The sequence below is a fragment of the Caulobacter sp. GW821-FHT10A10 genome (genome assembly GCF_059415745.1).
In genome coordinates this window covers 165,050-218,420 of record NZ_JBWKNV010000002.1, presented here as the reverse complement: position 1 = coordinate 218,420, position 53,371 = coordinate 165,050, and the positions used below count along the sequence as shown (strand labels likewise).

Genomic DNA, 53,371 nt, shown 5'->3' with positions numbered 1-53,371 from the left:
ACTTCGGTGCGACGGGCGATCTTGCGGATCGCTTTCTTGGCGCCGGGATTATTGGCCATGAGTTGGACCTTCAAACGGACAGCCACGCGGGCGGCCGCGAAGCAGGAAAAATCAAGAGCGCGCGGATATACGGGAACCCCGGGATCGGGTCAATCCATCCACATGGGGATTCTTCACCGCGCGGCCACGGCTCAGCTTCACGAACCCTTGAACGCCGGTTTGCGCTTCTCGACGAAGGCCGCCATCCCTTCCTTCTGGTCGTCGAAGGCGAACAGCGAGTGGAAGAGGCGGCGCTCCAGCGCCACGCCGGTGGTCAGGGTCGTCTCGTAGGCGGCGTTGACCAGTTCCTTGTTCATCGCCACGGCCAGCGGCGACTGGGACGCGATCTTGGCGGCGACCTTCAGGGCCTCGTCGACCAGTTGGTCGGCGGGGAAGACCCGCGAGACCAGGCCCGAGCGCTCAGCCTCGGCGGCGTCCATCATCCGGCCGGTCAGGATCATGTCCATGGCCTTGGACTTGCCGACGAAGCGGGTCAGGCGCTGGGTGCCGCCGATGCCGGGGGCGACGCCGAGATTGATCTCCGGCTGGCCGAACTTGGCCGTGTCGGCGGCCAGGATGAAGTCGCAGATCATCGCCAGCTCGCAGCCGCCGCCCAGGGCGTAGCCGGCCACCGCGGCGATGATCGGCTTGCGGATGGTCTCGATCGCCCGGGCCTGGGGGGTGAAGAAGTCGGCCTTGAACATCTCGGCGTAGGACTTCTCCGACATCTCCTTGATGTCGGCCCCGGCGGCGAAGGCCTTCGGTGAGCCGGTCAGCACGATGCAGCCGACGCCGTCGTTGTTCTGGGCGTCCGCCAGCGCCTGGCCAAGCTCGGTCAGCAGCACGCTGTTGAGGGCGTTCAGGGCCTCGGGCCGGTTCAGGCGGATCAGCGCCACGCCGGGCGCGGTTTCGGGGCGTTCGACGATCAGGGTCTCAAAGGCCATCGGCCGTCCTTCCTCAAGTCCTGGCCGTCTATCGCGGCCCTTGTACGTCATAGCCCAGCGCGCGCAGGCGAGCGGGCAGGCCGTCGGGACCCAAGAGGTGCCCGGCGCCGACCACCACCACCGTCCGGCCGGACCCGGCCAGGCGCGCTTGCAGGGCGTCCATCCACCGTGCGTTACGCTCGACGATGAAACGGCGATAGAGGGCGGGCGAAGATTTCCGCATTCCGCCGACGACGGCGCGCTCGAGCGCCTTCTGGTCGCCCTTCGACCATGCGGCCACCAGCCGGCGATAGGCGCCGGGATCCTTTTCCAGCTGTTTGACCGTGGCGTTCAGGGTCCTGACCTGGTCGGCCTGCGAAGCGCCGGCGAACAGGGCCATCTGCTGGTCGGGAGTCTCGAAGGCCTTGCGCACGACGGTCGGCGGCGCGGCCGCCTGCAGCCGCCGCTCGACCCCGTCCTCGGCCAGGCCCTGGTCCTGGGCGAAGGCGGCCGTGGTCAGCCGCACCTCGGCCATCCAGGGCTGCAGGCGCTCCAGCTCGCTCATCGGCACGGAGAAGCGCTCGGCCAGCTTGCGCAGGCGGGCGGCGGCCCGAGGCTTGAGGCGCGAGGTCAGGGTCTGACCGGGCGGCAGCAGACCATAGGCGCCGGCCAGGGCCTGCATCCGCTGATCGGCGGCGGCGTCCATCGGCAGTTCGAACCACAGGTCGTCGGCCTTCGACAGCGCCGCGTCCAGGGCCGGCGGCTTCCAGTCCAGGTCCTTGGGCAGCACGTGCATCGAGCCGAACAGCACGATCTCGGAATCCGCGTCACGCACCGTCCACATCGCCGGTTCGGCGAGGGCCGGCGTGGCCATCAACGCGGCCAGGGCGACGAGAAGCGAGCGGAACATCGAACCCAACCGGAAAGCCGCGCCTCAGCTCAGCAAGGCGCGGTCAGGGTCATTTCTGACAAACGGGGCAGAAGAAGGTCGAACGCCCCGCCTGCACCTCGCGGGCGATCACGCCCTTGCAGCCGGGGGTCGGGCACGGCTCGCCCTCGCGGTCGTAGACCCGGAAGCGATGCTGGAAATAACCCAGCGCCCCGTCGGCGGCCGCGAAGTCCTTCAGCGACGAACCGCCGACCTCGACGGCCTCGGCCAGCACCTCCTTGATCGCCGTGGTCAGCGGCCCCAGCCGCTTGCCGGCGATCTGGCCCGACGGCTTGAACGGCGAGATGCCCGAACGGTGCAGGGCCTCGCAGACATAGATGTTGCCCAGGCCCGCCACGGTCTTCTGGTCGAGCAGCAGGGTCTTGGGTCCCTGCTTGCGACCGCCGAAGGCCTTGACCAGCGTCTTGGCGTCGAAGGCCTGGGACAGGGGCTCGGGCCCCATGGTCGCGAACCACGGGTGGCGATCGACGCGGTCGGTGGCGATCAGGTCCATGAAGCCGAACCGGCGCGGGTCGTAATAGGTGACCGTCGCGCCCTCCTCGGTTTCGAAGACCACATGGGCGTGCTTGTCGTCGGGCTTGACCTCTCGGGCGAAGTCCCCGGGCCGTACGGCCCCTTCCGGCGCGGCGATCTCGAACCTGCCGGTCATCCCCAGATGCATCACCAGGGTGTCGCCACGGTCCAGCGGGGCGAGCAGGTACTTGGCCCGCCGGTCCAGCCGCAGGATCTTGGCCCCCGTCAGCCGCTGGACGAAGCCCTCGGGCAGGGGAAAGCGCAGGTCGGGACGGTTGGCGCGCACGCGGATCAGGCGCGCCCCGGACAGGACGGGCTCCAGACCCCGGCGGACGGTCTCGACTTCGGGCAGTTCGGGCAAGACGGCTCCTTAAGACGGTGACGCGACGCAAGGCGCGGTCTAATAGGCGAAGATCATATAGAGAGCCCGACCCGTAGACGTCATGAGCAAGCCCTCCGCCACTTTCGGATTCAAGGACGTCGATCCCGCCCTGAAGGCGGGCCTGGTGCGCGGGGTCTTCGACCGCGTCGCCAAGAACTACGACCTGATGAACGACCTGATGAGCGGCGGCGTGCACCGGCTCTGGAAGGACGCGGTCGCAGCCCGCCTCAACCCGCAGCCGGGCGAGATCATCATCGACTGCGCGGGCGGCACCGGCGACATGGCCCGTCGCTTCGCCAAGATGGCTCGCAGCGCCCAGCAGCGCCGCGGCGGTCCGGACGCGACCATCAATATCGTCGACTACAACGCCGAAATGATCATGGCCGGGATCGAAAAGGGCGGCGAGCCCGAGATCACCTGGACCGTGGGCGACGCTCAGCGCCTGCCGCTGCCCGACGCCTATGCCGACGCCTATGTCATCTCGTTCGGCATCCGCAACGTCACCGACATCGACGCGGCCCTGCGCGAGGCGCGCCGGGTGCTCAAGCCCGGCGGCCGCTTCCTGTGCCTGGAGTTCTCGCGCCCCGCGACCGAAGCCCTCGCCAAGGCCTATGACGCCTACAGCTTCAAGGTCATCCCGCAGGTCGGCGAGTGGGTCGCCAAGGACCGCGACGCCTACCAGTACCTGGTCGAGAGCATCCGCCGCTTCCCCGACCAGAAGACCTTCCTGTCGATGATCGAGGCGGCCGGCTTCAAGCGGGCCACCTACACCAACTTCACCGGCGGCGTGGCGGCCCTGCACCAGGGCTGGGCGCTCTGAGATCAGGCGCCTAACCGGCCTGAACCTCGCACCCCCAGCCGTCATAGCGGCCGCCGGCCGCCTTGGCGGCGTCGACGAGGTCCAGACAGACCTCGTCCATCTCGCTAGGCCGGCCCGACCGGCTGAAGCTGACGCCGACCTCGTCCTGCGCCTCGGGCGGCAGGATCGTAAAGCCCTTGCCGGCAATCGCCGCGATGAAGGCCTCGGCCCCGGCCAGGTCAGGGAAAAGCGCGAAGTGGTCGATCTCGCGCGGGATCGCGTCCTCATCGCCTTGGTCGGCCAGCGCCTCCCGCAGGCGCCGATTGCTGATCGTCCGCCACGAGCGCTCGGACGGATAGAGGAAGTCAAAATAGCTGCTCCAGTCGGGATCGTCCCGCTGGCCGATGCTGGCCCGATAACCGTCGAAGCCGGCCATGACGTCGGTCATCGCGGCTTGGAAGGCCTGGTCGTCCTGGCCGTAGAAGAAGAAGTCCCGCATCCCGTCCGACGTACTGCGGCCGACATGGAGCCAGCCGACGGCCTCGGCGGCGGCGACAGCGGCGTCCTCCATGGCGATCAGGGCGTCGTATTCCTCCTGGCTCGAGAGGCCATCCGAGCGCGGCGCGCGCATGAAGAGGCGCAGATATGCGGCCCGCGGGCGATCCCGCAGCGGAGCCTCCTGCGCGATCCCCAGGTCGACAAAGATCGAGCCCAGATTGCCGTCGATCTGCAGCTGATAGAAATCCCAATCGTCCGACATGCCACCCCCCGTATGCACGCCGGGCGAAAGGGCCAGAACGACGAGCGATTGTCGAGCCGTCGGCATCGCTCGACGCGCTCTAAGGCACACCGCCCTTGACCCGCGGGCGCGGAGCAGGCTTTCAGGCCTGAGCATGACCTTTTCGCCCGCCGTCCGCCTGTTCGCCCCGAAGGCCTTCGCCGCATGAACCGCGCCGCCGCCTTCTTGCGCCTGATCGGCGCCGGCTGGCGCCTGGTGCGCGCCGACGCCCTGGTTCCGCGCGAGGTCGAGCCGCTGCTGCCGCCGGCCGCGCGGCTGGCCGGCCGGTTCCTGCGCCTGTTCGCCGGCGGCAAGAGCCGCCAGGGCCGTCCGGGCGAGCGCCTGGCCCGCGTGCTGGAAGGCCAGGGCCCGGTCGCCATCAAGATGGGCCAGTTCCTGTCGACCCGGGCCGACATCTTCGGCGCGACCTTCGCCGAGGACCTGTCGCACCTGAAGGACCGGCTGCCGCCGTTCCCGACGCCGATCGCCCGCGCCGAGATCGAGCGCAACCTCGGTCGCTCCATCGACAGCCTCTACGCCACCTTCGGCGAGGCGGTCGGCGCCGCCTCTCTAGCCCAGGCCCACGAGGCGACCCTGCACGACGGCGCCAAGGTCGCCGTGAAGGTGCTGCGTCCCGGTATCGAGCGCCGCGTGGCGCAGGACAGCGAGACCTTGCGCCTAGCCGCCGACCTGTCGCACCGCCTGGTTCCCGCCGCCCGCCGCCTGCGCCCGCGCGAGTTCGTCGAGGTGGTGATCCGGGCGCTCGACCTGGAGATGGACCTGCGCTTCGAGGCGGCCGGCGCGGCCGAACTCGGCGAGGCCATGGCCCAGGACGTCCACATGCGCGCCCCGGCCGTCGTCTGGGACGGCGTCGGCAAGCGGGTGCTGACCCTGGCCTGGGCGCAAGGCGTGCCGCTGTCGGATCCCAAGGCGCTGGAGCAGGAAGGCCTGGACCGCAAGGCCCTGGCCGAGAACGTCACCCGCGGCTTCCTGGCCCAGGCTTTGGACCACGGCCTGTTCCACGCCGACCTGCACGAGGGCAATCTCTTCGTCAGCGCCCCGGCCGCCATCACCGCCGTCGACTACGGCATCGTCGGACGCCTGGGTCCGGCCGAGCGCAAGTATCTGGCCGAGATCCTCTACGGCTTCCTGCGCCGCGACTACACGCGGGTGGCCAAGGTGCATTTCGACGCCGGCTACGTGCCCGCCCACCAGGACATGGACGCCTTCGCCCAGGCCCTGCGCGCCGTTGGCGAGCCGGTGTTCGGCCGCGAGGCCCGCGACGTGTCGATGGGCCGGCTGCTGGCCCAGCTGTTCGAGATCACCGCCCTGTTCGAGATGGCCCTGCGGCCCGAACTGGTGCTGCTGCAGAAGACCATGGTCACGGTCGAGGGCGTGGCCCGCCGCATCGACCCGGCCCACGACCTGTGGGCCGCCGCCAATCCCGTCGTCAGCCGCTGGATCGCCCGCGAGCTGTCGCCCGTAGCCCGCATGAAGGAACTGGCCGACGAGGCCGTCCGCGCCCTGCGCGCCATGGCCCGCTACGCCGAACAACCGCCGGCCGCGCCGACGGTGATCGTCGAGAAGCGCCCGGCCTGGCCGTGGTTCCTGGCCGGCGCCGCCGCCACGGCCCTGGCCTTCGCGGCGGGCCTGGGCGTGGCGAGCCTGCTGAGATAGTCACAAGCCCACGCCCATCCTCCCGTCATTCTCGCCCTTGTGGCGAGAACCCCTGGTTCCGCTTCCACGTGAGGCGCAAGCGGATCGCCAGCGATCCGCCCCATCCGCCCTTGCGGCTGACAGAGGGGTTCCCGCCACAAGGGCGGGAATGACGGACGTTTATAGGTTTGGGCTAGATCCCCAAAGCTCCGCGCGCCGCCGCGATCGCCGTCGCCCGCACGTCTTCCGGATAAGCGACCCCCGCGCTGTGCCCCCACACCGGCCCCGGCCAGGCCGGATCGCTGTCGCGGCGGCCCAGCACGTGGACGTGCAGCTGCGGGGTGACATTGCCCAGAGCGCCGACGTTCAGCTTGTCGACCGCAAGACCCAGCACCGCCGCCACGGCCCGCACGGCCGCGCCGAGGGCGACGATCTCCTCGGTCAGGGCGACGCGGCCCTCCGGCGACAGGTCCTCGATCTCCACGAGGCCGTCGGCGCGGGGGATCAGCACCAGCCACGGATAGCGGGCGTCGTCGTGCAGCCGCACGTGGCAGAGCGGCAGCTCGCCGACCGCGTGGGAGCTGGCCGGAAAGGCCGGATGCAGGGAAAAGTCAGCCACGTTTCGGAACCGCCGCCCAATAGTCGAAGTCGAGGATCACGGCCGGGTCATAGACCCCCTCGGCGTCCTTGTCGGGGAAATCCGTACAGGGCTTGTCCTTGGTCGCCACCAGCCGCAGCCGCAGAGCGCCGACGTTTCCGAGATCCGCCTTGTCGAGCACCTCGCTCCAGGCGAACACCGTCGCGCCGGCGAAGAACGGCGCCACGTGCCGGCCGCCGTTGATCCCCAGGATCAACCCGGCGTTCTGCAGGCCGTTGAACGACAGGGCCTTGGCGGTCGAGATCACCACCCCGCCATAGACCAGGCGCCGGCCCGACGGGTCCTTGCTCCGCTCGAACTGGTTGAAGTGCACCTTGGCCGTGTTCTGCCACAGCCGCGTGGCCATCTGGGCTTCGGCCTCCTCCACCGCCATGCCGTCGACATGGTCGATCTTCTCGCCGACCGCGTAGTCCTCGAAGGCGTGCGGGGCGCCGGCCAGGGTGAAGCTGTAGCGCGAGAAATCGAGCCCCTCCGGCACGATCAGCTGGTCGGCCGCCACCGCCTCGGCCAGCCGCGGAACATGCTGGTCGCCGACCGGGGCCTCGGGGTCGCGCTTGCGCACCATCACCCAGCGCACATAGCTCAGCACCGGCACGCCGAACTCGTCCAGGCCGGTCGTGCGCACATAGACCACGCCGGTCTTGCGGTTGGAGTTCTCCTTCAGCCCGATCACCTCGGACCGGGCGCTGAGGGTCATGCCGTCCCAGATGGCCTGGTGGAACCGCCCCTCGGCGTAGCCCAGATTGGCCACGGCGTTCAGGCTGATGTCGGGCACCGTCTTGCCGAACACCACATGGAAGGCGATCAGCGGGTCGATCGCGCCGCCGGCTCGAAAGCCGCAGTCCTTGGCGAACGCCTCCGACGAGAACAGCGCGAACCGGGTTCCGTACAAGGCCGTATAGAGAGCGACGTCGCCCGCCGTCACCGTGCGCGGCGTCGCGTGGACCAGCACCTGGCCAAGCCTGAAGTCCTCGAAAAACCGTCCCGGATCGGTCTTGCTCACGGCGCCTCTCCTTGTCGTTGTTGTGATCGTTTTGCCGCAGCGCAGCGAAACGGGAAAGGGGGCTTGAGACTGAGCCGCTAGGGGCGTAGACCGCGCCCCGACATTTCCTGTCCACAGCCTGATGGAGACCCCATGGCTCGCGCGAAGATCGCCCTTATCGGCGCCGGCATGATCGGCGGCACCCTGGCCCACATCGCCGCTCGCGAAGAGCTGGGCGACGTGATCCTGTTCGACATCGCCGAAGGCACCCCGCAGGGCAAGGCGCTCGACATCGCCGAAGCCTCGGCCGTGTTCGGCAAGGACGTGGCCCTGAAGGGCGCCAACGACTACGCCGACATCGCCGGCGCCGACGTCTGCATCGTGACCGCCGGCGTGCCGCGCAAGCCGGGCATGAGCCGCGACGACCTGCTGGGCATCAACCTGAAGGTCATGAAGGCCGTCGGCGAAGGCATCAAGGCCCACGCCCCGAACGCCTTCGTCATCTGCATCACCAACCCGCTCGACGCGATGGTCTGGGCCCTGCAGCAGTTCTCGGGCCTGCCGAAGGAAAAGGTCATCGGCATGGCCGGCGTCCTGGACTCGGCGCGCTTCGCCTACTTCCTGGCCGAAAAGACCGGCGTGTCGGTCGAAGACATCCACGCCTGGACCCTGGGCGGCCACGGCGACGACATGGTCCCGATGGTCCGTCACTCGACCGTGGGCGGCCTGCCGCTGCCGGACGCCGTGAAGGCCGGCTTCCTGACCCAGGAAGAACTGGACGCCATCGTCGAGCGCACCCGCAAGGGCGGCGGCGAGATCGTCGCCCTGCTGAAGACCGGCTCGGCCTTCTACGCTCCGGCTGAAAGCGCCATCGCCATGGCCACCAGCTACCTGAAGGACAAGAAGCGCGTCCTGCCGTGCGCCACCTTCCTGAACGGCGAATACGGCCTGTCGGACCTCTATGTCGGCGTGCCGGTCGTCATCGGCGCCGGCGGCGCTGAAAAGATCATCGAGTTCGAAACCAACGACGCCGAAAAGGCGATGTTCGCCAAGTCGGTCGAGTCGGTGAAGGGCCTGATGGAAGCCTGCAAGACCATCGACCCGACCCTGGTCTAAGACCGGTTCGACCGTCGAAAACGACGAAGGGCGGCCCCGAAAGGAGCCGCCCTTTTTCTTTGGTTGGTGAACCTCAGACTGCCCAATACATCCCGTCATTCCCGCCCTTGTGGCGGGAACCCCTCTGTCCGCCGCAGGTGCGGAAGGGGCGGACTGCTCAGCAGTCCGCTGGCGTCTCACTCGTAAGCTGAGCGAGGGTTTCCCGCCACAAGGGCGGGAATGACGGGTGTGTTGTTGAGACGTGAGCTCTAATGCGCCGCCTCGGCGTCCTGCGAGATCTCCTCCAGCGTCTTGCCGACCTGCTTGGCGCCGTAGTCCTTGGCCACGTCGCCCAGGGAGAGAATACCGGTCAGGCGGCCGGTGTCGTTCAGCACCACCAGGCGGCGGACCTGGTTGTTGGCCATCTTGGCGGTGGCGTCGGCCAAGATGTCGTCTTCCTTGACCGACAGCACCTCGCCGTCGCTCATCACTTCCGACACGGGACTGTCGAAGCTGCGGCCCTCGGCGACCACGCGCAGCACGATGTCGCGGTCGGTGACCAGGCCCAGCACCTTGCCGTCCTCGACCACCGGCACCACGCCGCTGTCGACCTTGGCCATCACCTCGGCGACCTTGCGGATGCTGTCGCCGGGACGGGCGACCGAGACCTGGCTGGTCATGGCGTCGCTGACTTTCATCGGGTGTTCCTCCTTCAGGGGGAATGCAAATTGGACCCGCTAGAAACCCCGCGACGCCACAGACCGTTCCGCTTGTTCGCGCGGCGACGCTTTAGCCCAGGGCCGCCTTGTTAGCCGCCAGGAAGGTCGCGACCGAGGTGGGGGCCTTGCCGGTCAGGCGCTCGACGGCGTCGGTGACGATGGCGTGCTGGCCCTGCGCGGCCTGGGCGTCGAAGTCGGCCAGGATGTCGATATACACCGGCGGCAGACCGGCCTGGGCGAGGCCCGCGCGCAGGGCGTCCAGCGGGATGTCCTGGTGGGCGACCGGCTTGCCCGAGACCTGCGCCAGCAGGGCGGCCAATTGGTCCTGGGTCAGGGCCTGCGGACCGGAGACGTCGAGGATCTGGCGGCCTTCCGCGCCCAGCAGGGCGGCGGCGTCGATCGCGGCGCAGTCCTCGCGAGTGACATAGGCCCGGCCCTGGCCCGCCGTGGCCGTGTGGAGCGTTCCGGAGGCGACGGCATGGCCCGCGCCCAGCAGGATCGTCTCGGCATAGAGGTTGTGGCGCAGGATCGTCCAGGTCAGGGACGGGGCGGCGATGATCGCCTGCTCGCTCCAGAAGTGGTCGTCGATGACGCCGCCGCCCGGCTGCGGACGGGCGCCCGGCGCGGACGTATAGGCCAGATGCTTCACCCCCACCTTCACGGCCGCAGCCACGGCGGCGCGGTGCTGGGCTATGCGGCGGCCGGGCTTGTCGAGGCTGTCGGTGCTGACCAGCAGCAGGCGATCCACGCCCGCGAAGGCCGCCTCCAGCGAGGCCGGATCGTCGAAGTCGGCGGCGCGCACGTCGACGCCCTTGGCCGCCAGGTCGGCGAGCTTGCTCGGGTCACGGGTCGTGGCGATCACGTGCGGCGCGCCGGCCTCCAGCAGCAGCTCGACCACGCGACGGCCCAGCTGGCCTCCGGCGCCGGTCACCAGAAGGCGGTCGTTTAGAAAGGGTCGCGCAAGAAAGGGGGTGGCGGTCATCGAAGGCGTCCTTTGCTGGTCTCTTTTCGAGACCAGGTGTAGATGTGAGAGCAAGGCCCCGCCGTAAAGACGGCAGTTTTCCGGGAGATAGGCACCTTGAAGGAACCACCCATGCTCTCGCCCGAAGCGCTGTGCGACGCCCTGGACGGCTGGAAGGGCCAGGGCTTCACGGCCTCCGACTGCCCGGTGCGCGACGTCATCGACCACCTGGGCGACAAGTGGAGCACGCTGCTGCTCTCCTTGCTGTCCACCGGCCCCAAGCGGTTCGGCGCCCTGCGCCGCGCCGTGCCCGACATCTCCCAGCGCATGCTGACCCAGACCCTGCGCGACCTGCAGCGCGACGGCCTGATCGAACGCGAAGTCTTCCCGACAAAACCGCCCAGCGTCGAATACAGCCTCTCGCCGCTGGGCGTTTCGCTGCAAGGCCCCCTCAACGCCCTGATCGCCTGGGCCATGGACCACCACAACGCCATCCGCGCGGCCCGCGCGCGGTATGACGAGGCCGAGGCGGCTTGAAGAGATCCTCCCCCTCTGGGGGAGGTGGCCCGAAGGGCCGGAGGGGGGCCGTTTTCAGCCGCCGCAGGGCTGGCCTTTCTCCCCCGTAAAATCCCCGCGAAAGCTGCGCAACTCGTCCCTCTCCCCCTGCGGGAGAGGGTGGCCCTGCGGAGCAGGGTCGGGTGAGGGGTCTCTCAAAAATCAAAGCCGTGTGCAGCGGTCAGGCCGGGCAGGGCGTCTCCCATCTGAGAGACCCCTCATCCGTCGGCCTTCGGCCGCCACCTTCTCCCGCAAGGGGAGAAGGATCGGGAGATACGCACACCAACCGCACGGTGAACTCGAAAAAGAGTTCAACAAACTCAAAGCCCTACAACTTTATAACCCCAACTTATCCCCGCCCTTTCCAGGCCCCCCATAATCATCCCCATCCCAGCCATGGGGAGGGCTCTTGGTACCGGCCCGAGTTAGCGGCTGTGGATCGCATCGAGCGGGGCCGCTTGGGGCGTCATGGGAAGGGCGGGTTTGCAGGAACGCTCAGAAGGCGTGATTGGGCCGCCAAGCCATTCCGTGACGAAACAGGCGGGTCGACAGGGTCGGGATCGTTTCAAACCGGCCTAACAGGATCAGCCGAGGCCGCCGCCGGATCACCGCGGGGCTATTGATCCTGCCCGTCCGGGGGAAAGGCTGGGCCTTGGGTTGAAACAACACCCGCGCCTCTGGCCCCTCCGAGCCAATGATGCGGCGGAGCGGTCAGACGAAGCCGAAACGCTAAAACACATCACGGTCCCCGGGCTCCGCCCGGCCGCTCCGCGCCTCCCCAGCAGCTGCCGCCGAAAAGCGGGAGATCGCAAACTCGCGCCCAAAGACCCTCCCCCTGAAGGGGGAGGTGGCCCGGAGGGCCGGAGGGGGAAGTCCCTGCTGACCACAACACAACCGCCAACGCCGAAGTCACATCCCCCTCAGTCGCTCCGCGACAGCTCCCCCTTCAGGGGGAGCATCTTGGCGAAGGGCCTTCGGCCGCCACCTTCTCCCGCAAGGGGAGAAGGGCGCCGTCAAGGGACTGCCCCTTCGCACCAAACCGCCCTACATCCGACGCCAAAGCCTCACCGGAGCCTCCATGACCATCACCGCCCACCGCGTCAGCGTTCCCGTCTTCGTCCAGGGGCTGAAGGGCCTCGCCGGCGTGCTGGCCAAGGCCGCCGCCCATGTCGAAGCCCACAAGCTGGACCCCGAGGCCCTGCTGAAGGCCCGGCTCTATCCCGACATGTTCCCGCTGATCCGCCAGGTGCAGATCGCCACCGACTTCGCCAAGGGCGCCAGCGCGCGCCTCGCCGGGCTCGAGGTTCCGGCCTGGGACGACGCCGAGACCAGCTTCGCCGACCTGTCGGCCCGCGTTGAACGCGCCATCGCCTATGTCGAAGGCCTCGACCCGGCCGCCTTCGACGGCGCCGAGGACCGCACCGTGGCCCTGACCCGTCGCGGCGAGACCACCGAGCACAACGCCCTCGACTATCTCACCGCCCAGGCCCTGCCGAACTTCTACTTCCACCTGGCCACCGCCTACGGGATCCTGCGCAAGAACGGCGTGGTCGTGGGCAAGCGCGACTTCCTCGGCACGGCCTGAGGCCTTGGCGGCGGCCCTTTCTTTAAGGCCGCCGCCGAAACGCCCACACCAGTCCGGCCAGGGCCGTCACCACGCCGGCCACCGCCGACAACACCACCGCCAACTCCTTCAGTACCTCCGGTTCCATAGCTCCACCCGTTACACAGCCCGCATCGCGGTTACGGGCCAGAGTGGCTCAAGCCGACGTCGAGTCCGGACGTATGTTTCTGGTTTGTTCCAAAGCATGAGAGCTGGGCGTCACGCCACCTCCTGCACCGACACGGCCTCCATCCCCAGTATCGCGGCCTTTCGGGCCAGGCCCCAGTGGTAGCCGGTGAGGCGGCCGTCCTTGGCGATGGCGCGGTGGCAGGGGATCAGCAGCGAGATCGGATTGGCGCCGATGGCCCCGCCAGTGGCCTGGAACGCCTTGGGCTTGCCGGCCCAGGCGGCGACCTGGCCATAGGTGGCGGTCTCGCCGGCCGGGATGCGCAGCAGGGCCTTCCAGACCTGCACCTGGTAGGGCGAGCCGATCAGCACCACGGGCAGGGGGCCTTCGCCGGCCCCGAACGCCCGCAGGGCCGTCTCCTGCGCCGCCCCGTCGTCGCGCACCCAGTCGGCGCCGGGCCAGCGACGGTGCATGTCGGCGAAGGCGAAGTCGTCGTCGCCGTCCGAGAAGGCCAGGCCCGCCAGGCCGCGCTCGGCCAGCACGAACAGGCCCCGGCCGAACGGGGTGGGCGACCAGCCCCAGCGCAGGGTCATGCCCGCCCCGCGCCGGCGCACGTCGCCCGGGGTCGCCGCCTCCTGGGCGATGAACAGGTCATGCAGCCGCGAGGGACCGGAAAGGCCGGCGTCATAGGCCGCGTCCAGCACGCTGGCCCCGGCCTCCAGCGACCGGCGGGCCTCGGCGTGGGCGATGGCGGCCACGAAGGTCTTGGGGCTGACCCCGGCCCAGCGGGTGAAGATGCGCTGGAAGTGGAACGGCGACAGGCCCACCGCGCCGGCGGCCTCGTCCAGCGACGGCCGGTCCATCCAGCGCTGCGCCAGCCAGTCGAGAGCGACGGCCATGCGATGATAGTCGGCCGAGCGCTCGGCCAGGCGCGCGAGGGTTTCGGAAGGCGAGACGTCGAGAGGCATCGGTCCACTCTAGCCCCGGCAGGGCAGGGCGTCCGCCCGGTTCTTGCGGCTGGAACTCACGACCACCGCTCGGCCCGCGCGCTCTTGATCGCCCGCTCCAGGGCATGCGCGAAGGCCACCCGCTCGTCGGGGCTGAGCGCCCGGGCCAGGGTCAGACGTCGGCGCGACATGAAGAGACGCACGCGGCTTTCGTGCTCGCCGGGCTGGTCGAGATCGACGCGGGTGAAGGCGGTCGGCGAGCTCCAGACCACTCTGGCCCCCTTGGCGTCCTCGCGGCTGACGGTGATCGCCTCGGCCGTGACCCGCACCCGCTCCGACCGCGACAGGGCCCGGTTGCTGGCGCGCAAGGCCAGCCAAAGGGCCAGCACGTCCAGTCCCAGGAACGGCAGCACCGGCGGCGCGCCGAGCACCAGCAGGAACACCGCCACCATCAGGTTGAAGGCGATGACCACGCCCAGCACCACGGCCATGCCGGTCTTGCCGAGCGACCGGTTGGGGCGGATGACGGCGTCCATGTAGAGGGCTGCGGCCATGACCAGGATTTACGCCGCTTGCGCCGTCTTGGCGAGCCGGGCGCATCACGGCATGGTCACGCCGATGGCCGTCACCAAGACCCTTGTGAAGAAACGCCCCGCCGCCAAGCGGATCTCGCCCGCCGAGCGCGAACGCGTGCGCATCCTGTTCGAGCGCTTCGAGAGCCTGGAACTGCGACCCAAGACCGAGCTGAACTACTCCAACCCCTACGAGCTGGTCACCGCCGTCGCCCTGTCGGCCCAGGCCACCGACGTGCAGGTCAACAAGGCCACCGGCCCGCTGTTCCAGGTCGCAGGCAGCGCCGAAAAGATGCTGGAGCTGGGGGAAGAGGGGCTGATCAAGTACATCGCCTCGATCGGCCTCTTCCGCACCAAGGCCAAGAACGTCATCGCCTCGGCCCATATCCTGATGGACCGCTATGGCGGCCAGGTGCCGCTGAACCGCGAGGCGCTGGAAAGCCTGCCGGGCGTGGGCCGCAAGACCGCCAGCGTGGTGCTCAACGAGCTGGACGTCGAGCCGGCTATCGCCGTCGACACCCACGTCTTCCGCGTCTCGCATCGCCTGAAACTGTCGGCCGGCAAGACCCCCGACGCGGTCGAGGACGACCTGATGCGGGTCGTGCCCGGGCCCTACCAGACCCGCGCCCACCACTGGCTGATCCTGCACGGCCGCTATGTCTGCATCGCCCGCAAGCCCAAGTGCGAGATCTGCAAGATCGCCGACCTGTGTCCGTCGATCGGGCTGTTCTAGAGCATTTTCGGGCGAAGTGGTTTCCGGTTCACGTGAAGAAAATGCGTCAAAACAAGAGCTTCAGGCGACCCGCGCGCCCGGCTTGAACCGCGCGGTCATCACCATCATCGCCACGACGCCGACCGCCATCAGCAGCCAGGCGCCCGACAGGTCCGACGAGGCGTCGCGCACCCAGCCGGCCAGGAACGGCATGACGCTGGCCATGACGTAGCCGCCGCCCTGGACGAAGGCCATCAGGTCGCCGGCCTGGTCGGGGTCGGCCGCGTGGTCGAGGGTGACGATCAGCGACAGCGGGAAGATCGCGCCGATGCCCGCGCCCAGCAGGCAGACGGCGGGCAGCACGAGCCAAGGGGCCAGCAGCAGGCAGGCGATGCCGCTGAGCAGCGCGGTCAGGGCGGCGATCAGGAGGGGACGGCGATCCGGACGGCGGGCGATGGCCGCCGAAACGGTCAGGCCGGCCATCACTTCGCACACCGTCAGGGCCGACAGCGCGTAGCCGGCCTGGTCGGCGGTCAGGCCCCGGCTGGCGTAGAACGGCGGGAACCAGGCCAGCACCAGGGTGTAGGCCCCGGTGCCGACGCCGAAGAAGGTCAGCAGCAGCCAGGCGCGCGGGCTCTTCCACAAGGCGTTGCGGCGAACGACGCGCGGACCGCCGGCCGGAACGGCGACCGAGCGCTTGGTCGCGCCCGTCCACAACAGCAGGGCCAGCACGGCCGGCAGGGCCCACAGGCCGAACATCGCCTGCCAGCCGGCCAGGCGGGTCAGGCCCGAGGCGCCCGCGGCCGCCACGGCGGCGCCGGCCATGATGCCGGTGGTGTAGAGGCCCGTGAGGCGGGCGGCGTCATCACCGGCGAAACGCTTGATGAAGCCGGGCGTCAGCGCCTGGACGGCGGCGACGCCGATACCGACGATCGCGGCGCTGACGAACAGGCCGGAAAGACTGGGCCACAGGGCGCGCAGGCCGCAGGCGAGGGCGATGGCCGCAAGGCCCGCGGCCACGCCCATGCGCTCGCCCAGCATCCGCCGCAGCGGCGCGGCCAGCAGGGCGCCCAGGCCCATCAGGAAGATCGGCAGGGTGGTCAGCAGGCCGGCCGCGGCCGAGGAGGCGCCGGTGGCCGCCTTCACCGTGTCGAGCACCGGACCCAGCGCAGCCAGGGCGGGACGCAGGTTCAGGGCCGCCACGACGATCGCTGCGATGGTGAGCACGGCGCCGCTTTTAGCGGCACGGGCGGCAAGAAGCGCGTGTTCGCGCGTCTTGGCGTCTTCTTCGTAAGCGAGGACCACGATATATCTCGAAAGCAAGTATCTTGATGGCGAGATATATCCGATGACGACGAAAGCCAAGCGTCACGACCGCGCAGGCGCGGCTTCGGCCCAATGGCGGCGCGAGCGGCCGGACCTGGATCCGTTCCCGATGGAGCTGGTCGGCCGCCTCTGCGAGGCCGCAGAGATCGTGCTCAAGGATAAGCTGGCGCCGTTGTTCGCCGCCCATGGCCTGCAGCGCGGCGAGTTCGACGTGCTGGCGACCCTGCGCCGGGCGGGCGGCGACTTCGCCCTGACCCCGACCGACCTTTACGAGACGGCCATGGTCTCGTCGGGCGGCATGACCGCCCGCATCGACCGGCTGGAGAAGATGGCCCTCGTCGAGCGCCGCCCGCACCCGAGCGACCGGCGGGGCACGCTGGTCGCGCTGACGGACGAGGGGCTGGCGCTACTGGACAGGATCCTGCCGCTGCATATCGACAACGAGAGGGCGCTGCTATCGACGCTCGATGGCGAGGAGCAGCAGACGCTGAATGGCCTGTTGGCCAAGCTGCTGACGGGGCTCTAGCCCCTAAGATTCCCCAACTTCGTCATCCCGGACGGCCGTAGGCCGATCCGGGACCGAGGGGACTGGGCGCAGCGCTTGCTTCAACGCCGCGGCGGCTGCCGGCGCGATGCGGCGGCCCCTGGGTCCCGGCTCTTTGCGCTACGCGCTTCGGCCGGGATGACGGACTTGAGGGAGAGCAACCTAGAGCCCCAACCCCAGCCCGCCCCGCGCTTTCGGCGGGTTGATGTGGCCGGCCTCGCGGGCGCGGGTCCAGTGCAGCTTCTCGACGTTTTCGCGGAAGGCGAAGCGGAGGATGTGATCGGCGACCACCTGCTCCAGCTTCTCCAGGGCCTCGAAGTCGTCGGCCTCGACGGTCATGTCGAGACCTTCGGCGTCGGCGGTCATGCGGCAGGGCCCCAGCGGCAGCGGGAAGGCCGCCGTGCTCTCGGTCAGCTCGACCTCGAACTTGTGGCCCCAGTGCTTGGCCAGCTGGGTCATGTAGCGGGCGGCCTTGTCGGTGACGAGGCGGGCGTGGCTCTGCATGGCTCTGCTCCTTGGCTCCCCGACGTCAGACAGCTTCGATCGCCGCGGCCGCGTCGTCCAGGGCCTTGGCCACGGCCGCGATCTGCTCGGCCGACAGGGCGCCGGCGTGCAGCTTCAGCCGCAGGGCGGTCTTGAGGTTCTCGCGGGCCCGCAGGATCTGCGGCGCGAAGGCGGCGCTGCGCGAGGCGGCTTCGGCCATGCGGGCGAAGAGGCCGTTCACCGGCTGGGCGTTGGCTTCCAGGAAAGCCTGGCCTTCGTCGGTGATGGTGTAGAGCTTCTTGCCGCCGCCGGCGTCGGTCGCGGCGACGTAGCCGAGCTCTTCCAGCAGGGTCAGGGTCGGGTAGATCACGCCGGGGCTGGGGCTGTAGGCGCCGCCGGCCGCGGTCTCGACCGCCTTGATCAGTTCGTAGCCGTGGCTGGGCTTCTCGGCGATCAGCTTCAGGACCACGAGGCGCAGGTCGCCGTGGTCAAAGAACCGGCCGCCGCCGCGCGGACCGCCGCGGCCGAAGCCCCGACCGCCCATGCCGCCGCCGTGCTCGCGGCCGTCGAAGCCGAAGGGATGGCGGCTGTGATGACCGCCGTGACGACCGTGATGGGGATGATGATGACGTCCAAACATATGCTGCCTTTCGATGCAGTTTCGTTATATCGAAATGATAGATATATCGAAATCGCAGGCGGTCAAGAGCTATTTAGATATATCTGATACTATCGATTTGCGACCGCCGCAGGAAAGGCCTAGTGGCAGACCTCCTCGCCGAAGGCGTCGCTAAGCTGCTCCTCGGCCTCGCCCATCTTGATGACGGCCAGGCGGCCGCCGACGATGGTCTTGCCGATGGCGTAGTCGCCGACCACCTTGCCGGTGCGCACGTCGACCAGCCGGGCCTTGCCGCGCAGCACGTTGGCGCCGGCGACCAGGGCGGTCAGGGCCGGGTTGGCCTTGTCGAAGCGGTCGAGTTTCGCTTCCAGCCGCAACGGCCGGTCGCCCTTGGCGCAGCCGTCGAGCTTGGCCTGGACGTGCTGCTTGAACAGGGCGTCGAAGCCGTCGGTGACCTTGAGATCACCCCGCGTGAGGCGCACCTCGGAGACGCGGGCCTGGGCGCGCCAGTCGGCCGGCAGGGTCTCGACCGCCGTGCTGCGCGAAAGGCTGACGCAGCCCGAGGCCGCCATCGCAACGCCCAGCAGGGCCAAGGTCATCGCCGTCTTCATCGTGCGCTCCAGTTCCGGTCCCGGCTGCAACGCGCCGAGCGGGGGAAAGGTCGCAGACTCGAAGAACGATGGTCTTGGATGAAGGCGCGACGATCACGCCGCCCGCAGGGTCTCGGCCAGCAGGCGGCCCTCGGCGGCGCGGCTGGAGCCGGCCCGCCAGGCCACGACGATCTCGCGGCTGGACTGGGCCGTGTTCAACGGCCGCACGGTCACCGGGGCGTTCTCGGCCAGGCCCGCCTGCACCGCCATGGCCGGCAGGAACGAGACGCCCAGGCCCGAGCCGATCATCTGCACCAGGGTGGGCAGCGAGGTCGCCGCGAAGCTTTCCTCGTCGCCGACGTTCCGGGGCGGCTCCAGGCCGCAGGCGGACAGGGCGTGATCGCGCAGGCAATGGCCGTCTTCCAGCAGGATCAGCTCCTGGCCGTCGAGGCTGGAAGGGTCGACCCGGTCCTGCAGGGCCATAGGGTGATTGGCGGGCGCGGCGGCCAGCAGTTCGTCGTCTTCGACATGGGCGCAGTCGAGGCCGGTCATGTCGTAGGGCAGGGCGATCAGGGCAGCGTCCAGCGAGCCGGCCTTCAGCGCCGCGATCAGCCGCTGGGTCAGATCCTCGCGCAGAAAGAGGCGCAGCTTGGGGAACTGGTCGCGCAGCATCGGCAAGGCGCGCGGCAGCAGGTAGGGCGCCACGGTCGGGATCACGCCCAGCCGGAAACGCCCGGCCAGCGGCTGGCCGGCGCCGCGGGCGGCCTGCACCAGGTCTTCGGTCTGGGCGAGGATGGCGGTGGCCCGGCGCACGGCCTCCTGGCCGGCGGCGGTCAGGATCACGCCCGAGCGGGCGCGGTCGACCACCGGCGCGCCGAGGATCTTCTCCAGCTCCTGGATCCCGGCCGACAAGGTGGGCTGGGTGACGTAGCAGGCGTCGGCGGCGCGGCTGAACGAACCGTGCTCCGACAGGAGCTTCAGATATTGCAGCTGGCGCAGGGTCGGGAGCATGGCTTCCGATATAGGCCGCCTCTATCGAAACGCCAAAAGCAATCGAGCCGATTTCAAGCTCGTCGCCCACGGCTGATCGTGCGCGTGACGTGCACGGCCCATCCAGCGCCTAGCGAACGCCCCTGCCCTTCCCTCCCCTGCCCTAGAGCGCCGCCTTCACCGCTTTCGCAAAGGCCGCCCCATGGTCGTGGGCGTGCTCGAGGAAGAGATCCGGCTCGATGATCTCCAGCTCCATCAACTGCGGGGTGTGATCGAGGCCGCGGATCAGGTCGACGCGGGCGTAGGTCAGGGGCGCTCCGACGGCGTCCAGCACCATGCGGGCGGCATGTAGGGCCTCGGGCTCGGGCGCGATCTCGCTGACCTTGCCGCCGTACTGCGGCTGCACTCGGAAGTCGCCGGGCACGGCCACCTTGGTCACCGCGTGGCTGAAGACGCCGTCGAAGAAGAACAGCGACAACTCCCCCTCCTCGCCCACCGCCGGCAGGAACGGCTGGATCAGGGCCGGGCCGGTGGGGGCGCCGGAGAGGTCGAACTCGCGGGCGAGCTTCACCGTCTGGTGCGAACCGCCCGAGACCTGCGGCTTGGCCACCACCACCTCGACCTGGAAACGGTCGCGGGCCTCCACGACGGCTTCGGGCGTCACCTTGTCGAGCGTGATCGTCGGCACCACCGGGGCGCCCTTGGCGGCCAGCTCCGGCAGATAGGTCTTGGCCGTGTTCCAACGCAGCAGCGACGGCGGATTGGCGGTGCGCACGCCGGCCGCCTCCAGGGCGTCGAGGCGCGCGTACCATTCGGGCTCGCGATGATGATAGCCCCAGCTGAGCAGCGGCAGGACGATCCCCTGCCCGTCCGCCTCGACCGGATCGGTCCAGGACCGCGACGCGACGGTCAGGCCCAGGGTCCGCAGCGGCGTCGCCAGGCGTTCGAACAGCGGCGGCCAGCTCTGGGCGAAGCGCGGTTCGTCGGCGGCGGGAACCAGGATCAGGACGTCGGGAGCCGAGGCGTCGGTTTGGGCGGTGCTCATGCCCCAGGGTTAGAAAGCCGCACCGTATCGGGCAAGCCCCGCGTTGCCTTGCCGGCCCCGTTCCTTTACTTGCCAACGGTTCTCTTTTCGTAGTCCCCATCGGAAGCCCCTATGACCGCCCTCTACGACGTCGCCGCCATCGGCAACGCCATCGTCGACGTCATCGCCCAGTGCGACGACGCCTTCCTGGACGCGCAAGGGCTGGTGAAGGGCTCGATGGCGCTGATCGACACGGCCCGCGCGGCCAGCCTGTACGACGCCATGGCCGCCGGCATCGAGGCTTCGGGCGGCAGCGCCGGCAACACCGTGGCGGGCGTGGCCAGCTTCGGCGGCAAGGCCGCCTTCATCGGCAAGGTCGCTGACGACCAGCTGGGTCGCGTCTTCACCCACGACATGCGCGCCATCGGCGGAACCTTCACCACCCCGCCGCTGGCCGAAGGCCCGGCCACCGCCCAGTGCCTGATCAACGTCACCCCCGACGCCCAGCGCACCATGTCGACCTATCTGGGCGCCTGCGTCGAGCTGACCGCCGCCGACGTCGACCCGGCCATCATCGAGGCCGCCCAGTACGCCTATCTCGAAGGCTATCTGTTCGACCCGCTGGAAGCCCGCCGCGCCTTCGCCAAGGCCGCCGCGCTGAGCCACGGCTCGGGCCGGAAGATCGCCATCACCCTGAGCGACAGCTTCGTCGTCGACCGTCACCGCGAGGCCCTGCTGGGCTTCGTCGAGACCCAGTGCGACATCGTCTTCGCCAACGCCTCCGAAGTGTGCGCCCTGTTCCAGACCGACGACTTCGACGCGGCCGTGAAGGAACTGGCCAAGCGGGTCGAGATCGCCGCCGTCACCCGAAGCGAAAAGGGTTCGGTGGTCGCCCAGGGCGACAGCGTCCAAGAAATCTCGGCCTTCCCCGTGGAAAAAGTCGTGGACACGACGGGCGCGGGCGACCAATACGCCGCAGGTTTCCTCTACGGCCTCTCCCAGGGCCGCTCGCTGGCCGACTGCGGCAAGCTGGGCTCCCTGGCCGCCGCCGAGGTCATCGCTCATTACGGTCCGCGTCCGCAGGTCAAGCTGCGCGACCTGGCCGCCCAGAACGGACTCTAACCCCCCCAAGGTCTTCACCGACCTTCAAGGACGAAGCATGGCCCGCACCGCTGAAGTGGTCCGCGAGACGAAAGAGACCCAGATCCGGGTCTGGATCGATCTCGACGGGACCGGCGCCTCGACGATCTCCACCGGCATCGGTTTCTACGACCATATGCTGGAGAGCTTCGCGCGCCATGGCGGCTTCGACCTGAAGATCGAGACCAAGGGCGACCTGCACATCGACATGCACCACACGGTGGAAGACACCGGGATCGTGCTGGGTCAGGCGATCAACAAGGCGCTGGACGGCTTCAAGGGCATCCGGCGCTTCGGCCACGCCTACATCCCGATGGACGAGACCCTGACGCGTTGCGCCATCGACCTGTCGAACCGCGCCTATCTGATCTGGAAGGTCGAGTTCAAGCGGCCCAAGGTCGGCGAGATGGACACCGAGCTCTTCAAGGAGTTCCACCACGCGTTCGCTATGAACTGCGGGGCGTGCATCCATCTGGAGACGCTGTACGGCGACAACACCCACCACGTGGCGGAGAGCGGCTTCAAGGCGCTTGCCCGGGCCCTGCGTCAGGCGGTGGAGTTCGATCCGAAGACCGGCGGCCAGGCGCCGTCGACCAAGGGCGTGCTGTAGGTTCCATGCAAACTCTCGCCCTGATCGACTATGGGTCGGGCAACCTGCGATCTGCGGAGAAGGCCTTGAACGAGGCCGCCCGCCGACGCGGCGTCGCCGCCTCCATCATAGTCACCGCAGATCCCGACCTCGTGGCCAAGGCCGACCGGGTGTTCCTGCCCGGCGTCGGGGCCTTCGCCTCGTGCCGCGCGGGCCTGGACGCCTCTGGCGTGTTCGAGGCCATGAACGAAGCCGTGCACCAGCGCGGCGCGCCGTTCATGGGCATCTGCGTCGGCCACCAGCTGCTGGCCACCGAAGGTCTCGAGTTCGGCGTCACGCCGGGCCTCGACTGGATCGGCGGCCAGGTAAAGAAGCTTCAGCCGTCCGATCCCGCGCTGACCATCCCACACATGGGCTGGAACGCGATCGCCTTCTCGCGCGCTCACGCCCTGTTCGCGGGCATCGAGGACGGCGCCCACATGTACTACGCCAATTCCTTCGCGCTCGACGCGGCCGATCCGGCCGACGTCGTGGCGACCAGCGACCACGGCGGCGCGTTCGTCGCGGCGGTGGCCAAGGGGAATGTCGCGGGCGTACAATTCCACCCCGAAAAATCACAAGCCGCCGGGCTCGCCCTGCTCGCCAACTTCCTGGAATGGCGCCCATGATCCTCTATCCCGCCATCGACCTGAAGGACGGCCAGTGCGTGCGCCTGCTGCACGGCGACATGGACAAGGCCACGGTCTTCAACAACAGCCCGGCCGACCAGGCCCAGCGCTTCGTCAAGGACGGCTTCTCGTGGCTGCACGTCGTTGATCTGAACGGCGCCATCGAGGGCAAGTCGGTGAACACAGCCGCCGTGCAATCGATCCTGGAGTCGATCTCGATCCCGGTGCAGCTGGGCGGCGGCATCCGCACCCTGGAAGGCATCGAGGCCTGGATCGAGGCCGGCGTGTCGCGCGTCATCCTCGGCACCGTGGCTGTCCATGATCCGGACCTGGTCCGCAAGGCCGCCCGCCTGTGGCCCGAGCAGATCGCCGTGGCCGTCGACGTGCGTGACGGCAAGGTCGCCATCGACGGCTGGACCGGCCTGTCGGACATCGACGCCATCACCCTGGGCAAGCGCTTCGAGGACGTGGGCGTGGCCGCCCTGATCGTCACCGACATCAGCCGCGACGGCGCCCTGACCGGCGTCAATGTCGAGGGCGTGGGCGAACTGGCCGACGCCGTCTCGATCCCCGTCATCGCCTCGGGCGGCGTCGCCTCGGTGGCCGACATCGAACGGCTGAAGGCCCGCAAGGGCGTCGAGGTCGCCGGCGCCATCCTGGGCCGCTCGCTCTACGCGGGCACGATCAAGCCCTCCGAAGCCCTGGTCGCGGCGGCGCTCTGATGCTGAAGACCCGGATCATTCCTTGTCTCGACGTCAAGGACGGCCGGGTCGTCAAGGGCGTCAACTTCGTCGACCTGCGCGACGCGGGCGACCCCGTCGAGCAGGCCGCGGCCTATGACGCGGCCGGCGCCGACGAGCTGATGTTCCTCGACATCACCGCCTCCAGCGAGGGCCGCGGCCTGATCTTGGACGTGATCTCGCGCACCGCCGAGGTCTGCTTCATGCCCGTCTCGGTGGGCGGAGGCGTGCGCCAGGTGGCCGACATGCGCCGCCTGCTACTGGCCGGCGCCGACAAGGTCTCGACCAACACCGCCGCCGTCGAGAATCCCGACCTGATCGCCGCCGGGGCCGACGCCTTCGGAGCCCAGTGCGTGGTGGTGGCCATCGACGCCAAGGCCCGGCCGGACGGCTCGGGCTGGAACGTCTGGACCTATGGCGGCCGCAAGGACACCGGCCTCGACGTCGTCGACTGGGCCGCCAAGGTGGTCGAGCGCGGCGCGGGCGAGATCCTGCTGACCTCGATGGACCGCGACGGCGCCAAGATCGGCTACGACATCCCGCTGCTGAAGGCCGTGACGGGCGCGGTGAACGTGCCGGTGATCGCCTCCGGCGGGGCCGGCAAGACCGAACACCTGGTCGAAGCCGCCCGCGACGGCCACGCCGCCGCCGTTCTGGCCGCCTCGATCTTCCACTTCGGCGAAATCTCGATCGGTGAGGCCAAGGCCGCCATGGCCGCGGCCGGGGTGCCGGTGCGCCTGGATCCTTCGAGGAACGTCGCATGAGCCGGCTGTTCGAAGTCCTGGAGCGCCTGGCCGCCACCGTCGAGAGCCGCAAGGGCGGCGACCCGAGCGCGTCCTACACCGCCAAGCTGCTGAACGATCCGGCCCTGGCCGCCAAGAAGCTGGGCGAGGAAGCCGTCGAGACGGTGATCGCCGCCGTGGCGCAAGGTCCCGAGGCCCTGGCCTCGGAGAGCGCCGACCTGCTTTACCACTGGCTGGCCCTGATGGCCGCGGCCGGGGTGTCGCTGGACGCCGTGGCCGAGAAGCTGGAAGCCCGCGAGGGGACCTCCGGGCATGCGGAGAAGGCGTCGCGGCCGAAGTAGGCCTTCTTCCCCTCTTTTTTCCGTCATCCCGGCCGGAGCGCGCAGCGCGGAGAGCCGGGACCCAGGAGCCGCCGCAATGCGCCGGCCAACGCCCCCAACGGCGAACCCGATCGCCGCGTCCAGTCCCCCTGGGTCCCGGATAAGCGCTGCGCGCTTTCCAGGATGACGAAGTTGGGGATGCAGGCGGAAGCTAAAGCCTCCTACCCCTTCCGCTTCAGCGCCACGTAGAGCGCGCCCTCGCCACCGTGGCGCTGGTCGGCCGGCGACACCCCGGCGATCATCTCGCGCAGGGCCGGGTCGGCCAGCCATTCGGGCGTGCGCTGGCGCAGGACGCCCTGCCCCACCTTGCCCTTGCCGGTGATCACCAGCACCGCCCGGTGGCCGTCGTCGAAGGCCCGGCGGATGAAGCGTTCCAGGGTCGCGCGGGCCTGGTCCTGGTCGAGGCCGTGCATGTCGAGCCGAGCGCCGATCGGGTCGTGGGCCTTGGCGATGCGGCGATGGCGGTTGGGCTCGATGCGTTCGGGCGGTGGCTTGGGCGCCTTGGGCTTGGCCTTGAGCGCCGGAATGTCGGCCGGATCGATGCGCAGCGGCGCGATCGAGGCCAGGCGGGTCGGCGGGGCCACCTCGGCGGCGTGACCCATCAGTTCGGCCTTGGCCGGACGCACCTTGACCTTGGCGCGCATCTTCAGCGGCGTCTCGCCGGCCTTGGCGCGCACCGTGGAGGCCACCAGCCGCCAGAGGCGCTGGCCGTCGTCGTCGGGCGGCCGCTTGCTCATCGGATCAGGCCCCGGGGATCAGGATTGCGGCTGGGGGACCAGGCGCCACAGGCGCAGGTCGTGGCGCACGCGGCCGGCCTCGGTTCCGGCCGCCTGGCCGGTGCCCATGTAGAGATCGGCCCGCACCGCGCCCTTGATCGCGCCGCCGGTATCCAGCGCCACCACGGCCCGGCGATAGGTCGGGAAGGCCCCGGCCAGCTTGGGCGCGCTGGCGTCGATCCAGTAGAGGCCGCCCAGGGCGTTCTGACTGGGATCGACGGCGATGGCCCGGCCGGCCGGCAGCGGCACATTGGCCGCGCCCGTGGCCTGACGACCGTCGTCGGGCGAGGTCTGGAAGAACACGTAGCGCGGGTTCAGCCGCATGATCTCGTCGGCCCTGGGGCCGCGATTGGCCGCCAGCCAGCCGCGGATCGCCTCGCCCGAGGTGTCGCCGTCGGCCAGCAGGCCGCGGTCGCGCATGGCCGTGGCGATCCCGGTGAAGGGCTTGCCGTTGTGGGCGGCGAAGGCCGCGCGCACGCGGCGGCCGTCGGGCAGGGTCAGGACGCCCGAGCCCTGGATCTGCAGGAAGAACAGGTCCTCGGGCCGCAGCCAGGCCAGCGGCCGGTCCAGCGGCGAGGCCTCGATGGCGGCGCGGTCGTCGTAGGGGGTGAAGGTCCCGCCGGCGACGCGACCGGCCACCGTCTTGCCCTTCAGGGTCGGGTCGAAGGCGCCGAGGTCGAGCATGACCAGGTCGGCCGGACGCCCGCGCATCGGGGCGCTGAACTCGGCCGAACGCGACATCCGCGCCTCGTATTCCGGCGCGAAATAGGCGGTCAGCAGGCCCTGGCCGGCGACCGGCTCGGGGCGGAAATTGGCTTCCAGGAACAGGCGCGCCGCCGCGTCGTCGACCGGCCCGGCCTGCTTGGCCTTGCGGCACACCTGCGCCGTGGCAGGATCCTTGGCGACGCCGCAGGTCTCGCGGAACGCCTGCAGGGCGGCGGCGTGGTCTTCCTCGTTCCAGCCCTGCAACGCCGAGAAGCCGGCCCCTGAAGAGGCCGGCGGAGTCGGTTGCGGCCGGGGCGTCGAGGGCGGAACCGGCGCCGTCGGGGTGATCGGCAGGGGCGGCGCGGCCGTCGTACAGGCGGCCAGAACCAGGGCGGCCGCCGCGGCGGTCAGGACGGAACGCAACATCAGGCCTCGGCGACCGCGACGCGCACCAGGGTCCAGTTGGGATCGCGGCTCTTGAGGTCGCGCTCGAAGGTCCACAGGTCGGCCGTGCGGCGGTCGTCCACCGCCTCGCCGGCCGCGCTGGTCGAGCGGGTGCGCACCTCGCCGAGGATCCGCACCACGGCGCGACCGACGTCGCCCTCGACCGAGGCGCTGTCGAGATCGACGCGCGGCAGGGTCAGCAGCTCGACGCTCTCGGTGCGACCGTCGGCCTCGCGGGCGGCGATGGCGCCCTCGAAATTGGCCATGACGTCAGGGGCCAGCAGCGGCTTCAGGGTCTCGCGGTCACCGGCGGCGAAGGCCTTGAGGATCATCTCGTAAGCCTGGCGGGCCCCCACCAGGAAGCGGCCGACGTCGAAGTCGGGCTGGCGCGCGCGCAGGGCGGCGACGCCGGTGGCGGCCACCGGGGCCACGGTCTCCGGGTTCTCGGCCGGACGGCCGGCGGCCGGGGCGGCCACGGCGGCGGGCGTGTCCTCGGGCTGACGGCCCACCCGCCGGCCAAGCACGGCGTAGAGCTGGTAGAGGACGACGGCGGCGAGCACCGCGAAGACGATCAGTTCAGTCACGACAAATTCCGCATCGGGCCGTCGATGGCGACGACAGCCTTCCTATATAGGCGAAGCGACCGCCCGCGTCAGGCGCCTGACGTTGCACGGCGTTCTCGCACATGTTAGCAGCGCCGCTCACGCCTAAGGCCGGGCGACCCGCGCCGAACACGGAAAACGTTCATGACCGACACCATCGGCGCTCCGCCCGCCGCCCAGGACGACAACGAAGCGGCCGCCGCCGGCATCCGCATCGTCGCCCAGTTCGTTCGCGACCTCTCGTTCGAAAACCCGCTGGCCCCGGACTCGCTCCGCGCCGCCGCCGACCAGCCCGCCATCGACATGGGCGTCGAAATGAACGCCCGCGGCCGCAATGACGGCCTGTTCGAAGTGGACCTGAAGCTGTCGGCCCGCGCCACGCGCGGCGAGACCGCCGTGTTCCACGTCGAAGTCGTCTACGGCGGCCTGTTCCACATCACCGGCGTGCCGGAAGAAGCCCTCGAGCAGGTCCTGCTCATCGAGTGCCCGCGCTTCCTGTTCCCGTTCGCCCGTCGCCTGATCGCCGACGTCACCAGCGAAGGCGGCTTCCCGCCCTTCCTGATCGACCCGATCGACTTCGGCGGCGTCTACGCCGCGCGCAAGGCCCAGGCCGAAGGCGCGCCGGTCGGCAACGCCTGATCCAGGCGCGATCGCTGAATTGAAGAAGGCCCGGAGCAAAAGCCCCGGGCCTTTCTTTTTGGTCGACGCTTCCAAGGCTCGTCATCCCGGCCGAAGCGCAGCGTAGAGCCGGGACCCAGGGGCCGTCGCAACGCATTTGCCAACGCCTGGGCGCTTGATCTGACCACATCGCACCCAGTCACCTGGGTCCCGGATAAGCCCTGCGGGCTTTCCGGGATGACGAAGTTTGGGGGTATTTGGAAAGTCAGAGCCTTCTACGGCTGCAGCCGGTAGCCGCCCGCCTCGGTGATCAGGATCCGCGCCACGGCCGGATCGGGCTCGATCTTCTGCCGCAGGCGATAGACGTGGGTCTCCAGCGTATGGGTGGTGACGCCGGCGTTGTAGCCCCAGACCTCGGTCAGCAGCTCCTCGCGCGACACCGGCTTGGAGCCGGCGCGGTAGAGGTACTTGAGGATGTTGGTTTCCTTCTCAGTCAGCCGCACCTTCTTCTGCTTGTCGTCGACAAGCAGCTTGGCCGAGGGCCGGAACTCGTAGGGACCGATGCGGAAGAGCGCGTCCTCCGAGGCCTCATAGCTGCGCAACTGAGCGCGGATGCGGGCCAGCAGCACCCCGAAGCGGAAGGGCTTGGTGACATAGTCGTTGGCGCCCGATTCCAGGCCCAGGATGGTGTCGCTGTCGCTGGCGGCGGCGGTGAGCATGATCACTGGCGCGGTGACGCCGTTCTTGCGCATCAGGCGGCAGGCCTCGCGGCCGTCCATGTCGGGTAGGTCGACGTCGAGCAGGATCAGGTCCGGCTTGATCTCGCGGGCTTGCCGCACGCCTTCGCCGGCGGTGGCGCATTCGGCCACGGCGAATTCCTCGTGCAGGGCGAGCTGTTCGGCCAAGGCGCCGCGCAGGTCGTCGTCGTCGTCGATGAGAAGCAGGGTCTTGCGTTGCGCCATGAGCCGGAACATGACCGCTGCGAGGCCCGGCGCCAAGGGGCGCGGCTTGCGGGAGCGGGGTTTGCGATGATCTTCCAGGCTTATTCGGACGGAACGATCGATCTCGGCGACGGCCAAAGCGTGCGCTGCGCCCTCGGCAAGGCCGGCGTCATCGCCGCCGCCGACAAGCGCGAGGGCGACAACCGAAGCCCGCTGGGGACCTGGGCGATCCGCCAAGTGCTCTACCGCCCCGATATCTATCCGGATGGCCCGCAGACCGCCCTGCCCACGGCTCCTATCGCTCCGGACGACGGCTGGTGCGACGCGCCGGGCGATCCGAACTACAATCGACCGGTGAAACTGCCCTACCCGGCCAGCGCCGAGCGGATGTGGCGCGAGGATTCGGTCTACGACCTGGTCGGCGTCCTGGCCCACAACGACGACCCGCCGGTTCCGGGTATGGGTTCGGCGATCTTCCTGCACCTGGCGCGGGACGGCTATCCCGGCACCGAGGGCTGCGTGGCCCTGGCGCGGGCCGACATCGAGGCGCTGCTGGCGAAGGCCCAGCCGGGGGACGCGGTGGGGATCTCGGAGGCGTGAGCTCAAGACGTCGGGTTCTGTGAGGTGATCCTTCTCCCCTTGCGGGAGAAGGTGGCGGCCGAAGGCCGTCGGATGAGGGGTTTCTCAAAAATCGACGGCCTCGCCCGGCCTGACAGCCGTCGCGGCGGACAGGGCTTTCGACCCCTCACCCGACCCGCTGCGCGGGCCACCCTCTCCCGCAGGGGGAGAGGGATCAGCGGCCCCCGAACAGCGCCGAACCGACCCGGACGGATGTCGCGCCGCAAGCGATGGCGGTTTCAAAGTCGTCGCTCATGCCCATAGAGAGCTTGGCCAAGCCGTTGCGGGCGGCGATCTGCGCCAGCAGGCGGAAATGAGGGGCGGGGTCCTCGTCGGCCGGCGGGATGCACATCAGGCCCTCGATCTGGAGCCCGTAGACGCCTCGGCAGGCGGCGATGAAGGCGTCGGCGTCGGTGGGGATGATCCCGGCCTTCTGCGGCTCTTCACCGGTGTTGACCTGGATGTAGAGGCGCGGGGCGCGACCGAGGGCCTGCACCTCGTCGGCCAGCACGCGGGCCAGTTTCTCACGATCCAGGGTCTCGATGACGTCGAAGAAGGCCACGGCGTCGCGGGCCTTGTTGGTCTGCAGAGGGCCGATCAGACGCAGTTCGATCTCGGCGCGATGCGGCGTCCAGCGCTCCTTGGCCTCCTGCACGCGGTTCTCGCCGAAAACCTTCTGGCCCGCGGCGAAGACCGGGGCGATATGGTCCCACGGCTGCAGCTTCGACACCGCCACCAGCTGGATGGCGGCGGCGGCGCGGCCGGCGGCTTGTGCGGCGGCGGCGATGCGGGACTGGATGGAGATCAAGGCTTCGGACATGGCGGACCAGGAAACGGACAGTCTGGAGACCCTCTCTAGAACGGCCGCGCGGCTTCGCCCATGGGCCTGGCCGGGCGATCCCCTGCCCCGGCTGCTGTTTTTCACCGATCCGGTCCGCGTTCCGGATCCGGAAGGCGTCGCCGAGCGCCTGCCGGCCGGCGCGGGGATCGTCTATCGGCCCTTCGACGCCGCTGACGCGGTCGAGCGTGGCCTGCGTCTGGCGACGATCGTTCGTCGCCGGGGGCTGCTGCTGCTGGCCGGGGCCGATCCGAACCTGGCGCAGGCGATCGGCGCCCACGGCGTGCACCTGCCTCAGCGGCTGGTCGAGACAGCCCCGGCCATTCGCGCGACGCATCCGGCCTGGCGGCTGACGGCGGCGGCGCACGATACGGCTGCGGCGCGGGCGGCCGAACTGGCCGGGGTCGAAGCGCTGGTGGTCTCGCCGGTCTTTCTGAGCAACAGCCCGTCGGCCGGGACGCCGTTAGAGGTCGAGGGCCTGGCGGCGATCGCCGGAGAAAGCGCCCTGCCCGTCTATGCCCTGGGCGGGGTCAACGCCGACACCTCCGACGCGCTGGTCGGCGCGGGCGTCTATGGTTTGGCTGGGATCGAGGGGTTCGGAGCCTAGCGCCGCCCCCTCATCCCGTCATTCCCGCCCTTGTGGCGGGAACCCCTCTATCAGCCGCAAGGGCAGGAGGGGCGACGTGCCGAGCACGTCGCTTGCGCTTCACGTGCGAACGGCACCAGGGCTTCCCGCCACAAGGGCGGGAATGACGGGAAGGTTTGGAATGTTCGAGATCGAGCGCGAAGCCCGGATCAGAACTTGAAAGCCGTCTCGAGCTTCACGCGCGGGGCGGGCTCGCGGGTTTCGTTCTTGCGGGCGGCCACGGCGGGGTTGTTCTCGCCCAGGGCCACGGCGCCGCCGACGCGGATCGACGGGGTGACCTTGAAGTAGGCGCCGGCCTGGACGTCCTTCAGCTCCATGTCGCGGCCGACGGGCTGGTCGAGGTCGAGCTTGAGGCCCCACTTGCCCTTGCGGGCGTCGAATTCGAGGGTCTTCTTCGGGCCTTGCGGGCTGAAGGGCGCGCCCTGCGAACCGGTGAAGTCGTTCTTGACGGTGAAGTCGGCGGTGGCGGGCGCGGTACGGGTCTTCGTCTGGGCGTGCGCGATCGAGGCCGATCCCGTCAGGATCAGCGCGGCGGCGGCGCCAGCCATCACGAATTGGGTCGCGACCTTCGTCACTCGACACCTGTCCCCAAAATTACCCCTGCCCGAACCTATATAGGCACGGACACCCTGAACGCCGAATAAAGGCCTGAATACAACGCGGTCAACAGGGCTTGGATCACGCTGATCGTCGCAGGTTACGATTCAAGCGGCGCCTGTGGCGGTCATGTCACGCGATTCCTGTTTTGACGCGGCTCGGCCATGCTATAGAGCCGTTCCGGCTGCGGGGGCGCGCCTGGGCTGCGCGCACGCGCCGGCAGACATTTGGAGCAAGGTACTATGGCGTTTGAGCGTGGGTCGGTGTTGCGCGGCGTCGCCGCTGGCGTTCTGGCGCTGTCGGTTCTCGGCGTTGGCGCTTGCAGCAGCAACAAGCCGCCCAAGACCTTCACGACCCAGAGCGAAGAGCCGGGCTTCCAGCCCTTCGGCCTCTTCAAGAAGAGCGCGCCCAAGACCGCCCCGAGCGAAGGCTCGATCGGCGTCAACGGCTTCCTGTGGCGCGCGTCGCTGGACACCCTGGCGTTCATGCCGCTGGCCTCGGCCGACCCGTACGGCGGCGTGATCGTCACCGACTGGTACGTGAACCCGGAAAAGCCGGAAGAGCGCTTCAAGGCGACCGTCTACATCCTCGACACCCGCCTGCGCGCCGACGGTCTGAACGTGACCATCTTCAAGCAGGCCAAGGATGCTTCGGGCGCCTGGGTCGACACGGCGGCCGCGGATCAGACCGCGACCGACATCGAGAACGCCATCCTGACGCGCGCGCGCCAGCTTCGCCTCTCGAACATCAAGAACTAAGGACCCCTCATCCTTCGCACGCCTTTCGGGAGCTCCCTGGCGACAAGGGGCTCCCGTTCGCATATTTAGGCGCGCTTCGGCCGCGAAACCGCTTATGACGTCTGCGGAACGCGCCCGTCGCGCATCGACCGCAAGCATCTCTGGTTTCCATGGCCCGCTACAATCCCAAAGACACCGAGCCGAAGTGGCGTGAACGCTGGGCGCAAGCCGAGACCTTCCTGACGCCGATCACCCCGGATGCGCGGCCGAAATACTACGTGCTCGAGATGTTCCCCTATCCGTCGGGGCGCATCCACATGGGCCACGTGCGCAACTACGCCATGGGCGACGTCGTGGCCCGCTACAAGCGCGCCCAGGGCTTCAACGTGCTGCACCCGATGGGCTGGGACGCCTTCGGCATGCCGGCCGAGAACGCGGCCATGGAGCGCGGCGTCCACCCCAAGGGCTGGACCTACGACAACATCGCCGCCATGCGCGAGCAGTTGAAGGCCCTGGGCCTGTCGGTAGACTGGTCGCGCGAATTCGCCACCTGCGACCCGGAGTACTACGGCAAGCAGCAGGCCTGGTTCCTGCGCCTGCTGAAGCGCGGCCTGGTCTATCGCAAGGAAGCCTCGGTCAACTGGGACCCGGTCGACATGACCGTGCTGGCCAACGAGCAGGTCATCGACGGCAAGGGCTGGCGCTCGGGCGCGACCGTGGAGAAGCGCAAGCTGACCCAGTGGTTCCTGCGCATCACCGACTACGCCGACGCCCTGATCGACGGCCTGAAGACCCTGGATCGCTGGCCCGAGAAGGTCCGCATCATGCAGGAGAACTGGATCGGCCGGTCCAAGGGCCTGCGGTTCAAGTTCCAGTTTGACGGCGAAGCGCCCGACGGCCTGGCCGAGGGGCTGGAGGTCTACACCACCCGTCCCGACACCCTGTTCGGCGCCAGCTTCGTGGGCATCGCCCCCGAGCACCCGCTGGCCGAGCAACTGGCGGTCGAGAACCCCGACCTGCAGGCCTTCATCGCCGAATGCCGCAAGGGCGGCACCTCTGAGGCCGACATCGAGGGCGCCGAGAAGCTGGGCCGCGACACCGGCCTGCGGGTGAAGCATCCGCTGGACCCGTCGATCACCCTGCCCGTCTGGATCGCCAACTTCATCCTGATGGATTACGGCACCGGCGCGATCTTCGCCTGCCCGGCCCACGACCAGCGCGACCTGGACTTCGCCCGCAAGTACGACCTGCCGGTGAAGCCCGTGGTGCTGCCGGCGGGCGCGGATCCGGCCGAGTTCACGGTCGGCAAGGAGGCCTATGTCGGCCCCGGCAAGATCTTCAATTCGGAGTTCCTGGACGGGATGGACGTCGAGGCCGCCAAGGCCGAGGCTGTTTCCCGCATCGAGGCCGCCGGCCAGGGCGAGGGCGCGACCGTCTATCGCCTGCGCGACTGGGGCGTCTCGCGCCAGCGCTACTGGGGTTGCCCGATCCCGGTCATCCACTGCGAGGCCTGCGGCCCGGTGTCGGTGCCGGAAGACCAGCTGCCGGTGGTGCTGCCCGAGGACGTCACCTTCGATCCCAACAAGCCGGGCAACCCGCTGGTGCGGCACCCGACCTGGAAGCACGTCGCCTGTCCGTCGTGCGGCGCCCCGGCCGAGCGCGAGACCGACACGCTGGACACCTTCGTCGACAGCAGCTGGTACTTCGCCCGCTTCACCGATCCGACCGCGGCCGAGCCGATTGACAAGGCCTGCGCCGACCACTGGATGCCGGTCGATCAGTACATCGGCGGCGTCGAGCACGCCGTGCTGCACCTGCTGTACGCCCGCTTCATCACCAAGGCGCTGAAGGATGAGGGCCTGCTGTCGGTGGACGAGCCGTTCGCGGGCCTGTTCACCCAGGGTATGGTCACCCACGAAGCCTACGAACTCGACCAGGGCCCCCGTGCCGAGGCCGATGGCGATGAGCCGCGCAAGCCGATCTGGATCGAGCCGGGCGACGTCGAGATCGTCAACGACGCCGGCGTCCGCACCGCGACCCGCCGCTCGGACGGCGCCAAGGTGATCATCGGCGACATCGAGAAGATGTCGAAGTCGAAGAAGAACGTCGTCGCCCCCGAGGACATCTTCGAGGCCTACGGCGTCGACGCCGCGCGCCTGTTCGTGATGAGCGACAGCCCGCCCGAGCGCGATGTGCAGTGGACCAATTCCGGCGTCGAGGGCAGCTGGCGCTTCACCCACCGCCTGTGGAACGAGTTCGACAGCCAGCCGGCCGGCGACTTCGCCCACGACGAGGCGGACGAAGCGGCCCTGGCCCTGCGCAAGGCGGCCCACAAGCTGATCGGCTTCGTCACCGACAGCATCGAGGGCTTCCGCTTCAACAGCGGCGTGGCGCGCCTGTACGAGTTCCTGAACGCCCTGAAGGCCGCTCCGGCAGAAGGCGCGTCGGAGGCCGTTCTGGCCGCCCGTGTCGAGGCCCTGGACATCCTGGCCCGCCTGGTCGCCCCGTTCACCCCCCACCTGGCCGAAGAGGCCTGGGTGCGGCTGGGCCGCGAGGGCATGGTGGTCGACGCGGCCTGGCCCAAGGCCGACCCGGCCCTGGCCGCCGACGACGAGCGCGTGCTGCCGATCCAGATCAACGGCAAGCGCCGCGGCGAGATCAAGGTCAAGGCCGGCGCCCCGGACGACGAGGTGCAGAAAATCGCTCTGGCGGATCCGGGCGTCATGGCCCACCTTGAGGGGGTCACGGTCCGCAAGGTGATCGTGGTCAAAGACCGCATCGTCAACATCGTGGCGAACTGATCCATGAAGCGTCTCCTGGCGGCCGCCGCCCTCCTCTCGACCCTGGCCCTGTCGGCCTGCGGTTTCACCCCGCTCTACGCCCAGCACGGGGTGACCGGCGGGCTCGGCGCGATCGAGGTGGTGGCCGCTGAGGGCCGCGCCGGCTACCTGCTGCGCGAGCAACTGGAGGACGCTCTGGCGCGCAATCCCAGCGTCCTGCCCTCGCACCGCCTGACCTACACGGTGAAGGAAAACCGCTACGCCCGCGGCGTGCGCGTGGACAACGTGGCCAACCGCTACGAACTCAACATGAAGGTCGACTGGAAGCTGGTCGACGCCACGACCGGCTCGGAGGTCCGCAAGGGCCAGACGACCGCCGTGGTGACCTACGACTCCGCCGACCAGCCCTATGCGGCCATCGCCGCCCAGCAGGACGGCCAAGAACGGGCCGCCGCCGAGGTGGCGCGCAAGATCCAGCTGGACCTGGCCGCCTGGCTGGCCGGCAAGGCGCCCGCCTGACCTCGTGGCCATTCTTTCCAAGCGGCAGGACGTCGAGCGGTTCCTGAAGGATCCGACGCCCGACGTCCGGGCCGTCGTCATCTACGGCAAGGATCGCGGCGTCGTGCGCGACCGCGCCACCCAGCTCGCCCACAAGGTGGTCGAGCGGCCCGACGACCCCTTCGACACCGCCCTGCTGACCGAGGGCGACCTCGACAGCCAGCCGGGCCGCCTGGAAGACGAGTTGGCCGCCCTGTCGATGATGGGCGGCAAGCGGCTCGTACGGCTGCGCCTGATGGGCGAGAAGGCCGGACCCGACAAGCAGGCCGCCGAGGCCCTCACGGCCCATGTCGAGGGCCGCCTGAACCCCGAGGCCTTCTTCCTGGTGGAGGCCGGCGCCCTGGGCCGCGACTCCGCCCTGCGCAAGACGGGCGAGAAGGCCAACGGCTGCTACGTCATCCCCTGCTACGAGGACGAGGTCGGCGACATGGCGCGCCTGACCCGCGACGCCCTCTCGCGCGACGGCGTCAGCCTCAATGGCGAGGCGCTGGACCTGTTCGTCAACCGCCTGCCCAAGGAGCGCGGCGTGGCCCGCGCCGAGATCGAGCGGCTGGCGCTGTATCTGGGTCCCAACAGCGGCGTGGTCGCCACCCCGGCCGACCTGACCGACTTCCTGGGCGTCGAGCCCGAGGCCTCGCTCAGCGACGCCGCTGCCGACGCCTTCGGCGGCCGCATCGGTCCCGCCCAGGCCGGCCTGCGCCGCGCCGCCCAGGAGGGCGAAGGCGGCCCGGCGGCGGTACGGGCCATGGGCTACTATCTGGGCCGCCTGCGCCGCACCCTGACCCTGCACAAGAACGGCGTCGACCTGGGGGCCGCCGCCAAGGCCTCGGGCGTGTTCTGGAAGACCGAGCGCGAATTCCTGCGCCAGGCCCGTGCCTGGTCGCTCGAGCATCTCCTGACCGTGCAGCAGGACATCCTGACCGCAGACAAGGCCTGCAAGACCTCCGGCTCGCCCGACCAGCTGATCGCCGAACGCCTGGCCCTGCAGATCGCCGGCCGCGCGCGGCGGCTGGGGCTGTAGCCGGCGGGCGGGCTTCTACCCGTCTTCGCCCCACCCAACGATGGCCTTCCTGGGCCTTGTGCCCAGGATCCAGGGTTTGGCCTTCTCAGACCTTGGCAGGACGTTTCAGGTCTGAGCGGTCGCCAACATGGGCCCTCGCCACGAGGGCGAGGGAGGCGGCTGTAAACGGACAATCGCATCGGAATGTCGATCGGTCCGAACTCTGGACGAGGCCTGAAGCCGCGAGATCGAGATTCGCACTGAACGGCAAAGCCTTTTCATCGGGCTGCACGTCGATCTTGTGGAAAATAATCGCGGAACGGACGACCAAATTGGCGGTCCCGATTCCACTTTCACCTTGTAGCGCAAGGCATTAGCGCGAAATCAGCGCCACCCTGCCTCGCCTGTGGCGAACGGCGCGACCCAGGATACGGCCGCGCCCTTCTTCGTGCGCCACAGAAGACCCTGAAAACGTTCCGTCAGACGCCGCGGGTCAGGCGGTTGCAGAGGTCGTCGAGCTGCTCGAGCGTCGCGTAGCGGACGATCAGCGAACCGGCGCCGCCGCGATGGTCGATCTCGACGTCGAGGCCGAGCACCGACGACAGATCGGCTTCCAGGGCCTGGGTGTCGGTGTCCTTGGCGCGCGGCGCCTTGGGCGCGCCGCCGGCCTTGGCGCGCGGGGTCGCGTCGCCGGTTTGGGCGACACGGGCCAGAGCCTCGGTCTCGCGCACCGAGAGGCCGCCGTCGATCACCTGCTGGGCCAGGGCGGCCGGATCCTCGGCCGTGGCGATGGCGCGGGCGTGGCCGGCAGTCAGGGCGCCGGTGACAAGGTGCTGTTGCACGGCTTCCGGCAGGGCCAGCAGGCGCAGCGTATTGGCCACGTGGCTGCGGCTCTTGCCGATGGTCTGGGCGATGGCGTCCTGGGTGCGGCCGAACTTGTCCATCAGCACCCGGTAGCTCAGCGCCTCTTCGAGGATGTTGAGGTCCGAGCGCTGGACGTTCTCGATGATGCCGATCTCGAGCACGGCCAGGTCGTCGAGCTCGCGCACGATGATCGGCACGGTCTTGAGGCCGGCCCGCTGGGCGGCCCGCCAGCGACGCTCGCCGGCGACGATCTGGTACTCGCCCGGAGCGCCCGGCGCCGGCCGCACCAGGATGGGCTGCAGCACGCCCTTCTCGGCGATCGAGTTGGCCAGTTCTACCAGGTCATCCTCGCGGAAGGTCCGGCGGGGCTGATCGGAATTACGCTTCAGAAGCTCGATCGGCGCCTCGCGCGAGCCGCCGGTATTGTCGCCGGGCGCCTGGGCCGGAGCCGCATCGACCTCGCCCAGCAGCGCCGACAGACCGCGACCCAGACCCCGACGGCCTTCCGACATCCCCGCTTCACCGACCACGACCGTCTCCTGGAAACTTCAAATTCGATAACGACTTCGACCCGTATCCTCAGGTCGTCTTCACCTGTGGATCAGGCCGCCTGGGCCTGACGGTCCTTCTCGCGGCTGATGACCTCGCGGGCCAGGCGCAGATAGGCCTGCGATCCGGCGCATTTGAGGTCGTACAGCAGCACCGGCTTGCCGAACGACGGCGCCTCCGACACCCGGACGTTGCGCGGTATGACCGCGTCATAGACCTTGTCGCCGAAGTGATCCCGGACATCCTTGGCCACCTGTTCGGACAGGCTGTTGCGGCGATCGTACATGGTCAGCACCACGCCCTGGATCTCCAGGCGCGGGTTGAGGCTGCCACGGACACGCTCGATCGTGCGGATCAGCTGGGTCAGGCCTTCCAGGGCGAAGAACTCGCACTGCAGCGGCACGAACACAGCGTCGGCCGCGGTCATGGCGTTGACCGTCAGCACGTTCAGCGACGGCGGACAGTCGATCAGCACGTAGGTGTAGGGGCCGTTGGCGCGCAGCGGCTCCAGGGCGTCGCGCAGGCGGTAGGAACGGCGAGCCACTTGGCCCAGCTCCAGCTCCACGCCCGACAGGTCGGCGTCGGCCGGGATCACGTCCAGGCCCGGCAGCGAGGTCTGGACGGCGGCCTCGACCACCGGCGCCTCGCCCATCAGCACGTCGTACAGCGTCTTCTTGCGCTGCAGGCGACCGATCCCCAGGCCCGTCGAGCAGTTGCCCTGCGGGTCGGCGTCGATCAGCAGCACGCGCTCGCCGCAGGCCGCCAGGGCGGTGCCCAGATTGATGGCCGTGGTGGTCTTGCCCACCCCGCCCTTCTGGTTGGCGACAGCCAGGACTCTCAGCTCAGACTTTGCGGACACGGCTCAGCCCCTTGATTTGCACGACATGGCCGCGCGGGTCGCTCTTGGAGCTCCGCACGTCCGACTCGAACTTCCAGGTCTTCTCGGCTTCGGCGATCTCGGCGGCGACCTCCTGGCCCTTCAGGAGCCAGGCGACCGCGCCGCGCTTGAAATAGGGTTGGGCGAATTCCAGCAGGCGCGGCATCGGCGCGCAGGCCCGGGCCGTGACCACCTGGACCTTCAGGTCCAGGCTTTCGGCGCGGGCGTTGTGGATCTCGACGGGCAGGTCGAGCTCGTGGGAAACCGCCTCGAGGAAGCGGCAACGCTTGGCCATGCTCTCGACGAGGTGGACCTTGGCCCCGGGCACGCCCTTCAGCAGGATCGCCAGCACCACGCCGGGCAAACCGGCGCCGGCCCCCAGGTCGGCCCAGGTCTTGGCCTGAGGAGCAAAGGTCAGCAGCTGGGCGCTATCCCAGGCGTGACGGTTCCAGTAGGCGGCCATTGAGGCTGGGCCGACCAGGTTCATCACCTCGTTCCACTGCGCCAGCAGCTCGCGATAGCGGGCGAGATCCGCGATCTGGACGTCGGTCGCGCCCGTCAGCCTCTGGAAGGCCGGGGCGTCGACCGGGTCGAGCGTCTCGATGACAAGTTCGGATACGGCCATCAGGCGGCGCGACCCCGACGGACGTGGGCCAGCAGGGCCGTCAGGGCGCCGGGGGTCACCCCCTCGATGCGGGCGGCCTGGCCCAGGGTCAGGGGCTTCACCCGGATCAGCTTCTCGCGCACCTCGTTGGAGAGGCTGCCGATGTCGCGGTAGTCGAGGTCGGCCGGCAGGCGCAGGTCTTCGTCCTTGCGCAGGGATTCCGCGTCGGCGCGCTGGCGGTCGAGATAGCCGGCATAGGCCGCCTCGATCTCGATCTGCTCGCGGGCCATCGGGCTCCAGTCGGCGATCTCCGGCCACACACGGACCAAGTCGTCGAGGCCAACGTCGGGATAGGCCAGCATGGCCAGGACGTCGCGGCGCTGGCCGTCGGCATTGACCTTGAAGCCGGCCTTCACGGCCTCGGCCGGAGTCATGTTGAGGGTCCGGGCGCGAGCGCGCACAGCGGCCAGCTCGGTGGCCTTGGCCTCCCAGGCGGCGGCGCGAACCTCACCCACGACGCCCAGTTCGACACCGCGCCCGGTCAGGCGCTGGTCGGCGTTGTCGGCGCGCAGGGTCAGGCGGAACTCGGCCCGGCTGGTGAACATGCGGTAGGGCTCGGTCACGCCACGTGTGACCAGGTCGTCGATCATCACGCCGATATAGGCCTCGTCGCGCGCGAAGACGGCCGGCTCCTTGCCCAAGGCGGAAAGGGCGGCGTTCATGCCGGCGACCAAGCCTTGAGCGCCAGCCTCCTCATAACCCGTGGTGCCGTTGATCTGGCCGGCCAGATAGAGGCCCGGCAGGCGCTTGGTCTCAAGCGTGGCGTAGAGCTCGCGCGGATCGACATAGTCGTATTCGATCGCATAGCCGTAGCGGATAACCTCCACAGCCTCGAGACCGGGGATGGTGCGCAGGAACAGAAGCTGGGTCTCGGCCGAGACCGAGGTCGAGACGCCGTTCGGATAGACGGTGTCGTCGTCCAGGCCTTCCGGCTCCAGGAACACCTGGTGGCTGGTCTTGTCGGCGAAGCGGACGACCTTGTCCTCGATCGACGGGCAATAGCGCGGGCCGATCCCCGTGGCGCGGCCGCCATAGACGGCGGACTCGCCCAGGCGTTCGGCGATGATCCGGTGGGTTTCCTCGGTCGTATAGGTGATGCCGCAGCGGATCTGCGGCACGTCGATACGGTCGTTGAGGAACGAGAACGGCACGGGCTCTTCGTCGGCCGCCTGCATTTCCAGGCGATCCCAGGCGATGGTCTTGCCGTCGAGGCGGGCGGGCGTGCCGGTCTTCAGGCGGCCAATGTCGAAACCCAGGCCATACAGACGGTCCGACAGGCCGATGGACGGCTGGTCGCCGACGCGGCCGGCCGGGATGCGGGTCTCGCCCTGATGGATCAGACCCTTCAGGAAAGTGCCGGTGGTCAGCACCACCTTGGGGGCGCGATAGACGCTCCCCTCCCCGTCCACGGCGCCGGCCACGTGGCCGTCCTCGACGATCAGATCTTCGGCGGCGGCAGCGATGACGTCGAGGTTCGGATAGGCGAACAGCTCGGCCTGCATGGCCTCGCGATAGAGCTTGCGGTCGATCTGCGAGCGCGGGCCGCGCACCGCGGGACCCTTGGAGCGGTTCAGCATCCGATACTGGATGCCGGCCTTGTCGGCCATGCGGCCCATCAAGCCGTCCAGGGCGTCGATCTCGCGAACCAGGTGGCCCTTGCCCAGACCGCCGATGGCCGGGTTGCACGACATCTCGCCGACGGTTTCACGTTTGTGGGTCAGCAGCAGGGTGCGCGCACCCGTGCGCGCGGCCGCGGCCGCGGCTTCGCAGCCGGCATGACCGCCGCCGATGACGATGACGTCCCAATGTTGGGGCGAAGTGTTGGACAAGGGAGAAGCGCCTCAATGCGGAACGCCCCCGGCGCGGCGGGGGCGTTTATCGACTTATAGCCTCAAGCCTGCCTGTGGGCGAGTCGAGACCGGCGTGTTCCACGTGAAACGCCGTGTGCGTATCTGTGGTCAGCCTGTGGACCGTTCAAGGCGGTGTTCCACGTGAAACATTCACTTCCCAATGCAGAAGCTTGAAAACACACGGTCAAGCACGGCTTCGGGATCGATCCTGCCGGTGATCCTGGAAAGCGCCCGGGCGGCGAGACGAACGTCCTCCGCAGCCAGTTCCACATCGTCGGTTTCGGCCAAGGCGCGCTCCAGATAGGCCCTCGCCTCCCCCAGACGCTCCGCATGGCGGATCCGCGTGGCGGCCGGAAACTCGGCGCCGGACAGGGCTTCGACCACGTGGTCGGTCAAAACGGCGCGGATCGGGTCGGCCCCCTCCTCCCGCGCCGACAGCGCCGCCACGTGCAATCCCAGCGCCTCGGCCTCGGCGCGTATGGCCGCCACGACGCCCGGCGCTACCAGATCGGTCTTGTTGACCACCATCCAGTCGCCGCTACGGATTATTGCGTGGTGTTCGGAATGTTTCACGTGAAACTCCGCTGCGTCCACGACCCACAGACGCAGATCGGCGTCTTCCGCCCAGGCCCGCGCCCGGCGCACGCCTTCGGCCTCGATATCGTCGGCGGTTTCGCGGATACCAGCCGTATCCGCCAGCAAGGCCTTGTAGCCGCCCAGCACCAGGGGAACCTCGATGACGTCTCGCGTGGTGCCCGGGGTCGCCGTGACGATGGCCGCGTCGCGTTCGGCCAGGGCGTTGAGCAAGGTGCTCTTGCCGGCGTTAGGCGCGCCGACCAGGGCGATGCGGAAGCCGTCCCGCACCCGCCTGCCACGTGCGACATCGGCCAGGGCAGCGTCGATCTCGACCTTCAGGATCTCCAGCCCCGGCCGCGCGCGGGCCGCCACGTCCTCCGGCAGTTCCTCATCGGGGAAGTCGACGGCCGCCTCCAGCATGGCCAGGGCCTGGACCAGCAGATCGCGCCAGGCGTCGTATCGACGGCCTAGGGCGCCGCCCAGCTGACCCAGGGCCTGCTTGCGCTGGCCTTCGGTCTCGGCGTCGATCAGGTCGCCGACGGCCTCGGCCTGAGCCAGGTCGAGCTTGCCGTGCTGGAAGGCGCGCCGCGTGAACTCGCCGGGTTCGGCCAGGCGCAGGCCCAGGGCCGACAGCGCGGCCAGCAGCGCCTCGACGACCGCCCGGCCGCCATGCACATGAAACTCCGCGGCGTCTTCGCCGGTGTAGCTGGCCGGCCCCTGGAACCACAGCACCAGGGCATCATCGAGCGCCACGCCGTCGTGGCGCAGGGTGCGCAGAGCGGCCTGGCGCGGCTTGGGCAGGTTTCCCGTGAGGGTCCGCACGGCCTCGCCGCTGGCCGGACCCGAAACGCGGATCACCGCCACGGCGGCGCGACCGGCCGCCGTGGCCGGCGCGTAGATCGTATCGGTCATCAGGTCAGTCGCGCTTGCCGACCGCCGCTCCGGCCGCCGCCGTCATCAGCTTGCGGAAGCTGTCCTGGGCGCCGGCCCCGAACGCCATCCAGTTCTTCAACAGCTCCTCGGGCGCCAGCATCGCCATGTTGGAATCCATGCGCGCCTGCATCTCCTTGACCAGGTGCTCGTTCAGCGGGCTCACGTCCGGCAGGCCCAGAAAGGCCCGCGCCTCGACCGGGGTGCAGTCGATCTCGATCGTCATCTTCATCGAAAAGGTTCCCTGGCGGCGGGCCACGAGATTGTGACGTCGCACCCTGCTCGCCGCAGGTTAGAGCGCTTCGGTCGAAAGTCCCAATCGGCGGCCCATGGCGGCCCCATGGCAGTCTTGAGTACGGAGAGAGCCCTATGAGCGAGACCCTCACGATCAACACCCCCGACGGCGACTTCACGGCCTATGTCGCGCGTCCCGCCACGGGTGACGCCGCGCCGCCGGCCATCGTCGTCATCCAGGAGATCTTCGGCGTCAACCAGGTGATGCGCGACATCTGCGACAAGCTCGCCGGCGAAGGCTTCCTGGCCGTGTGCCCCGATCTCTTCTGGCGGATCGAGCCCGGCATCGACATCACCGACAAGTCCGAGGCCGAGTGGAAGAAGGCCTTCGAGCTGTTCAACGCGTTCGACGTGGACGCCGGGGTCGCCGACATCGACGCCACGATCGACGCCGTTCGCCCGCAGTCGTCCGGCAAGGTCGGCGCGGTCGGCTACTGCCTGGGCGGCCTGCTGGCCTTCCTGACGGCGACCCGCACCGACGCGGACGCCTGCGTCTCCTATTACGGCGTGGGCCTGGAGAAACATGTCGGCGAGGTCGAGAAGCTGGAAAAGCCGCTACTGCTGCACGTGGCCGAGGAAGACAAGTTCGTTCCCAAGGAAGCCCAGCAGGTGATCTTCGCGGCGCTCAAGGACCACCCGCAGATCACGCTGCATACCTATGCGGGCCGCGACCACGCCTTCGCGCGCGAGGGTGGCGAGCACTATGACGCCGCCGATGCGTCCCTCGCCAACGGCCGCAGCCTGGCCTTCTTCAAGAAGACCCTCGCCTGATGCTCGCCGTCGAAGCCAAGGCCGCCGGCGGCCCCGAGGTGCTGGAAGTCGTCGAGCGCGACCTGCCCTCCCCCGGCCCCGGCCAAATCCTCGTCCGCCACGCGGCCGTCGGTCTGAACTTCATCGACACCTATCACCGCTCCGGCCTCTATCCGGTGAAGTACCCGCAGGTGCTGGGGCTGGAGGCCGCGGGCCACGTGGAAGCTGTCGGCGAGGGCGTCACCCGCTTCGTGGTCGGCGACCGCGTCGCCTACAACGGCACGATGGGAGCCTATGCGGAGGCCTCCGTGGTTCCGGCCGACCGGGCGGTGAAGGTTCCGGAAGCCGTCGACCTGGAGGTCGCGGCCGCCGTGCTCCTGAAGGGCATGACGGCCGAGTTCCTGGTCCGCCGCTGCTTTCCCGTGAAGGCCGGCCAGACCGTGCTGGTCCACGCCGCCGCCGGCGGGGTCGGCCAGATCCTGGTACAGTGGGCCAAGGCCCTGGGCGCCAGCGTGATCGCCACGGTTGGTTCCGAGGCCAAGGCACAGATCGTCCGCGATCTCGGCGCCGACCACGTGATCCTCTATGACCACGAGGAGGTCGCCACCCGGGTCGCCGAGATCACCGGCGGGGCCGGCGTGCCGGTCGTCTATGACGGCGTCGGCAAGGACACCTTCCAGGGCAGCCTCAAGAGCCTGGGCCGCCGCGGCGTGCTGGTGACCTATGGCAACGCCTCCGGTCCCGTGCCGCCATTCGCGCCGCTGGAGCTGGGCGCCAAGTCGGCCTGGATCACCCGCCCTCGCCTGTTCGACTACATCGTCACGACCGAGGAGCTCGACGAGAGCGCCGCGGCCCTGTTCGAGGTCCTGGCCTCGGGCGCGGTGAAGATCGACATCGGCCAGCGGTTCCCGTTGGCGCAGGCGCGGCAGGCGCATGAGGCGCTGGAGGGCCGGAAGACCACCGGGGCGACGGTGCTGGTTCCCTAGAACCCGACGTCAGATGCTCCCCCTCTGGGGGAGCTGTCGCGGAGCGACTGAGGGGGCTGCACGGCGGAGGAAGTCCCCCTCCGGCCCTTTGGGCCACCTCCCCCCAAAGGGGAGGATTTGAAACCCTCCGACCAACAAAAAAGGCCCCGGATCGCTCCGGGGCCTTTCTCGTGTTTCACGTGAAACACCAAGCTTAAGTATTCATGCTCTGGAAGAAATCGCCGTTCGTCTTCGACTGGCGCAGCTTCTCGAGCAGGAACTCGATGGCGTCCGAAGCGCCCATCGGATTGAGGATCCGGCGCAGCACGTAGGTCTTCTGCAGCTGGTCGCGCGGGGTGATGAGCTCTTCCTTGCGGGTGCCCGACTTGAGCACGTCGATGGCCGGGAAGATGCGCTTGTCGGCGACCTTACGGTCGAGAACGATTTCCGAGTTACCGGTGCCCTTGAACTCTTCGAAGATGACTTCGTCCATCCGGCTGCCGGTGTCGATCAGGGCCGTGGCGATGATCGACAGCGAGCCGCCCTCTTCCACGTTACGCGCGGCGCCGAAGAAGCGCTTGGGGCGCTGCAGGGCGTTGGCGTCGACACCGCCGGTCAGGACCTTGCCCGACGACGGCACCACGGTGTTGTAGGCGCGGCCCAGACGGGTGACCGAGTCCAGCAGGATGACGACGTCGCGCTTGTGCTCGACCAGGCGCTTGGCCTTCTCGATCACCATTTCGGCGACCTGCACGTGGCGCGTGGCGGGCTCGTCGAAGGTCGAGGCGATGACCTCGCCCTTCACCGTGCGCTGCATGTCGGTGACTTCTTCCGGGCGCTCGTCGATCAGCAAGACGATCAGATAGCACTCGGGGTGGTTGGTCTCGATCGACTTGGCGATGTTCTGCAGCATCACCGTCTTACCCACGCGCGGCGGGGCGACGATAAGGCAGCGCTGGCCCTTGCCCAGCGGGGCGACGATGTCGATGACGCGGCCCGAGCGATCCTTGATGGTCGGATCGGGCAGTTCCATGTTCAGGCGCTCTTCGGGATAGAGCGGCGTCAGGTTGTCGAAGTGCACCTTGTGGCGCACGTTCTCGGGGCTTTCGAAGTTGATCTTCGAGACGCTGGTCAGGGCGAAATAACGCTCGCCTTCGCGGGGCGAACGGATCGCGCCCTCCACGCTGTCGCCGGTGCGCAGGCCGAACTTGCGGATCTGCGAGGGCGAAACGTAGATGTCGTCCGGACCCGGCAGGTAGTTGGCTTCCGGCGAGCGCAGGAAGCCGAAGCCGTCCTGAACCACTTCCATGGTGCCCGAACCGAAGATCTCCACGCCTTCTTCGGCGAGGGTCTTCAGGATGGCGAACATCATGTCCTGCTTGCGCATGGAGTTGGCGTTCTCGACCTCGAAAGTCTCGGCGAACGCCAGCAGGTCGGCCGGGGACTTTTCCTTCAGTTCCTGCAGCGACATGCGCGTCAGGCCCATAGCGGCGATGGCCGCGGTGATCTCGGCGTTGTCGTCCTCGTCGCCGGCGTCGCCTTCGGCGGCGTTGTCGGCGGAGGCTTCAGCAGTGGTGTCGATCGCGGCGTCTTCCGTCGTTTCGACGGTGTCGAGCGAGGTTTCCAGCTCGGCGGGGACTTGCGGGTCGGTGTCTTCAGACATGCATGGACTCACGGTGGCCCGGATACGATCCGGGCTTGGATAGAAATTCAGCCGGCTCCACGTGGAAGCGGCGATGGGGTCGCGCCATTGACGACGGCGCGGATCGATCAGGGGAACGGATCATGAGGCGCACCAGGACGGGCGCGATCCGTGAAAGGCGGGAACGCTGCGGTATGGCCGCAACGTCTGACCAAGACGGGAACCACAAGGCGGCCCCGGGGTCAAGCGCTACCGGAGCCGTCCTGTGGGCGCTCGTCATCCTGGCTGAGGATGAAGGTGGGAGAACGCGGGGGCCAGGCCCCCTTCCCGCTAGTTCAGGTACTTGGTCGTCACCGACAGCACGATGACGATCGCCGCCACGAAGGGCAGCTCGTTGGTGGCGCGCCAGAACTTTTCCGAGCGCTTGTTCTGGCCGGCCTCGAACTGCTTGCGGGCCTTCGACAGGAAGCCGTGCCAGCCGAACAGGAAGAACACCCCGGCCAGCTTGGCCAGCATCCAGGGCTTCAGCAGAAAGTCCCAGCCGCGGATCGCGCCGTCGGCCATGATCAGGCCGAGGCCGAAGATCAGGGCCGCGACCATCGCCGGATTGATGATCCCCCGCAGCAGCCGGCGCTCCATGACCTTGAAGGTCGCGTCCATCTCCGAGCCGAGCGTAGCGCCGGTGTGATAGACGTAGAGGCGCGGCAGGTAGAGCATCCCCGCCATCCAGGCGATCACGGCCAGGATGTGCAGGCCGCGGATCAGGTTGAAATGCTCGACCAGGAAGTCGGTCACGCGGCGGCTCCGTGAGAGCTTTCAGGGCAGGGTCGGTCGCCGCCGCAGATCTGCGACGACTCCGACGACAGGGCTTCGGTGACCAGAGTCCCCAAACAATCGATGAACGCCGGCGTCACGCCCAGCGCCGGCGGTCGGACATAGATCGAGCCGCCGTGCTCATAGGCCAGCTCGCGATATTCGACGTCGAGCTCGACCAGGGTCTCGATGTGTTCGGAGACGAAGGCGATCGGGGCCACCACCAGGGCCAGGCCCGCCTGCGCCGCGGCCTTGACCTCGTCGTCCGTCGACGGACCGATCCACTTCAACGGGCCGACGCGGCTCTGGTAGCTGATCTTCCAGTCGACGCCCTCGCCCAGGATGTCGCCCAGCTTGGCGACGACGGCGGCGGCCGTGGCCTCGACCTGACGCTGGTAGGGATCGCCGGCGATGATCACCTTCTCCGGCAGGCCGTGGGCCGAGAACAGGATCCGCGCCGGCTTGGGCGCGCCGGCCTTGAGGTAGTCCTGGCGGATCAGATCCGCGTGCGCCTGCACGAACCCTTCGGCCGTCGGATAGCAGCACACGGTCGTCGTCCGCCCCGGGCCTTCGCGACCCGTTACCTTGCGCCATGCGCGTTTCCACGCGTTCAGCGACGAGGCCGTCGTCGTGGTCGAGTACTGCGGATAGAGCGGCAGCAGCACCACCTCGTCGGGAGCGAAGGCCTTCACGGCCTTGGCGGTCTCGCCGGTCAGCGGATCCCAATAGCGCATGGCGATGAAGGTCTTGACCGTATCGCCGGGCAGACGCTCCGCCAGCACCGCCTCAAGCGCCGCCGCCTGCTTCCGCGTCTCCGGCAGCAGGGGCGAGCCGCCGCCCATCAGGGCGTAGTTGGCGCGCGCAAGCTTGGCCCGGGTGGTCGAGATCAGGGTCGCCACCGGATAGCGGACGAAGAACGGCGCCTGGATGATCGCCGGATCGCGGAACAGATTGAACAGGAACGGCCGCACGGCCTCCTGACGATCGGGTCCGCCGAGGTTGAACAGGACGACGGCGATCTTGCGACCGTTCTTCTGCTGGCTCACTGGCCGGTCACCCGCTTCAGCACCTGCTCGACATGAGCGATCGGCGTGTCGGGCAGAATGCCGTGACCCAGGTTGAAGATATAGGGGCCCTGTCCCCACTGCGCGAGCATCTGGTCGACGCGTTCGTCCAGGGCCGCGCCGCCGGCCCGCAACAGAAGCGGGTCGAGGGCGCCCTGGATGGTCTTGGTCTTCTGGATCGTCTGGCCCAGCTTCGCCGAGGCCGAGGTGTCGAGCGCCACCCCGTCCACCGGCACGGCCTGCGCGTAGGCCTCGACGAGCGTTCCGGCCCCGCGGGGGAAGCCGATCACCGGCACGGTCACGCCGCGGGCGCGCAGCCCTTCGACGATGGCGATGTGCGGCCTGGTCACCAGGCGCTCGAAAAGCGGCTCGGAGAGGCCCTCGGCCCAGCTCTCGAACAACTTCAGCGCCTGGGCGCCGGAAGCGGCCTGCATGGCAAGGTAATCCACCGTTGCGTCGACCAGGATCTGGATCAGGCGGTCCAGCTTGTCGGCTTGTTGGTAGGCGAAGGTCCGCGCCCCCGAGCGATCGCTGGAGCCGCCCTCGATCATGTAGGTGGCCACCGTCCAGGGCGCTCCGGCGAAGCCGATCAGGGCCTTGGAGGGATCGATGTCTGCGCGAACCCGCGACAGCGTCTCGCCGACGGCCTTCAGGGCCTCGCCCGCCTGGCCCACCTTGTCGGCCATGGCGTCCAGATCGGGTAGCTCGCCGAGCTTGGGACCCTCGCCGGCCTCGAACCACACCTTCTGGCCCAGGGCGCCGGGGATCAGCAGGATGTCGGCGAAGACGATGGCCGCGTCATATGGAAAACGACGCAGCGGCTGCAGCGTCACCTCGGCCGCCTTTTCGGGGTTCAGGCAGAAGCTGATGAAGTCCGGGGTGGTGGCGCGCACGGCGCGGTACTCGGGAAGGTACCGTCCCGCCTGGCGCATGAACCAGACCGGGGGACGTTCGGCGGTCTCGCCAGCCAGCACGGAGAGAAACTTCGGGATCGGGGCGCTCGTCATACCGGCGTTAAATCCCGGCGAGCCTTCGCACTCAAGTCCGGGAGACCCCGTACCCTCTTATTCTTCTTAAAAATAAGATTCTTAGAAAGGTAGGAAGAAGGGGGTGGGCAAGTGCAACACGGGGATAAGTCCGCCCGTGTGGAGGAGTCCAACAGGCCCTACTCGGTATGCCCAAGCTTGGTCCACATGGGGGTCATACCTTGTGAACTCCGTGGACAAACCGCCAGGCCCCTGGAATCCCTAAGGAACCCAGATGCTGGTAAAAGCGAAATTAACCATCTGTTAGGAGTTTCCACAGGCGTGGACGAACGCTCAGGCACATGTCCTGGAGGGCAGGTTCAAGCTGGGGATTGTCCGGCGTCAATGAGGCCGTTTATCACAGGGGCGCGGCGCGTCGCCGCGGCAGGGCGTATTTGGCGCCCGCTTGTCCCCAGAGGGCGCCCAGAGTGGTAAAGCAATCTTTAACGGACGATCCACAGGAAGGCGCCTCGGCTGAGACCGATCGCCACACCGCGCGGTTCGCCACCTACTTCCACATCCACCTGGTGTCGGACTCCACGGGCGAGACGCTCAACGCCATGGCGCGCGCGGTTTGCGCCCGTTTCACCGACATCCTGCCCATCGAACACATCTACGCGCTGGTTCGTTCCACGCGTCAGCTGGATCGCGCCCTCGACGAGATCGCCGGCGCGCCGGGCGTGGTCATGCACACCATCATCGACCCGAATCTGCGCGCGGCGCTGGAAGAAGGCTGCCGCAAGCTCGAAATGCCGTGCATCGCCGCGCTGGACCCGGTGGTCAGCGCCATGTCGCGCTATCTGGGGGCCAAGATCTCCACGCGCGTGGGCGCGCAGCACGCGCTGAACAACGACTATTTCGACCGCATCGAGGCGCTGGACTACGCCATCGCTCACGACGACGGCCAGGGCGGCCAGGACCTGACCCAGGCCGACGTCATCCTGGTGGGGGTGTCGCGCACGTCGAAGACCCCGACCTGCATTTATCTGGCCCATCGCGGCGTGCGCGCGGCCAATGTGCCGCTGGTGCCGGGCCGTCCGCCGCCCGACCAGCTGTTCGAACTGAAGAACACCCTGATCGTCGGCCTGATGACCAGCCCCGAGCGGCTGATCCAGATCCGCCGCAACCGCCTGCTCTCTCTCAAGGAGAATAGAGAGAGCGATTATATCGACACCGACAGCGTGCGGGCCGAGATCATCGCCGCCCGTCGCCTCTTCGAGAAGAACGGCTGGCCGATCATCGACGTTACGCGCCGGTCGGTGGAAGAGACGGCGGCGGCGATCATCAACCTGCTGTCGGGCGGCCGCGGCCAGGTCGAGGTGCTGGGATGAGCGGCCCTCCCATCACGCTGGCTTCTACCAGCTGGACGCGCCAGACGATCCTCAAGAACGCCGGCGTGCCGTTCGAGGCCGTCGCAGCCGGTGTGGATGAAGAGAGCGCCAAGGCCGGCCTGCTGGCCGAAGAGGTCAGTCCGCGCGACGTCGCCGACGCCCTGGCCGAGATGAAGGCGGTCAAGGTCTCGGGCAAGCGGCCCGGCCTCGTGATCGGTTCGGACCAGACGCTGGAACTGAAGGGCCGGCTGTTCGACAAGGTCGGCACGGTGGAAGAAGCCCGCGCCCGGCTGCTGGAGCTGCGCGGCGAGGTTCACAAGCTGCATTCCGGCGTCGTCGTCGCCCGCGACGGCCGGCCGATCTGGCGGGTGGTCGAGACCGCCAAGCTGTCGGTGCGGCCGTTCAGCGACGCCTGGCTCGACGGCTATCTGGAGCGCAACGGCGAGCAGATTCTCTCATCGGTGGGCTGTTACATGCTGGAGGGCGAAGGCCTGCAGATGTTCGACCGCGTCGACGGCGACTATTTCACCATCCTCGGGCTGCCGATGACCGGCCTGCTCGACTTCCTGCGCCTGCACGGAGCCCTCCAGGCATGAGTTCTCAACACGGGCAGGCGATCACGGGCGCGGCCCTGGTGGCCGGCGTCTGCGGCCAGCCGATCGTCCATTCGATGAGCCCGATTCTGCACAACGCCTGGCTGGCGGCCGCCGGGATCGACGGCGCCTATGTGCCGATGGGCCCGGCCGAGGATCGGTTCGAGACCTTCGTGAACGGTTTTCGCGGCGGGGTGATCCGTGGGCTCAACGTCACCATTCCCTTCAAGGAGCGGGCCTTGGCCTGCGCCGACGAGGCCAGCGATCTGGCCCGCCTGGCCGGCGCCGCCAACCTGCTACGGTTTCGCGACGACGGCACGATCTTCGCCGACAACACCGACGGCCCGGGCCTGCTGGGCGCTATCGCCGCGCAGGCGCCGGACTTCGACGTGAGCGCTTCGCCCGTCGTGATCCTGGGCGCCGGCGGTGCGGCGCGCGGCGCGGCGGCGGCCCTGCTGCTGGCCGGCGCGCCGGCCGTGCGCATCGTCAACCGTACGGTGTCCAAGGCCCAGGCCGTCGCAGACGCGCTTGGGGACAAGGTCTCCGCCGCTGGGGAAGACGCCCTCCCCGCCTTGCTGGCCGACGCCGGCCTGGTGATCAACGCCACTTCGCTGGGCCTTGGCGGCGGCGAAGGTCCGGCCGCAGATCTTTCCCTGACCCCGCAAGGCTGCGTGGTGATGGACATGGTCTACAAGCCGCTGCGCACCGAGTTCCTGCAACGCGCGCAGGCCGCCGGGCGCGCGACCGTGGACGGCCTGGAAATGCTGCTGCTGCAGGCCGTGCCGTCGTTCGAGGCCTTCTTCGGCCGGGCCCCGCCGGCCGACGTGGACGTTCGCGCCATCGCCCTGGCGCATCTGGGAGCCTCGGCGACGTGATCATCCTTGGCCTCACCGGCTCCATCGGCATGGGCAAATCGACCACGGCCAAGATGTTCGAGGCCCAGGGCGCGCCGGTCTATGATTCCGACGCCGCCGTGCATGCGCTCTATTCTGTGGGTGGTGCGGCCGTCGGGCCGGTCGAGGCGGCTTTTCCGGGCGTGGTCGTGGACGGCGCGATCGACCGTGCGCGGCTCAGCGCCCAGGTCGTCGGCGATCCCGAGGCGCTGGAGAAGCTGGAAGCCATCGTCCACCCGCTGGTCGGCGCCCATCGCATCGGTTTCTTCGAGAAGGCGCAGGCGGATGGGCATGACATCGTCGTGCTGGACGTCCCTCTCCTCTACGAGACCGGCGGCCAAAAGAACGTCCACAAGGTGGTGGTGGTCAGCGCCCCCGCCGATATCCAGCGCGAGCGGGTGCTGGCCCGGCCGGGCATGACCGCGGAAAAGTTCGAGGCGATCCTCGCCCGCCAGTTGCCTGACGCGGAAAAGCGCGCCCGCGCCGACTTCGTGATCGATACCGGCCAAGGCTTGCAGGCCGCCGAGGACCAGGTGCGCGACATCCTGACCCTGTTGAGAACGCCCGCCTCCGCTTGATGCGGGACTCGAAGCGGCCCATTGAAGGGCGATGGCCCGGGAAATCATCCTCGACACCGAAACCACCGGCTTCGATCCGAAGACGGGCGACCGCCTGGTCGAAATCGGCTGCATCGAGGTGGTGGACTTCATGCCCACCGGCCGCTCGTTCCACGAATATTGCGACCCGCTGCGCGACATGCCGGCCGAGGCCGAGAAGGTGCACGGCCTGTCGGCCGCCTTCCTGACCGGCAAGCCGAAGTTCCACGAGATCGCCGACAAGTTCCTGGAATTCGTCGGCGACAGCGTCGTCGTGGCCCACAACGCCGCGTTCGACCGCAGCTTCGTCAATTTCGAGCTGGAGAAGTGCGGCCGCGCCCCGCTGCCCGAAGAGCGCTGGGTCGACACCCTGGCCATGGCCAAGAAGCGCTTCCCGGGCATGTACAACTCGCTCGACGCGCTCTGTAA

Annotated in this window: 60 protein-coding genes and 1 pseudogene (2 of these 61 cut by a window edge); 28 read left to right on the top strand and 33 right to left on the bottom strand. The window is 68.9% G+C overall.

The features are described from left to right. The 4 genes from rpsT to mutM all read right to left on the bottom strand — a co-directional run. On the bottom strand, positions 1–59 hold the beginning of the coding sequence (gene rpsT, locus AC07NS_RS05915; RefSeq protein ID WP_494602149.1) for a 30S ribosomal protein S20. 217 nt of this gene lie to the left of the window's left edge; only the first 59 of its 276 coding nucleotides appear in the window; its start codon is at positions 57–59; the stop codon falls past the left edge of the window. Positions 60–197: 138 nt separating this feature from the next. Then, entirely contained in the window at positions 198–983 is a 786-nt protein-coding gene (locus AC07NS_RS05910; RefSeq protein WP_494602147.1) for an enoyl-CoA hydratase, read from the bottom strand. A gap of 28 nt (positions 984–1,011) precedes the next feature. Further along, complete coding sequence (locus tag AC07NS_RS05905; RefSeq protein WP_494602146.1) at positions 1,012–1,872, bottom strand: TraB/GumN family protein; 861 nt, start codon at positions 1,870–1,872, stop codon at positions 1,012–1,014. Positions 1,873–1,921: 49 nt separating this feature from the next. Next, positions 1,922–2,785, bottom strand: a complete 864-nt coding sequence (mutM, locus tag AC07NS_RS05900; RefSeq protein WP_494602145.1) for a bifunctional DNA-formamidopyrimidine glycosylase/DNA-(apurinic or apyrimidinic site) lyase — start codon at positions 2,783–2,785, stop codon at positions 1,922–1,924. 82 nt (positions 2,786–2,867) lie between these two features. On the opposite strand from mutM, the gene AC07NS_RS05895 reads away from it, so the two are divergent. Beyond that, positions 2,868–3,626 (top strand): class I SAM-dependent methyltransferase, encoded by a 759-nt coding sequence (locus AC07NS_RS05895; RefSeq protein ID WP_494602143.1) that lies wholly within the window; start codon positions 2,868–2,870, stop codon positions 3,624–3,626. 10 nt (positions 3,627–3,636) lie between these two features. Here the strand turns inward: AC07NS_RS05895 and AC07NS_RS05890 are convergent, their stop codons facing one another. Then, on the bottom strand, positions 3,637–4,365 hold the full coding sequence (locus AC07NS_RS05890; RefSeq protein ID WP_494602141.1) for a DUF695 domain-containing protein: 729 nt from the start codon (positions 4,363–4,365) through the stop codon (positions 3,637–3,639). 183 nt (positions 4,366–4,548) lie between these two features. On the opposite strand from AC07NS_RS05890, the gene ubiB reads away from it, so the two are divergent. Further along, positions 4,549–6,060 carry a 2-polyprenylphenol 6-hydroxylase gene (gene ubiB, locus AC07NS_RS05885; RefSeq protein WP_494602140.1) on the top strand — a complete coding sequence of 504 codons (1,512 nt, stop codon included), beginning with the start codon at positions 4,549–4,551 and terminating at the stop codon, positions 6,058–6,060. A 172-nt stretch (positions 6,061–6,232) separates the two neighbouring features. Here ubiB and AC07NS_RS05880 read toward each other — a convergent pair whose 3' ends face one another. Further along, positions 6,233–6,658, bottom strand: coding sequence for an HIT domain-containing protein (locus tag AC07NS_RS05880; RefSeq protein WP_494602138.1), 426 nt, complete (start codon positions 6,656–6,658; stop codon positions 6,233–6,235). Continuing rightward, a complete protein-coding gene (locus tag AC07NS_RS05875) occupies positions 6,651–7,700 on the bottom strand; it encodes a MaoC family dehydratase (protein ID WP_494602136.1) in 1,050 nt (349 codons plus the stop codon). The genes AC07NS_RS05880 and AC07NS_RS05875 overlap by 8 nt, the downstream gene beginning before the upstream one ends. Before the next feature lie 132 nt (positions 7,701–7,832). Between AC07NS_RS05875 and mdh the strand changes: the two genes are divergently transcribed. Both mdh and AC07NS_RS05865 read left to right on the top strand, forming a co-directional pair. Beyond that, complete coding sequence (mdh, locus tag AC07NS_RS05870) at positions 7,833–8,795, top strand: malate dehydrogenase (RefSeq protein ID WP_058347105.1); 963 nt, start codon at positions 7,833–7,835, stop codon at positions 8,793–8,795. Positions 8,796–8,854: 59 nt separating this feature from the next. Next, positions 8,855–9,023 (top strand): annotated as a pseudogene (locus tag AC07NS_RS05865) (hypothetical protein); the annotation flags it as partial. Positions 9,024–9,043: 20 nt separating this feature from the next. Here AC07NS_RS05865 and AC07NS_RS05860 read toward each other — a convergent pair. After that, positions 9,044–9,472, bottom strand: coding sequence for a CBS domain-containing protein (locus tag AC07NS_RS05860; RefSeq protein ID WP_487291615.1), 429 nt, complete (start codon positions 9,470–9,472; stop codon positions 9,044–9,046). Between the two features lie 91 nt (positions 9,473–9,563). Further along, the gene (locus AC07NS_RS05855) at positions 9,564–10,424 is read right to left on the bottom strand and encodes an NAD(P)H-binding protein (RefSeq protein WP_494602134.1); all 861 of its coding nucleotides are present in this window, start codon (positions 10,422–10,424) and stop codon (positions 9,564–9,566) included. 162 nt (positions 10,425–10,586) lie between these two features. On the opposite strand from AC07NS_RS05855, the gene AC07NS_RS05850 reads away from it, so the two are divergent. Continuing rightward, entirely contained in the window at positions 10,587–10,991 is a 405-nt protein-coding gene (locus AC07NS_RS05850; RefSeq protein ID WP_494602132.1) for a winged helix-turn-helix transcriptional regulator, read from the top strand. A gap of 1,096 nt (positions 10,992–12,087) precedes the next feature. Then, complete coding sequence (locus tag AC07NS_RS05845; RefSeq protein WP_494592078.1) at positions 12,088–12,594, top strand: DUF1993 domain-containing protein; 507 nt, start codon at positions 12,088–12,090, stop codon at positions 12,592–12,594. 237 nt (positions 12,595–12,831) lie between these two features. Here AC07NS_RS05845 and AC07NS_RS05840 read toward each other — a convergent pair whose 3' ends face one another. Both AC07NS_RS05840 and AC07NS_RS05835 read right to left on the bottom strand, forming a co-directional pair. Next, the gene (locus tag AC07NS_RS05840) at positions 12,832–13,707 is read right to left on the bottom strand and encodes a methylated-DNA--[protein]-cysteine S-methyltransferase (RefSeq protein ID WP_494602131.1); all 876 of its coding nucleotides are present in this window, start codon (positions 13,705–13,707) and stop codon (positions 12,832–12,834) included. 56 nt (positions 13,708–13,763) lie between these two features. Then, positions 13,764–14,240 (bottom strand): DUF2244 domain-containing protein, encoded by a 477-nt coding sequence (locus AC07NS_RS05835; RefSeq protein ID WP_494602129.1) that lies wholly within the window; start codon positions 14,238–14,240, stop codon positions 13,764–13,766. A 52-nt stretch (positions 14,241–14,292) separates the two neighbouring features. On the opposite strand from AC07NS_RS05835, the gene nth reads away from it, so the two are divergent. Then, positions 14,293–14,991 carry an endonuclease III gene (gene nth / locus AC07NS_RS05830; RefSeq protein ID WP_494602827.1) on the top strand — a complete coding sequence of 233 codons (699 nt, stop codon included), beginning with the start codon at positions 14,293–14,295 and terminating at the stop codon, positions 14,989–14,991. Positions 14,992–15,051: 60 nt separating this feature from the next. On the opposite strand, the gene AC07NS_RS05825 is transcribed toward nth, so the two are convergent. Continuing rightward, positions 15,052–16,197 carry an MFS transporter gene (locus AC07NS_RS05825; RefSeq protein ID WP_494602127.1) on the bottom strand — a complete coding sequence of 382 codons (1,146 nt, stop codon included), beginning with the start codon at positions 16,195–16,197 and terminating at the stop codon, positions 15,052–15,054. A gap of 121 nt (positions 16,198–16,318) precedes the next feature. Here AC07NS_RS05825 and AC07NS_RS05820 point away from each other — a divergent pair, with 121 nt between their 5' ends. After that, a complete protein-coding gene (locus AC07NS_RS05820; protein ID WP_494602126.1) occupies positions 16,319–16,822 on the top strand; it encodes a MarR family winged helix-turn-helix transcriptional regulator in 504 nt (167 codons plus the stop codon). 180 nt (positions 16,823–17,002) lie between these two features. On the opposite strand, the gene AC07NS_RS05815 is transcribed toward AC07NS_RS05820, so the two are convergent. From AC07NS_RS05815 to AC07NS_RS05795, 5 genes are all read right to left on the bottom strand, one after another. After that, complete coding sequence (locus tag AC07NS_RS05815) at positions 17,003–17,344, bottom strand: DUF2218 domain-containing protein (RefSeq protein ID WP_494602124.1); 342 nt, start codon at positions 17,342–17,344, stop codon at positions 17,003–17,005. 25 nt (positions 17,345–17,369) lie between these two features. Further along, entirely contained in the window at positions 17,370–17,963 is a 594-nt protein-coding gene (locus AC07NS_RS05810; protein ID WP_494602123.1) for a PadR family transcriptional regulator, read from the bottom strand. Positions 17,964–18,082: 119 nt separating this feature from the next. Beyond that, positions 18,083–18,553, bottom strand: coding sequence for a hypothetical protein (locus tag AC07NS_RS05805; RefSeq protein WP_494602122.1), 471 nt, complete (start codon positions 18,551–18,553; stop codon positions 18,083–18,085). Between the two features lie 93 nt (positions 18,554–18,646). Beyond that, complete coding sequence (locus AC07NS_RS05800; protein ID WP_494602121.1) at positions 18,647–19,543, bottom strand: hydrogen peroxide-inducible genes activator; 897 nt, start codon at positions 19,541–19,543, stop codon at positions 18,647–18,649. A gap of 142 nt (positions 19,544–19,685) precedes the next feature. Further along, the gene (locus tag AC07NS_RS05795; RefSeq protein ID WP_494602119.1) at positions 19,686–20,567 is read right to left on the bottom strand and encodes an ATP-grasp domain-containing protein; all 882 of its coding nucleotides are present in this window, start codon (positions 20,565–20,567) and stop codon (positions 19,686–19,688) included. Positions 20,568–20,678: 111 nt separating this feature from the next. Between AC07NS_RS05795 and AC07NS_RS05790 the strand changes: the two genes are divergently transcribed. From AC07NS_RS05790 to AC07NS_RS05765, 6 genes are read left to right on the top strand one after another with little or no spacing between them, the layout of a single operon-like run. After that, positions 20,679–21,668 carry an adenosine kinase gene (locus tag AC07NS_RS05790; protein WP_494602117.1) on the top strand — a complete coding sequence of 330 codons (990 nt, stop codon included), beginning with the start codon at positions 20,679–20,681 and terminating at the stop codon, positions 21,666–21,668. A 37-nt stretch (positions 21,669–21,705) separates the two neighbouring features. Beyond that, positions 21,706–22,296, top strand: coding sequence for an imidazoleglycerol-phosphate dehydratase HisB (gene hisB / locus AC07NS_RS05785; RefSeq protein ID WP_101713144.1), 591 nt, complete (start codon positions 21,706–21,708; stop codon positions 22,294–22,296). Positions 22,297–22,301: 5 nt separating this feature from the next. Next, positions 22,302–22,943: an imidazole glycerol phosphate synthase subunit HisH gene (gene hisH, locus AC07NS_RS05780; RefSeq protein ID WP_494602116.1), complete on the top strand. Its 642-nt coding sequence runs from the start codon at positions 22,302–22,304 to the stop codon at positions 22,941–22,943. After that, a complete protein-coding gene (gene hisA, locus AC07NS_RS05775; protein WP_199228335.1) occupies positions 22,931–23,665 on the top strand; it encodes a 1-(5-phosphoribosyl)-5-[(5-phosphoribosylamino)methylideneamino]imidazole-4-carboxamide isomerase in 735 nt (244 codons plus the stop codon). The genes hisH and hisA overlap by 13 nt, the downstream gene beginning before the upstream one ends. After that, a complete protein-coding gene (hisF, locus tag AC07NS_RS05770) occupies positions 23,665–24,447 on the top strand; it encodes an imidazole glycerol phosphate synthase subunit HisF (RefSeq protein ID WP_494602115.1) in 783 nt (260 codons plus the stop codon). Before hisA ends, hisF begins: the two co-directional genes overlap by 1 nt. Beyond that, positions 24,444–24,767: a phosphoribosyl-ATP diphosphatase gene (locus tag AC07NS_RS05765; protein WP_494602113.1), complete on the top strand. Its 324-nt coding sequence runs from the start codon at positions 24,444–24,446 to the stop codon at positions 24,765–24,767. Before hisF ends, AC07NS_RS05765 begins: the two co-directional genes overlap by 4 nt. Before the next feature lie 200 nt (positions 24,768–24,967). Here the strand turns inward: AC07NS_RS05765 and AC07NS_RS05760 are convergent, their stop codons facing one another. The 3 genes from AC07NS_RS05760 to timA are packed head-to-tail and all read right to left on the bottom strand — an operon-like array spanning position 24,968 to position 27,315. Next, positions 24,968–25,543 (bottom strand): Smr/MutS family protein, encoded by a 576-nt coding sequence (locus tag AC07NS_RS05760; RefSeq protein ID WP_494602112.1) that lies wholly within the window; start codon positions 25,541–25,543, stop codon positions 24,968–24,970. Between the two features lie 18 nt (positions 25,544–25,561). After that, the gene (mltA, locus tag AC07NS_RS05755; RefSeq protein ID WP_494602110.1) at positions 25,562–26,713 is read right to left on the bottom strand and encodes a murein transglycosylase A; all 1,152 of its coding nucleotides are present in this window, start codon (positions 26,711–26,713) and stop codon (positions 25,562–25,564) included. Continuing rightward, a complete protein-coding gene (gene timA / locus AC07NS_RS05750; protein ID WP_494602109.1) occupies positions 26,713–27,315 on the bottom strand; it encodes a TIM44-related membrane protein TimA in 603 nt (200 codons plus the stop codon). Before timA ends, mltA begins: the two co-directional genes overlap by 1 nt. Positions 27,316–27,477: 162 nt before the next feature. Between timA and secB the strand changes: the two genes are divergently transcribed. Beyond that, positions 27,478–27,972, top strand: a complete 495-nt coding sequence (gene secB, locus AC07NS_RS05745) for a protein-export chaperone SecB (RefSeq protein ID WP_110118405.1) — start codon at positions 27,478–27,480, stop codon at positions 27,970–27,972. Between the two features lie 254 nt (positions 27,973–28,226). Here the strand turns inward: secB and AC07NS_RS05740 are convergent, their stop codons facing one another. Further along, the gene (locus AC07NS_RS05740; protein ID WP_198575488.1) at positions 28,227–28,913 is read right to left on the bottom strand and encodes a response regulator transcription factor; all 687 of its coding nucleotides are present in this window, start codon (positions 28,911–28,913) and stop codon (positions 28,227–28,229) included. Positions 28,914–28,979: 66 nt separating this feature from the next. Here AC07NS_RS05740 and AC07NS_RS05735 point away from each other — a divergent pair, with 66 nt between their 5' ends. Further along, positions 28,980–29,492, top strand: a complete 513-nt coding sequence (locus AC07NS_RS05735; RefSeq protein ID WP_494602108.1) for a L,D-transpeptidase family protein — start codon at positions 28,980–28,982, stop codon at positions 29,490–29,492. A gap of 193 nt (positions 29,493–29,685) precedes the next feature. Here the strand turns inward: AC07NS_RS05735 and AC07NS_RS05730 are convergent, their stop codons facing one another. Further along, positions 29,686–30,330 carry a YggS family pyridoxal phosphate-dependent enzyme gene (locus AC07NS_RS05730; protein WP_494602107.1) on the bottom strand — a complete coding sequence of 215 codons (645 nt, stop codon included), beginning with the start codon at positions 30,328–30,330 and terminating at the stop codon, positions 29,686–29,688. Here AC07NS_RS05730 and AC07NS_RS05725 point away from each other — a divergent pair. Beyond that, complete coding sequence (locus AC07NS_RS05725; protein WP_494602106.1) at positions 30,329–30,955, top strand: thiamine phosphate synthase; 627 nt, start codon at positions 30,329–30,331, stop codon at positions 30,953–30,955. The genes AC07NS_RS05730 and AC07NS_RS05725 overlap by 2 nt on opposite strands. A 188-nt stretch (positions 30,956–31,143) precedes the next feature. Here the strand turns inward: AC07NS_RS05725 and AC07NS_RS05720 are convergent, their stop codons facing one another. Further along, complete coding sequence (locus AC07NS_RS05720) at positions 31,144–31,569, bottom strand: NtrZ family periplasmic regulatory protein (protein WP_233245168.1); 426 nt, start codon at positions 31,567–31,569, stop codon at positions 31,144–31,146. Positions 31,570–31,818: 249 nt separating this feature from the next. On the opposite strand from AC07NS_RS05720, the gene AC07NS_RS05715 reads away from it, so the two are divergent. The 4 genes from AC07NS_RS05715 (at position 31,819) to holA (ending at position 36,687) form a co-directional block, all read left to right on the top strand. Then, positions 31,819–32,349 carry a DUF3576 domain-containing protein gene (locus tag AC07NS_RS05715; RefSeq protein WP_492854107.1) on the top strand — a complete coding sequence of 177 codons (531 nt, stop codon included), beginning with the start codon at positions 31,819–31,821 and terminating at the stop codon, positions 32,347–32,349. Between the two features lie 149 nt (positions 32,350–32,498). After that, positions 32,499–35,129 carry a leucine--tRNA ligase gene (gene leuS, locus AC07NS_RS05710; protein WP_494602105.1) on the top strand — a complete coding sequence of 877 codons (2,631 nt, stop codon included), beginning with the start codon at positions 32,499–32,501 and terminating at the stop codon, positions 35,127–35,129. 3 nt (positions 35,130–35,132) lie between these two features. Continuing rightward, on the top strand, positions 35,133–35,627 hold the full coding sequence (gene lptE, locus AC07NS_RS05705) for an LPS assembly lipoprotein LptE (protein WP_494592032.1): 495 nt from the start codon (positions 35,133–35,135) through the stop codon (positions 35,625–35,627). 10 nt (positions 35,628–35,637) lie between these two features. Next, entirely contained in the window at positions 35,638–36,687 is a 1,050-nt protein-coding gene (holA, locus tag AC07NS_RS05700) for a DNA polymerase III subunit delta (protein ID WP_233245169.1), read from the top strand. A gap of 458 nt (positions 36,688–37,145) precedes the next feature. On the opposite strand, the gene AC07NS_RS05695 is transcribed toward holA, so the two are convergent. From AC07NS_RS05695 to AC07NS_RS05670, 6 genes are all read right to left on the bottom strand, one after another. Then, the gene (locus AC07NS_RS05695; RefSeq protein ID WP_494602826.1) at positions 37,146–38,042 is read right to left on the bottom strand and encodes a ParB/RepB/Spo0J family partition protein; all 897 of its coding nucleotides are present in this window, start codon (positions 38,040–38,042) and stop codon (positions 37,146–37,148) included. Between the two features lie 89 nt (positions 38,043–38,131). Further along, entirely contained in the window at positions 38,132–38,938 is an 807-nt protein-coding gene (locus tag AC07NS_RS05690) for a ParA family protein (RefSeq protein WP_494602104.1), read from the bottom strand. Then, a complete protein-coding gene (gene rsmG / locus AC07NS_RS05685; protein WP_494602103.1) occupies positions 38,922–39,581 on the bottom strand; it encodes a 16S rRNA (guanine(527)-N(7))-methyltransferase RsmG in 660 nt (219 codons plus the stop codon). Before rsmG ends, AC07NS_RS05690 begins: the two co-directional genes overlap by 17 nt. Continuing rightward, entirely contained in the window at positions 39,581–41,449 is a 1,869-nt protein-coding gene (gene mnmG, locus AC07NS_RS05680) for a tRNA uridine-5-carboxymethylaminomethyl(34) synthesis enzyme MnmG (protein WP_494602102.1), read from the bottom strand. The genes rsmG and mnmG overlap by 1 nt, the downstream gene beginning before the upstream one ends. Before the next feature lie 171 nt (positions 41,450–41,620). Continuing rightward, complete coding sequence (gene mnmE / locus AC07NS_RS05675) at positions 41,621–42,958, bottom strand: tRNA uridine-5-carboxymethylaminomethyl(34) synthesis GTPase MnmE (protein WP_494602101.1); 1,338 nt, start codon at positions 42,956–42,958, stop codon at positions 41,621–41,623. A 4-nt stretch (positions 42,959–42,962) separates the two neighbouring features. Further along, positions 42,963–43,208, bottom strand: a complete 246-nt coding sequence (locus AC07NS_RS05670; protein WP_110121131.1) for a DUF6489 family protein — start codon at positions 43,206–43,208, stop codon at positions 42,963–42,965. A gap of 137 nt (positions 43,209–43,345) precedes the next feature. Here AC07NS_RS05670 and AC07NS_RS05665 point away from each other — a divergent pair, with 137 nt between their 5' ends. Together AC07NS_RS05665 and AC07NS_RS05660 are read left to right on the top strand one after the other, a co-directional pair. Beyond that, positions 43,346–44,041 carry a dienelactone hydrolase family protein gene (locus AC07NS_RS05665; protein ID WP_494602100.1) on the top strand — a complete coding sequence of 232 codons (696 nt, stop codon included), beginning with the start codon at positions 43,346–43,348 and terminating at the stop codon, positions 44,039–44,041. After that, entirely contained in the window at positions 44,041–45,006 is a 966-nt protein-coding gene (locus tag AC07NS_RS05660; protein WP_494602099.1) for a quinone oxidoreductase family protein, read from the top strand. Before AC07NS_RS05665 ends, AC07NS_RS05660 begins: the two co-directional genes overlap by 1 nt. 193 nt (positions 45,007–45,199) lie before the next feature. Here the strand turns inward: AC07NS_RS05660 and rho are convergent, their stop codons facing one another. From rho to hemE, 4 genes are all read right to left on the bottom strand, one after another. Next, complete coding sequence (rho, locus tag AC07NS_RS05655; RefSeq protein WP_110121134.1) at positions 45,200–46,648, bottom strand: transcription termination factor Rho; 1,449 nt, start codon at positions 46,646–46,648, stop codon at positions 45,200–45,202. A gap of 309 nt (positions 46,649–46,957) precedes the next feature. Further along, entirely contained in the window at positions 46,958–47,422 is a 465-nt protein-coding gene (locus tag AC07NS_RS05650) for a CopD family protein (protein WP_110121135.1), read from the bottom strand. Further along, a complete protein-coding gene (gene hemH, locus AC07NS_RS05645) occupies positions 47,419–48,486 on the bottom strand; it encodes a ferrochelatase (protein WP_494602097.1) in 1,068 nt (355 codons plus the stop codon). The genes AC07NS_RS05650 and hemH overlap by 4 nt, the downstream gene beginning before the upstream one ends. After that, entirely contained in the window at positions 48,483–49,511 is a 1,029-nt protein-coding gene (hemE, locus tag AC07NS_RS05640; RefSeq protein ID WP_494602095.1) for a uroporphyrinogen decarboxylase, read from the bottom strand. The genes hemH and hemE overlap by 4 nt, the downstream gene beginning before the upstream one ends. 446 nt (positions 49,512–49,957) lie before the next feature. Between hemE and AC07NS_RS05635 the strand changes: the two genes are divergently transcribed. The 5 genes in view from AC07NS_RS05635 to dnaQ are tightly spaced (at most 31 nt apart) and all read left to right on the top strand, a layout consistent with a single transcriptional unit that may run on beyond the window. Beyond that, positions 49,958–50,860, top strand: coding sequence for a pyruvate, water dikinase regulatory protein (locus AC07NS_RS05635; RefSeq protein ID WP_110121138.1), 903 nt, complete (start codon positions 49,958–49,960; stop codon positions 50,858–50,860). After that, the gene (locus tag AC07NS_RS05630) at positions 50,857–51,456 is read left to right on the top strand and encodes a Maf family protein (RefSeq protein ID WP_494602093.1); all 600 of its coding nucleotides are present in this window, start codon (positions 50,857–50,859) and stop codon (positions 51,454–51,456) included. The genes AC07NS_RS05635 and AC07NS_RS05630 overlap by 4 nt, the downstream gene beginning before the upstream one ends. Continuing rightward, entirely contained in the window at positions 51,453–52,328 is an 876-nt protein-coding gene (gene aroE, locus AC07NS_RS05625; RefSeq protein ID WP_494602091.1) for a shikimate dehydrogenase, read from the top strand. The genes AC07NS_RS05630 and aroE overlap by 4 nt, the downstream gene beginning before the upstream one ends. Beyond that, positions 52,325–52,924, top strand: coding sequence for a dephospho-CoA kinase (gene coaE / locus AC07NS_RS05620; protein WP_494602090.1), 600 nt, complete (start codon positions 52,325–52,327; stop codon positions 52,922–52,924). Before aroE ends, coaE begins: the two co-directional genes overlap by 4 nt. A gap of 31 nt (positions 52,925–52,955) precedes the next feature. Beyond that, positions 52,956–53,371, top strand: partial view of a DNA polymerase III subunit epsilon gene (gene dnaQ / locus AC07NS_RS05615; RefSeq protein ID WP_494602089.1) — the 5' portion only. It continues 307 nt past the right edge of the window; only the first 416 of its 723 coding nucleotides appear in the window; the start codon lies at positions 52,956–52,958; its stop codon lies off the right edge, out of view.

Excerpts from the sequence above, each read along its gene's own strand:
- AC07NS_RS05840 (WP_494602131.1), bottom strand. The coding sequence starts at position 13,707 with ATGCCTCTCGACGTCTCGCCTTCCGAAACCCTCGCGCGCCTGGCCGAG.
- AC07NS_RS05660 (WP_494602099.1), top strand. The coding sequence starts at position 44,041 with ATGCTCGCCGTCGAAGCCAAGGCCGCCGGCGGCCCCGAGGTGCTGGAA.
- secB (WP_110118405.1), top strand. The coding sequence starts at position 27,478 with ATGACCGACACCATCGGCGCTCCGCCCGCCGCCCAGGACGACAACGAA.
- rho (WP_110121134.1), bottom strand. The coding sequence starts at position 46,648 with ATGTCTGAAGACACCGACCCGCAAGTCCCCGCCGAGCTGGAAACCTCG.
- hisH (WP_494602116.1), top strand. The coding sequence starts at position 22,302 with ATGCAAACTCTCGCCCTGATCGACTATGGGTCGGGCAACCTGCGATCT.
- hisF (WP_494602115.1), top strand. The coding sequence starts at position 23,665 with ATGCTGAAGACCCGGATCATTCCTTGTCTCGACGTCAAGGACGGCCGG.
- AC07NS_RS05670 (WP_110121131.1), bottom strand. The coding sequence starts at position 43,208 with ATGAAGATGACGATCGAGATCGACTGCACCCCGGTCGAGGCGCGGGCC.
- AC07NS_RS05845 (WP_494592078.1), top strand. The coding sequence starts at position 12,088 with ATGACCATCACCGCCCACCGCGTCAGCGTTCCCGTCTTCGTCCAGGGG.
- mltA (WP_494602110.1), bottom strand. The coding sequence starts at position 26,713 with ATGTTGCGTTCCGTCCTGACCGCCGCGGCGGCCGCCCTGGTTCTGGCC.
- AC07NS_RS05835 (WP_494602129.1), bottom strand. The coding sequence starts at position 14,240 with ATGGCCGCAGCCCTCTACATGGACGCCGTCATCCGCCCCAACCGGTCG.
- nth (WP_494602827.1), top strand. The coding sequence starts at position 14,293 with ATGGTCACGCCGATGGCCGTCACCAAGACCCTTGTGAAGAAACGCCCC.
- AC07NS_RS05805 (WP_494602122.1), bottom strand. The coding sequence starts at position 18,553 with ATGAAGACGGCGATGACCTTGGCCCTGCTGGGCGTTGCGATGGCGGCC.
- AC07NS_RS05860 (WP_487291615.1), bottom strand. The coding sequence starts at position 9,472 with ATGAAAGTCAGCGACGCCATGACCAGCCAGGTCTCGGTCGCCCGTCCC.
- ubiB (WP_494602140.1), top strand. The coding sequence starts at position 4,549 with ATGAACCGCGCCGCCGCCTTCTTGCGCCTGATCGGCGCCGGCTGGCGC.
- AC07NS_RS05820 (WP_494602126.1), top strand. The coding sequence starts at position 16,319 with ATGACGACGAAAGCCAAGCGTCACGACCGCGCAGGCGCGGCTTCGGCC.
- AC07NS_RS05795 (WP_494602119.1), bottom strand. The coding sequence starts at position 20,567 with ATGAGCACCGCCCAAACCGACGCCTCGGCTCCCGACGTCCTGATCCTG.
- AC07NS_RS05910 (WP_494602147.1), bottom strand. The coding sequence starts at position 983 with ATGGCCTTTGAGACCCTGATCGTCGAACGCCCCGAAACCGCGCCCGGC.
- mnmE (WP_494602101.1), bottom strand. The coding sequence starts at position 42,958 with ATGACCGATACGATCTACGCGCCGGCCACGGCGGCCGGTCGCGCCGCC.
- AC07NS_RS05695 (WP_494602826.1), bottom strand. The coding sequence starts at position 38,042 with ATGTCGGAAGGCCGTCGGGGTCTGGGTCGCGGTCTGTCGGCGCTGCTG.
- AC07NS_RS05810 (WP_494602123.1), bottom strand. The coding sequence starts at position 17,963 with ATGTTTGGACGTCATCATCATCCCCATCACGGTCGTCACGGCGGTCAT.
- hemE (WP_494602095.1), bottom strand. The coding sequence starts at position 49,511 with ATGACGAGCGCCCCGATCCCGAAGTTTCTCTCCGTGCTGGCTGGCGAG.
- AC07NS_RS05760 (WP_494602112.1), bottom strand. The coding sequence starts at position 25,543 with ATGAGCAAGCGGCCGCCCGACGACGACGGCCAGCGCCTCTGGCGGCTG.
- AC07NS_RS05740 (WP_198575488.1), bottom strand. The coding sequence starts at position 28,913 with ATGGCGCAACGCAAGACCCTGCTTCTCATCGACGACGACGACGACCTG.
- AC07NS_RS05730 (WP_494602107.1), bottom strand. The coding sequence starts at position 30,330 with ATGTCCGAAGCCTTGATCTCCATCCAGTCCCGCATCGCCGCCGCCGCA.
- rsmG (WP_494602103.1), bottom strand. The coding sequence starts at position 39,581 with ATGGCCGTATCCGAACTTGTCATCGAGACGCTCGACCCGGTCGACGCC.
- AC07NS_RS05665 (WP_494602100.1), top strand. The coding sequence starts at position 43,346 with ATGAGCGAGACCCTCACGATCAACACCCCCGACGGCGACTTCACGGCC.
- AC07NS_RS05850 (WP_494602132.1), top strand. The coding sequence starts at position 10,587 with ATGCTCTCGCCCGAAGCGCTGTGCGACGCCCTGGACGGCTGGAAGGGC.
- hisA (WP_199228335.1), top strand. The coding sequence starts at position 22,931 with ATGGCGCCCATGATCCTCTATCCCGCCATCGACCTGAAGGACGGCCAG.
- AC07NS_RS05630 (WP_494602093.1), top strand. The coding sequence starts at position 50,857 with ATGAGCGGCCCTCCCATCACGCTGGCTTCTACCAGCTGGACGCGCCAG.
- hisB (WP_101713144.1), top strand. The coding sequence starts at position 21,706 with ATGGCCCGCACCGCTGAAGTGGTCCGCGAGACGAAAGAGACCCAGATC.
- lptE (WP_494592032.1), top strand. The coding sequence starts at position 35,133 with ATGAAGCGTCTCCTGGCGGCCGCCGCCCTCCTCTCGACCCTGGCCCTG.
- AC07NS_RS05890 (WP_494602141.1), bottom strand. The coding sequence starts at position 4,365 with ATGTCGGACGATTGGGATTTCTATCAGCTGCAGATCGACGGCAATCTG.
- aroE (WP_494602091.1), top strand. The coding sequence starts at position 51,453 with ATGAGTTCTCAACACGGGCAGGCGATCACGGGCGCGGCCCTGGTGGCC.
- leuS (WP_494602105.1), top strand. The coding sequence starts at position 32,499 with ATGGCCCGCTACAATCCCAAAGACACCGAGCCGAAGTGGCGTGAACGC.
- AC07NS_RS05905 (WP_494602146.1), bottom strand. The coding sequence starts at position 1,872 with ATGTTCCGCTCGCTTCTCGTCGCCCTGGCCGCGTTGATGGCCACGCCG.
- AC07NS_RS05895 (WP_494602143.1), top strand. The coding sequence starts at position 2,868 with ATGAGCAAGCCCTCCGCCACTTTCGGATTCAAGGACGTCGATCCCGCC.
- AC07NS_RS05790 (WP_494602117.1), top strand. The coding sequence starts at position 20,679 with ATGACCGCCCTCTACGACGTCGCCGCCATCGGCAACGCCATCGTCGAC.
- AC07NS_RS05725 (WP_494602106.1), top strand. The coding sequence starts at position 30,329 with ATGGCGGACCAGGAAACGGACAGTCTGGAGACCCTCTCTAGAACGGCC.
- AC07NS_RS05765 (WP_494602113.1), top strand. The coding sequence starts at position 24,444 with ATGAGCCGGCTGTTCGAAGTCCTGGAGCGCCTGGCCGCCACCGTCGAG.
- mdh (WP_058347105.1), top strand. The coding sequence starts at position 7,833 with ATGGCTCGCGCGAAGATCGCCCTTATCGGCGCCGGCATGATCGGCGGC.
- AC07NS_RS05800 (WP_494602121.1), bottom strand. The coding sequence starts at position 19,543 with ATGCTCCCGACCCTGCGCCAGCTGCAATATCTGAAGCTCCTGTCGGAG.
- AC07NS_RS05815 (WP_494602124.1), bottom strand. The coding sequence starts at position 17,344 with ATGCAGAGCCACGCCCGCCTCGTCACCGACAAGGCCGCCCGCTACATG.
- AC07NS_RS05735 (WP_494602108.1), top strand. The coding sequence starts at position 28,980 with ATGATCTTCCAGGCTTATTCGGACGGAACGATCGATCTCGGCGACGGC.